Source organism: Roseburia sp. AF42-8, assembly GCF_003435965.1.
In the GTDB taxonomy this organism is placed as follows: domain Bacteria; phylum Bacillota; class Clostridia; order Lachnospirales; family Lachnospiraceae; genus Roseburia_C; species Roseburia_C amylophila.
In genome coordinates, this window is sequence record NZ_QTVB01000005.1 from 1 (window position 1) to 57,671 (window position 57,671).

The window sequence follows — 57,671 nt, forward strand, 5'->3', positions numbered from 1 at the left end:
TTCTTTTTTTGTTACTTAATATTTATATATTTTCCAGATTTTTTTGTTACTTTTTCACAATTAAAAATCAGTCCTTCTTTTTAGCATGAAAAAACAGCCCTTCCGGACTATTTTTTCTTTTTTTGTTACTTAATATTTATATATTTTCCAGATTTTTTTGTTACTTTTTCACAATTAAAAATCAGTCCTTCTTTTTAGCATGAAAAAACAGCCCTTCCGGACTGTTTTTTCGAGGAGTTTAGTTATGAAAATGTTTCATCTATTAAAAGGAAATTATTGCCACTTTTTTCTCAAACGAAAGGAAATCTGTTTTTTAATTTTTCGTTCCTTCATTTGATAAATCCATTATATCCATGAAATGTGTCTAAAGTGTGTCAGCTTTCGAAAAGGATTCTAAAAAAATCTAAAAAATTATTCCCATTTAATTTATATTTTATTTAGAATTAAGTAATGTTTCGCACAATTGCAGCTTTTCCAGTGTTGCCGCGCTGTTTTCAAATATTACCCTGCCTTTTCTGTCTCCGGTATACAATAATTCCTTTTCCATAAGCCGCCGTCTGGTCTCCCGTGCCACACCAGCACCTCCATCAAAAAATTCCACCGTATTCCCCATTACTTCTGCTATTGCATCCTTTACAAAAGGATAATGGGTACATCCCAAAACGATTGCATCCACTGTTCCCTCACAATATGGTTTCAACAGTCTGTATAAAAATGCCTTCAAGTCTGCACTGTTTAATTCTCCACGTTCAACAAATTCCACAATTCCGGGACATGCCAGCGGATAAATCTCCGCATCCTTTTCATACCGTGCCATAAGACGATGAAATTTTTCTTCCCGGATTGTCATTGGCGTTGCCATAACAAGTACCCGTGGATGCTCCATAAACTGTACTGCAGGCTTTAATGCAGGTTCAATTCCAACCACCGGTACATCCGGATATTCTTTTCTCAAAATCGAGACATCTGCACTGGTTGCTGTATTACAGGCAATCACTACTGCTTTTGCTCCTTCCGACAGAAGATGTCTTACATGGCATTCCGTAAGTTCCCGCACCTCTTCTAAGCTTTTTCCACCATAAGGTGCATTTTTAGAATCTCCAAAAAATATATAATTTTCATTTGGCATCAGGCGTACCAGTTCACGTAATACACTTATTCCACCTACACCTGAATCAAATACTGCAATTGGTCTTTCGGTCTGTTTCATGATAGCCCCCTGTTTTCGCATACAAATAGGTTCTCTTCTTTCGTAAAAAACTGCTGAAAACAGATTTTCCGTTTTCAGCAGCGATTCTTAGTTTTCCCTCGGGCATCTACGCACTCTCTTAATATTGCAGTCCTGCACATCACACGGAGCACAGTCTACCAGTCCTTTTAAGTAGCAGAACGCCTGCCGGCTCTCCTTCTTAGCCATGTCTTCTTCCCGCGGACACCTGGACACATGCTTTACATTGCAGTCCTGAATCTGTCCCGAACTGCAGTCCACAAGCCCTTTCAGGTAACAGAATTTGTTTTCCATTCTTTCCCCTATCTACTCTTTATCGCCCCAACACTATGTTTCTAATGTCATCTTTATTCTATCATCTTGGGAAGGGATGTGCAAGCCATAACAGACCTGTGTTTTGAATACTTTTCCAGCAAAAACGATTACTTTCTATTTTTCATATAAAAACTCTTCCGGCAATGTTACTTTAAAATCTTTTGCCAGCTGCCGGAATTCATCCGGCTGGATGGTCTGACGTTTCTTACTCTGCATAGATAACATCTTCACCAGTATCTCTGCTGATTTTTCAGCTGTGTGCATAAGTCCAAATGTCAGATCAAAATCTTCTCCTGCCGCAAACGTACCATGATGCGCCCAGATTGCCAAGTCATATTTTCCATCAATTTGCTGGTAGCAACAGCTATTTCTCTGCCGCCTGGCACCATCCACGGAACAACACCAATTCCATCCGGGAATACAACCGGACATTCTGTTGCCATTTCCCAAAGTTCCCTTGTAAATACTTTATCATCCAGTGGAAGAACAAAGGTCAGAGCAATAATATTGGTGGTATGTGCATGATATACAACCCGGTAATTTGGATTTTTCTTCTTTTTTACTTCCAGATTCATCAAATGACTCGGTAATTCAGAAGTTGGTCTTCCACCATTTACCAGTCCCCAGACAATACGGTAATTTTCTCCTTTTTCATCCAGTTCTATCATGCAGATGGAATCTTCCGGTTTCAAAATCACATTTCGAAAATACTTGCCGCTTCCAGTTACCAGAAAATATTCTCCTGCAAGATATGGCACAGATGTTCCGATTGGCTGCCATTCTTTACTATTAAAATTTTCTTTTACCATTTCTACTTCTTCCGGTTTTACACGATACGATAAATTACCGCCATTTCTTTCATGCCATCCCTGTTCCCAGCCATCATTTGCCATACGGATGAATCCCTGTACAAATTCTGCATCTAAAAACTTCATTCTCTCTTTTCCTCTTATTATATCTTTCTGATATTTTTCTTTCTCAACTATTATTGTTTGTATGTTCTCTAGTTACGGTTTACCAATACTTCTTTTTCATATTTTTCGATTGCATCATAGAAATGTGCATCATCTGTAACACCTTCCCGTCTGCAATATTCTTCCCAGACTTCTCCAATTGGAAGCATCTTTACTGCCTCCTGCATTACCATTAATCTGCCCAGCTGATTGGTATCCTGTAATTTCTTCAACTGTTCATTCGGAGTACATAAAGCCATAAGCAGAGCCTTCTGCCAGCTTCGGAATCCTGTTGCAAGTGCAGAAACACGATTAATGCTTGCATCAAAATAATCCAATGCCATATACACCCTGTCCAGTGCCTGATTTCTTACAATCTCTTTTGCCATTTCCTTTGTTTCATCATCCAGCAAAAGAACATGGTCGGAATCCCAGCGCACTCCTCTTGTAATATGTAATGCAAATTCTGGATAAAAGCACAACATTGCAGGTATTTTATCTGAAACATATTCCTGTGGATGATAATGTCCATTATCCATAAGCGGCATACAGCCCTCATGCATTGCAGCAAAGCTTAACGTAAATTCTGCAGAACCTACCGTATAAGATTCTACTCCGATGCCAAAGACTTTCGATTCCACGCATGGTTTTACGAGATTTTTGTCATATGGTTCTGATAATATCTGCTCTATGGAATCCTTATATCTCATGCGTGGTCCCATTCGGTCTGCCGGCACATCCTTAAAACCATCTCCGGTCCATATATTCATAACGCAAGGCATTCCCGTTTCTCTTGCGAAATACTCCGAAATGCGGATACATGCCTTTCCATGTTCAATCCAGAATTTTCTGATTTCCTCATCGGGACTGGAAAGTGTCAATCCATTCTTTACTTTTTCATGTGAGAAAAATGTAGGATTAAAGTCAATTCCCATATGATGTTTTTTTGCAAAAGCAACCCATTTTGCAAAATGCTTCGGCTCTAAAGCATCTCTGTCTGCAAATTCGCCTTCTTCAAAAATAGCATAAGACGCATGAATATTTAATTTTGCTGTACCCGGCATAAGTTTCATTGCTTCTTCCATATCTGCCATAAGCTGTTCTGGTGTCTTCGCTCTTCCCGGATAATTTCCTGTTGTCTGGATTCCACCGGTCAATGCACCATCATTATCAAATCCCATTACATCATCGAGCTGCCAGCAATGGAGGGAAACCGGAACCTTTTTTAACTGCTCCATTGCCTTTTCCGTATCTACTCCCCATGCGGCATATTTTTCTTTTGCCATTTCGTAACTTGTCATACTTTCTAATCTCCTTCTCTATGCTTTATATAATTTAATTTCAAAGGAATGATAAATACACTCCCTCGCTTCTTTCAAATCAGCGAATTCTCCTGCTGTAATCATCTGTACGGAAATATTTCCCAATGCCGTTGCCTCTGTCGGTCCAGCCAGAACTGTTTTTCCGGTATATTTTGCTGTCAGTTTGTTCAGAAAATCTGCATTTGCACCACCTCCAACAATATGGAGTTCCTGATATTTCTGTCCGGTAATTATTTCTATCTCTTTTGCTGCCATGGCATAACAGTTTGCCAGACTGTTATAAATAACAGCCGCTATTTCTCCGATTGTCTTTGGAACCTGCTGCAGCGTCTCCCAGCAAGCACTTCTTACTTCCTCTACCATACTTTCCGGTGCTAAAAATCTTTCATCATTTACATCTACCAGCGAGGTTATTTCTTCTTTCTCTGCCAGTTCACAGATTTCCGCAAAACTCATATCCGGAACAAGTTCTTTTCGAACCGACTGTATCATCCACAATCCCATGATATTTTTTAAGAAACGATAACGATATCCATAACCGCCTTCGTTGGTAAAATTGTGAAGCATACTTTCTTTGCTGCAATCTGCCTGCAGCCGTTCTGTTCCCATCAAAGACCATGTACCAGAACTGATATATAAGGTCTCTTCTTTCCGGGACGGCACTGCTACAACTGCTGATGCTGTATCATGTGTCGGTGGCAGAATCACCTTGCAGTTAAATCCCACCTGTTTTTGAATCTCCTGTTCAAGTTCTCCGACTTCACAGCCTGCCATTTTTATCTCTTGAAAGATATTCCGCTTTATTCCAAGCTTTTCAATTAGTTCATCATCCCAGTCTTTTGTTGCCGGATTTACCAGCTGTGTTGTAGTTGCATTCGTATACTCCTGCACTTTCCTGCCTGTTAACAGGAAATTAAAATAATCCGGAACCATCAAAAAAGTTTCTGCACGTTCTAACTGGCCTGGTTCTTTCTTTTTTAATGCCATCAGCTGGTAAATTGTATTAAAAATCTGTTTTTGGATTCCTGTTCTCAAATATAACTGTTCTTCCGTTATTAATTTGTATACCTCTTCATCCATTCCATAGGTCCGCTTATCCCGGTAAGCAACTGTTTCACCAATTCTTCTGTCATTTTCATCTAAAAGCACATAATCCACTGCCCAGGTATCAATTCCCATGCTATATGGAATTTTTCCAAGTTCCGCACACTTTTTCATTCCTGAAAGAATTTCCTGAAACAGTCTTCTGACATTCCACACTTTATAACCTTTCCGATCAATCATTTCATTAGAAAAGCGGTAGATTTCTTCTAAAACTATTTTTCCATCCTCTAAGTGTGCCAGCATGTGTCTGCCACTGGATGCGCCAATGTCCACTGCAAGATAATATTTTGTATTCATTTTCACACTCCTTCTTCCTGTTCGTTAATCTAAATCTAACAAAAATAAGGACAGTTTTTTAGCCTCTCATTAGACCAAAAAACTGTCCTTATTTTCCTTGTTTTAAATTCTTATATGCACGTCTTTCTTATGTAAATCACGATATTTTTTTGGTGTCATTCCATAGCGTTTCTGAAACTGCCGATAGAAATAGCTCTGGTTTTCATAACCAACTTCCAGTGCAATGTCCTCCACCGTAAGTTCAGTCTCTACTAACAGATATACTGCCTTTTGAAACCGTTTTCTCTGCAATAGTTCCTGAAATGTATATCCTGTTTTCTGCTTCATCAATTTACTCAATACTGTCATCGACTGATGGGTATCTTCCGCAATCTTAGTCAGATTTGCATTCTGGCAATCACTGTTAATATATTCCATCACCGCCTGTACAACAGTTTCCTTATAATCAAGGGATGAGTTATGGCTCAAATTTTCCAGATGATTCAACAGATATAAAAATACAAGCCCCATGGTATACTGATTTGCAATATCTTCATTACAATGTGTATGTAGCATGGATTCTATCATATTTTCCATCAGATTCTCCACCTGTAAATCTTCTTTTAAACGAAATAGCAGATAATGGGCAACCGGATTCTTCTGCCGCATTGCACCAATTACAAAATCAGCCAGTACATTTTTCTCATGCAGCATCGTAAGTGGAACTTCAAAAAATTCCGGTAATGCAATAAAATTAATTCCAATATCTTCATACTCAGCCCTTTTTATTGCATGTGACACATGCTGGTTCAGCATCAGCACATCTCCTTTACGCAGTACCAGTTCTTTTCCTTCTATATAATGTGTAATACTGCCCTGTACCACATACATCATTTCCACATAATTGTGCCTATGTTCCGGGAAATCCACAAACCGGCTGTGTGGACGTACCGTAATCAACTTTCCACGCTGCAGTAATCTTTTTCTGTCAATCTCTGTCAGGTTATCTTTCGCATACAGACTTTGTTCCACCGTACTTTGTCCTGATTTATACTTCTTTTCTTCCTCCGATATTATCATCAATTCGTCCAGAAGTTCTTTTCTCATCCCGTTTTCTCCTCAATGAAACTTTTCCTAAAAACAACAATACAGCCAATATGCTTCCAGAAGCTGCCAGTAATACGAAAGTCTGCTGCCATTCCGTCTCATCGCCTGTCTTAATCTCCTCTGTTTCCAGTGGAGTCACAGGTTTCTCCCTTTCTTCCTGCGGTTCCTGAGGTCTTGAAACTGCCTTCCTTGCCAGCTTTAAATCCACTACCGCATCCTTCATCCAGACATACTTTCCATCACCTGTTTTTTCGATATTCTCCATAAAACCAGGCAGTGTAATCAGATACGGATCTGCCTGATAGACTTCATCGGATAAATAAAGCGGTTTCATGCAAACTAAATATACTCCGGCTTCCATTCCATCCTTGCTTCCTGTATTATCTGTCAGTTCAATCTCTGCATCCGGTTCTGTCTTTGCACTCTCATCCCATTTGGTAACCCCAAGAGATGCCGCCACATCTTCTGCTTTTTTCTTATATTCACGGGCGGATGATTCCACGGATAACTCCTGTATATTTAACCCGGAATATTTTTCTAAATCACGGTATTCCCCTGTCTCTGTAATATCTGCAATGCGATATAGCCTAAGCTCCAGCTTCTGCTCTTTTAAAGCTGCACGGTATGCATTGGGAATTTCAAAAGTAATAGAACATGGTTCCGATACCGGAATATCCTCCTCTGCCCGTACACTCTCTGGCTGCAGACCAGCAAAACATATCATTATGAATAGTATTTTACAAACTATTTTATTCCTGTGCTTTCTCCCTTTTGTTCCATGGCTGCTTTTTTTCTTTATCATCCAGATGATACTTCTGCATATTACAATGGAGCCTATAGCAGCTATTATTCCAATAAAAATCCATGCCAGATAATTCGTATGAATGCTTTTCTTTGCCTGTCTTTCCTGCTCCTTCTCCTGTTCCTCTACATAAGGCACTCTGTGTCCGCGCACCAATAAACGCTGCGTATTTACACCATATGGCGTACAGGTAACCAGCGTTACATAATCCTTCCCTTCTTCTACATTTAAAATCTCTGTATCTTCCGGCATCACAGTTTCTATCTGATCTACTTCGTATGCCAGAATATCATCTAATATATATAAGTAGAACTGGTCTCCTTCTTCCAGTAAATCAAGGTCTGTAAACAGGGACATTCCTGGAATTCCCCGATGCGCTGCTATGGATGCATGTGTTGAAGTTCCACCGATTGGCAGCGATGAACCCTGGATATGTCCTGCTCCTTTTTGTAATACCTCTTCTCTGGAAGTATGATATACAGGTATAATTTCGCCAATCTTCGGAATAGACAGATAACCCATCATACCATCCCCATTCTGATTCAGGCAGGACATATATTCACTATCCTGCTGTGTTACTTCCTCCTGTTCTGCCTGAATGAAACTATCAGGAATTACAATTGGCTGCAACCGCTCGTTATATGCCGCTGCTTTCTCCCACTCCTCTTCTAAACTGGTATCCTCCGCTTTTTCTGCATTTTCATACTGATATTCTTCAAACTTTAATTTGCTATTATACTCGTTCCACATATTAGAAAACATTGGATAAAGCAGCAGGGCAAAGCCTGTCAAAAAGCCAACTGCCATGAGAAACATTAATGTTTTACGTACAGATTCTTTCATTCTACTTTGCCCTCTCTTAATTATTTTACCTGTTTTCTTTTTCTCAATGAAACAAACATTGTTCCAAATCCTGCCATTAAGACAACTGCTGCAACAGTCAGTGCAATCATTCCTGCTCCACCTGTCTCCGGTAAGGTAATAAGTGGTGTATTATTAATTCCAAACGTATCTGCATTTGCAGCATTGTCTGTTGTATTTATTGTTCCATTATCCAGCTTTTCATGTGTAAAAGTAATAGAATTTCCAGTTGCGCCATTTACTCTTACCGTATAATTCTTTAATTCTCCTGTCAGTTCATTATAAGTCGGTGTGATTACAATCGTATAAGTAGTCTTATCCAATGCATATCCCAATGGTGCCTTGGACTCTTTTAAAGTATATGTACCTGCATCCAGACCGGTTGCTGTCAGCTGACCATTGTTTTTTGATACAATATAATCATATGTTCCACTTGTCTCGGTAGTATATTCACCATCACTGGTAAAATATAACTGCTTTCCATTTGCATCAAATAACTGGAACTGTGCACCGTCCAGTGCTACTTTATTATCAAGTTCTGTCGTTGTCTTTACACCATATTTGGTAATCTCTGTAGTTTTCTCAGAACCAGTTCCATTTACCAGAGTATCAAATCCAAATGTATAATGATGTGTGATATCCTGCATCGGATCACTCATATCAGTACCGGATGCTACCGTAGAATACTTTAAAGTTGCTTTATTCTCATCTGAATCAAAGTTTACTTTTGCTTTCTCATTTACCTGTGCCTGATAAGTAATTACAATCGTATTTCCTGCATACTGATAAACATCCTCACCATATAAATCTAATGTAAAACCACTTGTGGAGGTTGTAATACTGGTTGAAGTACATTTCTTATTTGCTACAAATAAATCATTGATAGATGTTCCTTCTAATTTAATAGAACTTACATCCAGAGTCAGTCCATCTGTAAGTGAATCCTTAATATTATAATGTAACTTATCAGATAACCAGGAACCCTGATAATCCGGAATTGTCATTGTAATCTTAAATTCTACTGTATCTCCAATATTTGCATCCCCATATTTATATGCATTTCCATTTTCAATTACTTCCTTCTTCATGGTTGGATCGCTGGATTTCTTTGCTGCTACATGAATCACTCCATTTTCATCTGCAATAGATGCTATTCCAGTACCGCTGTACTGATAATTTACTGCAACCACATTACCACTATAAGAATATTCTTTGACCTGTTTATTTGCCGCGATTACATATAAACCAGGTTTTACATTTGATACACTATAGGAAGCATCTGCAGCATTATATTGCATATGTAATACGGTCTTATCTACAACAGCATCTCCTTCTCCATCATGTAAATCCCAATCATCAACTCCCATTGTTGAATTCAGATTCATATAAAAATAAACCAGATCATCTGTATCCACTTTGCCATCTTTTACTCTCGACTCAACATTTCCTTCCGGATTGTATTTCCAGTAATGATTTCCATTTGCATCTACTGCATCAATTGCAACTGCATATGCATAAACATTGCATCCTTCCTCAATTCCGGTTACCTGAATTGTGGTGGTAGGATCTGCTGCCCTAACCGTTTTTGCCGGCAGAATTATACTAAATACCAGCATTACTGCCATCATCATTGCCTTCCATCTTCTTACTCTCTGTTTCATATTCTCTCTCCTTTACTTGTTCAGACAATTATCAAAGCGGTGCTCAAAGCCGCCTTGCAATCGTCCAATTCGTATCAACACTGTCAATCATTCTTACATTTTTAGGGAATTTAAAAAAAACTAAGTTATACTACTGATTGGGGAAGAACCTATACTTTTTTGCTGACGTTGGGAAATCACCAGCATTAGTACGGCAAAAAAACTCATGAAAAGTGTACCGATAACCGCAAGCGGATAGAGCCCTCCGCTTTTTGTTTCTGGCATACGATATACTGCTTTATCTATAATTGAAAGTGTTAATACCCTATTTACCGCATCATATGATGCTTCTCCATAACCTGCTCCACTCTGTGTTACTTCTATTTGTGAAGCATCCTCATTTACACTTAAGATAATATCTTCCATTATTTCATATCCCACAGGAGCATGTGTTTCCCGCAGAATATAGGTTGTATTACATGCAAACTGTAATGAATTTCCATTTGTATCTGTAAATTCTAATTCTCCAATTTCATGTCCATCTGTTCCATCTGAACTTGTAAGCGATATAATTTCCATTTCGCCGGATGCTTCCACCTGATATAATGTAAATTCTGCACCAGACAAAGCCAATGCATCCATTACCTTTGTTCCATATTTTCTTGCCTGCAAAGTCCATGTCGGTGGTTTTTCCTCATCATAAACAGAAAATACTATGGCATCTTCCTGTCTTGTTACACGCCAGCTTCCATATTCTGTTGTGCCACCTGTATCTGCCCCGGAAAGTGTATTTCCGTCTTCTAATAAAACATCATTGATAAATACCTGATTTTCTTCTTTTATTCTGATGTCTATCACATCTGACATTAAATAAAAGTTTTCCGGTGCTTCTGCTTCTCTTAATTTATAATGGGCTCCTTTTGAGCAGCTAAATTCTGAACCATATAAATCCAACAGTTTTACCGTTCCATTTGTATCTGTTGTTCCGTTTGCCACCAGTGTAACCGGTTCTTCTGCTGTATATAATTCAAAACGCGCTCCTGAGAGTCTCTGCTGGTATTCTGTGTCACGGTACTTATCTACCTGAATGGTATAATCTATATTTTCTTCTAACAGTTCCGTAGAATTTTTCAAAGTAAACACAATTTCTTTATTCACCAGCATTCCTTTGTCGCCATATGTAGAATTCACTACCTGTTCAGACGTTCCAAGCACTTTGTTATTGGCAACCACTTCTACAACTGATACTGTCTTTCCGGTACTTTCATCCAGCTTATGTTTAATTTCAATAACAGCTAATTCACCTCTTGCCACATACCCATCCGGCGCAGTATCCTCTGTCAAAACATAAGTTCCATCATCTACCATTAACTTTCCCATTTTCTCAGCATCCAGATAAATATAAGTTTCACCGGCCGCCACGCCATCTTCTTCCATACCGGTTGTTCCACTTATTCCGATATCTTCATAACGCACTGTTCCGTCTTCCGCTATATTCTTTTTCTTAAGTGAAAATACAGCCCCATTTAATCTGTCATCCGTTCCAATATCCCGTTTTGATATTTTGATACTATAGTACACAGCATAATCTTCCTCTAATTTATCCCGTTCTGTATAAATCAGATAATTATAATTCTGCATCTGTCTTTTGTCTCCTGGTGAATCAGAAGCCTGAATCAGCATGGTCTGTCCCTTTACATCTTTATAGGTATACTTCCTGCTGTACAAATCTGCCTGATAAGACGGCCAGTTGGACGGATATTCCTTTCCAGCCATTTCATTCTTCGTCGGGTCAAATCCCGCCGAAATCATCAATCCTTTTGTAGAATTAATAAAATAACTGGAATAAGTATAAAATTCTTCCTGTGAGATTGGATTTTGCGAAGTTCCTTCGGTCTGTGTCGCATTTTCAATAACTGTATGTCCGGTACAGACTGCATTACTGTTGGGATATGCTGAATCAATATCTATATATCCATCTCCCACTACAACAAGCCTGTCTGTAACCTTAATAAAATGCTTCGTCGTGCTTGCCCAGTTATTCTGGTGCAGATATACAATTCCTTCTATATCTATAACACCCTCTATTCCAAAATATCCATAATTATATATGGCATTTTTAGTCTTATTTCCATTATAGCTGCGCAATGTATCACAGCCTTGCTTTCACCGCCCTCTTCTTTCTTCGTTCCACCTTTCATATAGAAATAGCCTGGTCCATCTCCGGAATCATCTACATAAACAGCAGCTCCTTCTGATGCATTACAATTTTCAATTGTACCTCCATACATATAAAAAGACGGTTTCTTCCCGGAGAAAGTGCTTGCCACATATACTGCACCGCCATACTGTGATGCCTGGAAATTACGTATAACTCCACCATACATGTGGAATACCGGTGTTCCCATATTACTTCTGGATAAATTCACGCAGCCACCACTCTGTGGAAGCTTTGTCATATTCTCCCCTTCCAATGTTCCACCATATAAATTTACTGTGCCGCCACTATAGATCCAGATTAACTGACAGGATGCGTAAATGACACCTCCACCGGCAGAATCCCGGATATTGAGTACTGCATTATCGCTGCATAACATAAACTTGCGTTATTCTGCATCGTCATCTTATGGCCATTCAAATCAATATCCAAAACACCATTTAACTGACAAATGCCTGAAGCTGTCACATCCTCTGTCAAAGAAATTGTTCCTCCACCGTTATAACTGCCCAGTGAAATCGTGCCACTTCCATAAGTCTGTGAAAAAAAGGCTATCTTGTTTTCTTCTGTATTATCTACATCTTCTGTGTCCTCTGTTTCTTCTGTACTCTGCTCTAACTCACCTATCTCTGTTTCATAAATTTCTTCACCATTTTCCTGCTCTTTTGCATTCGCATTCTGTGCAAAAGACAGCAGAAGTAATAGTGTTACCGCTAATAATGCCTGTACTATATGAAATTTATGTTTCCTTTTTCTCCCACAAAAAAGCATTTTCCCTCTCCATTAAATATCTTCTTTAATAAACACTATATATTAATAAACCTTTCTGTCTCTCCTTTAAGTCCATTTGATACGGTCTGATTTACATATGACTGCTCTTTGATATCTTCTACTGCTTTTGCCAAATCCTCGACACTTCCTGCGAAGACCTGTAACCCTTCCGAGCTTTCATCGATAGACGTTGCTATGGTATCCATGTTTTCTTTCATTTCATCCATTGCCTGATACATATCCTGCACATTATGATTGATTGTTCCGCAAAAATCTCCCATATAGTCTGCATCCTGGCGGTAGCGGGAAGCCATCATTTCAAAACCATTATAATCCTGCAATATGTTCTGATTTAAGAACTCCATCATTTTTTCCACCTGTTCAATCAGTGTGCTGACTGCTGTGGTCACAGACATATTAATTGTCTGTATCTCACCCATCGTCTCCCGGCTATTATCTGCCAGTTCCCTGATTTCAGATGCTACTACTGCAAATCCTTTTCCCGCTTCTCCTACTCTTGCAGCCTCTATTGCAGCATTCAAAGCCAAAAGATTAGTCTGTTCTGCAATTCCAAGAATCTGTTCTGTCAGATTTCCTATTTCATAGATTTTTTTGCTTCCTTTTAAGCTGTCCGCAATGCTATGTCCTAAACTGCCAATCATATCATTGGTTTCCTTTTTGCTTTCTGCTGTTTTTTTCTCGATATAATCTGCCCGTTCACGCATTTCATCTACGAATTGAACTCCATTTCCGGTTTCCTCTGATATATCTCTGACATTTTCTACTATTTTTCCAACCCGTTCACTAACCTGTCCGGAACGGTCATTAATTTCCATGATTCCTGCAGATAACTCTTCAATTACAGCTGACATATTCATGGTCTCTTCTCCGATATTTCCAGCCTGCCTGTTCATTTTATCTGCAACTTCGTCCATATCGGATGAACCATCTTTTAACTGCTTCATGATATTTTGTAATTTTTCTACAAAAAGATTTACTCCTGTAACCAGTTGTCCTATCTCATCCATCCTTTTTACCGGAATCCGGATGCTTAAATCTCCATTTCCATTCTGGATATCCTCTACCATCTGGTTTAACTGTAAACTTGCTTTTTTGAGTGGCTGAATAATCGCCTTATTCACCAGTATGTATGTAACTAAGCAGATAATCAGAAAACATATGCCGATTGTTACACTGATAAGATAAGTTTTTTGGGTCCGGGCTTTCATATTCTGTGAACTGCGTTTTACATTCTCATCTAACTTTTCCTGAAAATCATTGCATGCCGACTCCCGCGCCTGTATTTTTTCTAATGCACTACCTCCAATGATGGATTTTGCTTTTGCAATATCTCCATCATCTCTTGCCTGTCTGCATTCTTTCAATTGCTCCATCAGTTCTTTATTTACACTGCTGTAAGTCATAAAACTGTCGCTTAAACTCTGCTCTGAAATATCTTTGGTCAGCTTTTCCATTTCCGTGAGATACTGGGCAATGGCTTCTTCCTCTGTTTCCATATTTCCACTGATATCCCCGGCAATCAGCATGTCTTCATCACTGAGTGCGGTTAAAATATTGGCATATTTCTGACAGGTTTCAATTTTCTTTTCCACTCTTCCATAATATTTCTCCATGGAAATATAGCCATCCGTAACAAGCTGCTCTGCCTGTTCAATTTTTGTTACCTCTCCGATAATTACCGTAATTCCAATTACCATTACCAGAAATAAACCAATTGCCATAAATAGAAATTCTTTTTTTATTGTTTTCTTCATATTTACACCTTCTCTAAGGACGCATGTTTAAAATTTTTTCATATTTTCCGCAGTCTAATATCTCTTCCGTTCCATCCGGCAAAATAAATCTCGCATTTGCATTAAATGGAACTTCTATGTTACAGACTACTTCCTGCTCACTCTTCCAGTTCCATGCACAGACATATTTACCAAATACACTTCTCCAGCTTCCCTCTGCTTTTTTAAATCTTTGATCTGGCATCGGATATATGGTCATCTTTACCGCCTCTCCTATAGACGGATTCAGACCACACATGTATCTGTATATCCATTCTGCAATGCTTCCATATGCATAATGGTTTAAGCTGTTCATACCGGTTCCGCTGATACTTCCATCCTCTTCCAATGAATTCCATCGTTCCCATACCGTTGTTGCACCAAGGTTCACCTCATGCAGCCATCCTGGATAGTCCTCGTTTAAAAGCAGGTCATAAGCAAGCTGATTTTGTCCATTCTCTGACAAAGCCATGCACAGAATTGGTGTTCCAACAAAACCTGTATTTAAATGTCCATTATTTTTCTTAAGTAACTCTGCCAGTTTTGCCGTTATAACTTCTCTTTCTCCCTCTGGATAAAGTTTTAAATAAAGCAAAAGTGCACAAGCGGTTTGTGTGTATTCCAAGCAAAACTTTTTATCTGGAAAGTAATAATTTAAAATTGCATTCCGAATCTCTTTTTCTCTCTCTGCATATACTTTACTTTCCTCTAATCCTAGACTTTCTGCCGCTTCTTTCACCATTTTGGTTGACCAATAATGGTAAACGGATGCGATAAAGCCACTGTCTGTCTTTCCAATCGGATTATTGATATTTCCATTGTCTAATGCCAGCCAGTCTCCCAGCTGCCTGTCATTCTGCCACAGATACGGAATCTCATTCTCTTTTGTTCTCTCATATTCGTAATCCACCCAGGCTTTCATAACAGGATACTGCTCCTCTAACATTGCCTTATCTCCATAAAACTGATAGAGTCTCCATGGAATCAGCGTTGCTGCATCTCCCCATACTGCCGCTCCGGAATCCAGATAGAAAGGATTCGTATGTTCTTCTTTTTTTACCTTTGGTCTTGGAACAAAGAACGGAATAGCTCCATTACATTTTTCCTGCTCAGCCTGCATATTTTTCATATAGTGATGAAAGAAACTTCCGCTATCCATATGAAAACATGCTGTGGATGCAAAAATTCCCGCATCACCTGTCCAGCCCATTCGTTCATCACGCTGCGGACAATCCGTTGGAATATCCAGAAAATTACATTTCTGGGAACGCAGTGTATTTTCTAATAAATGATTTACCTTATCATGATCTGTTGCCACCCAGCCGGTTCTCTCAATATCAGACATAATACGATAAGCAATAAATTTATATTCTTTTTCCGGATTCAGACCTTTTATCTTCACATAGCGAAATCCATAATAGGTAAAATGAGGACGTATGGTTTCTCCTTTTCCCTTCGATACATATGTAAATTCTGCTTTGGCAGTACGGAGATTATCCCTGTAAAATCTGCCCTTTTGCAGAACTTCTCCATACTGCATCATAACTTTCTGACCTGTTTCAAATGCACCAGTTATTTCTACCCAACCGGTGACTGTTTCCCCAAAATCCAGCAAAAGTGCTTCATCTTCCTGTTTTACTGATACCGGTTGAAATTCTTCTACTTTATGAATTCTTGGATTAAATCGTTCCACAAGTGGTCTTGTTTCTTCTATTTCCTCCACGGAAAGCATTTTGTGTTCTAATGTCTCATCAATATGTTCTCCATCATAGATTCCATTTTCACATATGCTGCTTTCTTCTGCCTTCCAGCTGCTGTCTGTTACAATACATTCTTCCTGTCCATTGGCATATCGTATATGTAATTCTCCAATGCACTTCTTCTGATTACCATATAGATTTCTGTAATCACCATCAAATCCAAATCTTCCTTTATACCAGCCTTCGCCTAACAGAACCGCAATTTTATTCTTTCCCTGAGATAACAGTTCTGTAACATCCAGTGTCTGATATTCTAAAAAGCTGTCATAGCAATGATAACCCGGCATTAGAAATTCTCTGCCCGCCTTCTTTTCATTGACATATGCTTCATATAATCCCAGACCACATACATGCCATCTGACAGACTCCGGTTTCTCTTTTAATTCAAACTCTTTATATAAAAGAGGCATTCTCTTTTCATTTTCTTCTGTTCCAATCCATTTTGCGGTCCAGCTTTCCTGCAGTTTTCCCGTTTCAAACCATGCCGGATTACTTTTTGCGCAGTCTCCCTTGTCATCTTTAACTTCTACCTGCCAGTAATATCTGGTTCTTGGTTTTAAGTCGAAGGAAACCAGCATCTGGTTCTCATGATAATTCTTCTGTACTCCGGAATCATATACCAGCTTTTCCATATTGCTGCTCTCTGATACTATAATTCTTGTTTCCACGGCCCATTTTCCACAGACATCCTTTACTTCCCAGGACAAATGGATTTTTGCCAAATTAAAACCTAATGGATTTTTTTTATGATTTACTCTTAATCTGCTGATATACATATAACCGGTTCTCCCTTATGTCTCGTTATTCTTTTAGTAGGAAAGTTCGATTCGTCCACAGAATGGATCTACCGGACTTACTCCTTTAAAGCTGCTTTCTCCGGTAATCTTTGCTATTACTGCCTCTAATACATAATCATTATTGGAGTAACAGTTAATATACGTTTTTATCATTGGCACATCCAGTAAATGATATGGATTGGCTACACTGATAAAAATTACCGGTACTTCTTCTGCAAACCACGGAACATTATTTCCCTGTCCCCAGAAGGTATACCAGTTTAACCGGTTGGTGGTCTGATTGCTGGCATTTTCCACATTTCCGATGTAAATTACCATGTCATACTTATCTTTAAAAGCTGTTACATTATCTACACCCTTTTCGAAATCTTCCTTCTCATAGAGGAATACCTGGAAATTTCTCTTTTCCAGTTCTTCTTTTACTTTTCCGACTACTCTTTCATTGGACGGAAAATGTCCTAAAATTTCCAGCAAAATACGCGGTGTCTTCTTCGGACTGATTGGAAGATTCTCTGCAATATCTTTCACCAGTGTAACAGACTGGTCTGCCAGCTCTTTTGCCCACTGTATATGCTCCGTGGTGCGTAAGTTTTTTAATGCTTCCTTTCCAGGAACCAGCTGTCTTTTTATCTTCTTTTCATGTAATCTTAAAGAAGCCTTTAATGCCAGTATGCGTCTGTTTGCATCCAGTAATCTTTCACGGGATAACAGACCATTCTTATAACCATCTAGCATAAACTGATAATCTTCTTTTAAATCTTTATTGAATAAAATCATGTCACAGCCATTTTCTATTGCCATTGGTACCGTTTCACTTCGTTTACCGGCTGCCGTAAATCCGACCATCGGTGTTGCATCTGTAATGACAAGTCCGTTAAATCCTAATTTGTCCCGAAGCAAATTCACCAAAAGCTCTCTGGAAAGAGAAGCCGGAACAATCTTGCCCTTTAACTGTGGATTAAAATGTTCCTGATACGCTGGCATTGCAATATGCCCTGCCATAACAGTTTTGGCACCATCGTCAATCAGCCGCTGATAAATACTTCCATAGGATTTATCCCATTCTTCCATGCTAAGACTATTTACCGATGTCAAAAGATGCTGGTCTCTTTCATCCACACCATCTCCCGGGAAATGCTTAATTGAGACTGCCATATTGCATTCATCTGCTGCACGAAGATACTCCCTTGCATAGGCATAAACCTTCTCCGGATCATCGCCATATGTTCTGACATTGGTAATTGGATTATGATAATTTCTATCTATGTCAACTACCGGTGCAAAAGCCCAGTTAATTCCTAATGCACTTCCTTCTGAGCAGGCAATCTTTCCCAGACGATATGCATATACCGGATCATTTGCAGCTGCACATGCCATCTGTTTTCCATATGCAGTTCCATTGGTAGCCGCTCCATCTCCTCCCGCTTCTAAATTTGATGGAATCAGAAGCGGAATCTTTGTGTGCTCCTGCGCATAGGTAAATGTACTTTGCATCTCTTCTGCCACACCATCCCGGAAAAATAATCCGCCGATATGGAAATGTAATAACATATTCAGATACTCCGGATCCGTTGAATATCCAATCGGGCAGAACAACTGTCCTATCATTTCTTCCAGGCTCATATTTTCCAGCGTATTTTCTACCCAGGCAATGTCTACATCATCTAAATAAAATGGTTTTTCTTTATAATTCATCTCTTTTTCCTTTCATTTAAGGCACAAAAAGAGCAGCCACGGCTGCTCCTTTTCTTAATTAATATTTCTCAGTTCAGCAAAACCGCTCAATGGATATGTTGTCATTTCACATTCGGATGCTTCACCCAATCCTGCACTATCAAAGCCTCCAGCTGTAGCTGCTTTTATCCCTGCCACCGCATCTTCTACAACAAGACACTCCTGTGGTTCTAACTGCAGGTATTCTGCTGCTTTCAAAAATACCTCCGGATCAGGTTTTGATTTTGTAATATTCGTTCCATCACTGATGGCATCGAAATAATTTTCTAATCCTAAATGTTTTAATATTCTCTTTGCATTTTTACTGGATGAACCAATTGCCAGTAAAACTCCCTGTTTCCTTAAATCATCTAAGGTTGTTTTTACTTCTTTTGGCAAATCAGCCGGTGTCATGTCTTCCAGCAATTCCACATACATCTTATTTTTCTGCTCTGCGAAATCTTCTTTCTCTTCTTTGGAATATTTCTTTGTACTTTTCTCTAAAATAATCTCAAGGCTTTCCATCCGGCTTACGCCTCTTAACCGGTTGTTTATGGTTTCATCAAAATATATTCCCAGTTTATCTGCCAGTCTCTTCCATGCCAGATAATGATACTTATCGGTAAAGCAGATTACTCCGTCCAAATCAAAAATGATTCCTTTATATTTCATCTAATTATCCTCTTGTCTTTTTTTCTTCAACTGTTTCTTCAGCATTACAAGCTCAATTACCTTATTCTCGTTATTCAGATAAATCAGGAACAATACCAGGATAACTGCAGTAACAATCTGCTGAATGGATGCATCTACATTTAATCTTGCATACATCAATGATATGAATGCTGTTGTTACTGCTCCTAACAGATAACCAATTTTTTCATTGCAGAACCGTCCGATAAATCCACCGATAAACATCGGTAAGAAAGCTGTAAACATTACTCCAATTGAGCCAAAGTTTAAAGACATCTGAATATTTCCTGTATTTGAAGCACTAATAAATCCAACTACATCCATGAAGCCGCCTGCAATGGTATAACAGATTACTGCATTGGATACTTCATGAATTCCTGTATTAACAGAAACCTTCTGTCCGGATAATAGTGACTTATATTCATAACCAAATTGTGTATAATCAAAAATCGCAATAAATAAAACGAGTCCAATTACAATTACAAGTACATAATTCAAAACACCTGGAAAACTTGTTAATTCTTTATTTGCTACAAATGACACGCCATAACCATCGGTAAGTGCGAATGCCATTCCTTCGTAAAACAGTGTTACTCCCAGTGACACAATAATCGGTGGTAATTTTACAATTACATAAATTGCTCCGGATATCAGTCCAAGCAATGCTCCGGATACAATAGAAATCACGAGCATATATGGTGTTGAAAGTCCATGGGATGAACAAATTGATGCACTGATTACTGATGACAATAACGAAATTGCTCCGATTGAGAAATCAAATCTTCCGGAATTCAGATTCAATGAAAGAGCAAATGTCGTTAACATTACTGTTGCTGTTGCCCGGAAAAACAAAATCCAGTTTCCTTCTGATTCAAAAAATACAACACCATTCCTCTGACATAAGAGTATCATTACGAGCAGTGTCACTACCGGAATACACAAAGTTCCAATTATCTTTTTTAAAATACTATTTCTTCCTTTACTTTTCATGTTATTTTCCCTCATGTCTTTTCTAAATTCTGCTCCGGAGAATTCCGGAGCAGAACAAAAATTTTATTAATATGTTACTTATTTTGCTTCTTCCTGGATATCTTTAAATCCATAAGCACTTACAAATTTTTCAAATGATGCATAATCTGCTGTAAGAAGTCCATCTAACATACCTTTTGTATATGCAGGGCTGTCTACAGAGCTGTCTACTGCATAGTACTCAGAGAACTCTTCTGGTGAAGTTGCAACCCAGTAACCCTGGCTGAGAGCTAAAGCATTTCCATCTTCTGTACGGATCGGGCTTCCAAGTACTGCACGATAAGTTGCAATAAAGATAGGTCCGATACTTGCTGAGAACTTACCTGCAAGGTAATCAAGCATTCCACCATCCATTGCAGTACCATAGCTTTCTGCATAAGCATCTACGCTGGCAATCTTAACATCTGTGCCTTCAATTGCTGTTCCAAAGAAGTCAGAACCATTTCCAACAGCTAAGATAGCCTCTAGGTCAGGAGTCTGTGCCATCTGAGCACATTTTCCAAACCATGCATCATCCATGTCATATCCGCCTACATAACCAACGATATTTACATCACCAATTGCTCCGGTTTCAATCTGTCCATCTGCATAAATCTGTCCAATAATTCCAGCTTCATCTGTAGCACCTTTGTAATTAGCATCTGCTCCACCTGCATCTACCATAGCTGCAATCATACCTGCTGCACGATAAATATGCATATCTGTATAATATGGAATTGCTCCACCGAAGATAGCAAAGTTTTTCTTACCCTGCTCCAGATAGTAATTTGCCATATCATAACCAGTCTGATATTCTACTTCAAGAGATGGTCCGATTGCACCTACATAATGCTCATATCCCTTATAAGTCTCATATTCTTCATCTGTTAAAGTTCCTGTTGCAACTGCATAATACACACCTGCTGCTTCACACTGTTCAATCTGAGCTGCACGGTCAAAGGATGAGAATGAAATAATTGCTTTACAATTATTTGTAATAAAAGTATCAATTGCTGATGTTTCCCCTGCTGCATCCTTTAATTCATCAGAATAAATAAGCTCAACATTGTACTGTTTCTGAATATACTCTGTATAGTATGTCCGGAATGCCAATGCCTCTGCACTTGTTGCATCTGATACAAGAATACCCATTTTAACGGTTTCACTCATATCAAGTTCTGGTGTCTCTTCTTTGCTGCCTGACTGTTCTGTACTTACCACTTCAGAACTGTCATTCTTCTTGTCGCTTCCGCATCCGGTAAAGCATCCTACTACCATGACCGTTGCCAGCAACATTGCTAGAATTTTTTTCATGTTCTTTCCTCCTGTACATTACATGTTTATGTATAAAGTGACTATCACTTAATACCATATGGATATTATCTTGGTAACATCTTTCCTCTCTGGTCACTGGTTGCCAGGAATACTACCAATATAAATATTGCTGCTTTTACCATCTGTCCAATTCCGGAATTCAGATTAAACATCACCATAATCTGACTGAGCAATGTCATGGAAAAAGCTCCGATTACTGCTGCATAAATTTTACTTCTTGCGCCACCTGATACCGGCATACCACCAAATACAATCGCTATGATGACATCCATTCCTACACTGGATGCAGTATTTCTCGTTAAAGTCGGAGCATAGACAATGGAAAGACATGCGCCAAGTCCAACTCCTATTCCAGACATGATAAATGCTATAATCGACATTTTCTTTACAGAAATACCGCTTAATTTTGCACAAATTGGATTTCCGCCCTGGAATTTCTGCATTCTTCCTACTTTAGTAAAAGAGAATACCAGTAAACATACTAAGAAAAATGCAGCTAATACGAATATTTTAAACTGTGTTGTATTCAGCCTACTGACCGCCATCATTGGCACTCTTATTTCAGAACCTGTTCCATTCATCTTAATCAGAACCAGTACCAGTGCATTCAATACACTTAGCATTGCAATCGTTGTTACGAAAACAGGGAGGTTAAAAATAGATGCCAGCACTGAGTTAAATAGTCCTATAAAGACCGCCACTCCAAGGCAAGCTGCAAACATTATTACCAGGCTCTCTGTTTTGTTATAAACAATCCCACCTACCAGTGCGCTTACTGCTACAGATGCTCCAAGACTGATATCAAAGGAACCAAGGGTATAAATAAAGATTGCACCTGTTGCTACTACTGCAACCACAACTGACTGGTTGATAATACTTTTCATTCCATATGCAACATTTATATTTTTAGATGTTCCAATGATAAAGAAAGCAACCAGCAATGCTACAAGACCAAATAAAGGGGCAAGGAGCATAACATTTTTTCTTAAATTCTTTGTTTTCATTTCATCCGCCTCCTATATCATGTACTGAATCGCATCTGCTTCTGAAAGCGATTCACTTCTTGGAAATTCATGCATAATCTTTCCATCCTTCATAATCATCAGACGGTCTGACATACCGATCAGTTCTGTTAATTCCTCTGAAATGATAACAATTGATTTTCCTTCTTTTTTCATCTGGTACATCAATTGATACATCGCCTGCTTCACACCAATATCAACGCCTCGCGTCGGGCAGTCCAGAATCAATACATCACTGCCTCGTCCAATCCATTTTCCAAATACAACCTTCTGTTTATTTCCACCGGATAATGCCGAAACATACTGATTTATTCCTGCACATTTAATGCTTAATGTTTCCACCTGTTTCTGAACATATTTCTTTTCATTCCACGGGAAAATCAGGAATCCACCAGTTGTAAACTGGTCCAGTCCGCCAACAGCAATATTATCTTTGATGCTGGCATTCAGGCATAGCGACTCAGTGTCTCTGTCTTTTGCCACATATCCAACCATATGCTTCATTGCATCGGCTTCGTTTTTCAATTTCTTTCCTTTAATTCTTATTTCACCAGACTCCGGCTTTTTATTTCCAAACATGACTTTGCCAAGTGTATGCATTCCACAGTGCGAAAGTCCTCCGATTCCAAGAATTTCTCCTTTATGCAATTGCAGATTAAAATCAATCAGTTTGCCAGTCAGATTTACATCTTTCATTTCTAAGACAACTTCATCTTCGCAGCTTCCATCATAATCACTTCGATAATAGTCGCCTTCCAGCTGCCTTCCAATCATACTTGATTTTATTTTGTCTTCATCAAATTCGCTCTTATCAAAAGTAACTATAATATTTCCATCACGAAGAACCGTCAATGCATCGCATTTTTCCATAATCTCTTCCAAATCATGGGAGATGAAAACCACCGCTTTGTTTTCTTTTTTCATCTGTTCCATAATATTGTAGATAATCTCTCTTCCCTTCTGTGACAATGCAGTTGTAGTCTCATCTACTACCAGCACTTCCGGATGCTTATTCATAATTCTTGCTATCTCAATCAGCTTACGTTCCTGTAAATCAAGGCTTGCCGTCATCTGTTCTGCACGAATATGGCTGGCACCGATTGCATCTAAGGCTTCCTGTGCTTTCTGATTTAACAGCTTCCTTTTAACCGGTCCCCATTTATGCTTTTCGCCAAAACTCTTAAAGAACTTTGTCTCGCCAAGGAATATATTCTCTGCTACTGTAATTCCCGGCACTGTTCCAGTTTCCTGGACAATCATTCCAATTCCATGTTCCAACGAATACAGCATTGATTCCGGCTTCCATTCTTTGTCATGATATGTCATCGTACCGCTGTCTGCGTTCTGCATTCCTGCAATAATAGATGTAACTGTTGATTTACCAGAACCATTCTCTCCAATAAGTCCGAGAACTCTGCCTGAACAAACCTCTATTGAAACATCCTTTAATGCAACGGTAGAGCCAAATCTTTTATTCATATGTTCTACTTTTACTAAGATTTCCTGCTTCATCCATATGCCCCTTCTCTGTAATCATTGTTTTTGTGAAAATCACTTTTCTTTTGTTGTTAAATCTATTATAATCTATTCAAGTGGTTTTCCAATTGTTTGTAACAACCAATTCTATTTACTTTTTTTGATAGATATATCATTTTCTTTATGTTGTTATTGACTATTTTTGATATTTAAATTGGAGGATTCCATTATGGATTATGAAGCGTTAAGAACAGTAGTATATAAATTGAATGAAGATGAGCAGTTTTACAAAAAATATTATTATGCCAAACAGCAGGAGTATTCCCTGCAGGAATTCTTAAGTACTATCAATATAGATGATGTACTGCGCCGGCATCTGCTGGTTCCGGAAATCAAAGAAACCATTCCTCCACGCTTTGAAGATAATTTCTTTTTTGATGCAGGAAACCACGTTTCTATTACTGTAACCAGACATAACCGTTACTCTCCAGCACTTACTCACGACCACACTTTCTTTGAACTCTTATATGTCTATGACGGAAGCTGTTCCCAGAAAATCAGTGACAGTCAGCTCACACTGCGCACCGGAGACCTTTGTATTATTCCACCCGGCATCAAACATTCCGTCAGTGTCTTCGATGACAACAGCGTTATCTTAAATATTTTGATTCGAAAAAGCACTTTACATAATATCTTTTTCAATTTTTTAAATTCACCAAACATCCTGTCCGCTTTCTTTTTAAATAATATCTATTCCGAAAACGGCAACGATTATATTGTATTTCACACCGGCAATGATAATGAAATACGTTCTGGCTTTCTCTGGATGTACTGGGAATCTCTGAACCGCTCCCTTTACTGGGATCAGATGATTTCCTACACACTGATGATAACTTTTGGTCTTTTAATCCGGAATTATGAAAAAAGTTCCGAGCTTCCTACTTTCAACCGTAAATCTGATGTGCAGCGTTTTGCCCTGCTTCAATTCATCCAGGAAAATTATGCAACGGTTACATTAGAGCAGGTTGCCGAAAAATTTCACTATACACCTGAACATGTTTCAAGACTTTTTAAAAGCACTACCGGGAAAACCTTTACCCAGCTGTTACAGCAGGTCCGGATTGAAAAAGCCCAGGTACTTCTTTCTGATACTAATCTTACGGTTGCAGATATTGCTTCCCAGGTGGGCTATGATACAACGGAACATTTTATAAGATTATTTAAGAAAAATCTGAAAATCACACCAACCGAATATAGAAAAAAAGGGATTATCATCTAATCCCTTTTCCTTGCCAGACAACCTTTTTCATGCTATTTTTAATAAAGAATCGAAAGCAGGTGCAATTATGATACAACGTAAAGATTTATTTTCCATCCCTTTTTATAACAAAACACAGTATACCGGCAGCAATCTTGGCATGCGCTACCGCATAGAGAAGCATGTAGAAGATGACTCCACCACTCTGCTTGCCACCTGGTGGCCGGGTCCTTATTGCTTTACCGCCACGCCGGATGAGCAAAAAAAGACCAACACCTTCGAATATTCCGACGAAGGCATTGGTCAGGCTTGCGACTGGCTCAATCAGGTCTATACAGAAAATGCAGACCTCTTTAAAACCGTTCCTATTTAAAATTTACATCTGATGACGCACAATCTTGTACTCATCATATAACTGATAATACGGGCAGGAATTGGTGTTGCCGGTAAGAAATCTTACCATATCATCTTCATCCAGATCCATATCACAGACATAATATTCGTAATCTTCATCATAAACAAAATTTACACAGGTATCACAATTTCCCTGCTCTGCCATAAAATCACCTCTCCTATCTGATGACTTTCTTTGCATTCCGGTTGCAGATCATATCCAGCATATTTTCATCCGGCTCAAAGATAATATCTCCAAGTCCGCTACCGTTCTTATAAATCACTTCATAGGTCTTCGCTCCCGACTGCTTGGAAGAACAATCCTTTACGCTCACCTGATTGTTATTATGATAATTATACAATTCATGTGCAGTTGACGGTGCAATCAGCACAACCTCTTCCATCTCAATCTTTGCAACATTTTTTCTCTTTCTCTTTGCCTTGATGCGTGCAAAGCTAAGTCTTCCTTCAATATAGGTATATTCCCATTCAATCTGTGATGCAATTTTAAGAAGATACCAGAAAACTGCAAAGATAATTGCAGGAACCAGTAAAATTCCCGGATATACAATAATGGAAACCAGTACACAGAAAATCGTCAATGCGATACAAAGATATCTTAATATTACATTTACCACCGATACCTTCTTATCTACTAAAACTGTGTTTTCAAAAATACTCATACTTTAAACCTCTCAACTTTTTCTTTTTGCAACTGCTTCTTATGCAGATTCTTTTTCATTATAGCTCTTTTTCCACGATTAATCCAGTAGATTATATTTATTTAATAATTATGTTTTTTCCGTGTTTTTCAGTAGATTTTTTCGAATTATTTCGTTACAATAGAGGCAAACAGTCCGGGGGTGGGGGAAGCATACGAAATCAAACTATTGTATAGTATATCCCGGCTTTCTATTATTTTTTAATACAGAATGCTGCAGAACTAAGCTGCTTTGTTTTCTTTTGCTATTGAGCCTGTCTTTCCAATGTTTCACAGCATAGCGACACGGTTCGCTGATATGCGGATGCATGAGAAAGGCTGTTAGGGGCACTTGGAATTTCATCTAGCAACCGGCAATGCTGGCACAGGATGTGCCAGCAAGGTGCAATCTGAACATGGATGTGAATTTGCACCGGTTGCCAGATGAACGATTACCTTTTTTGAAATTCATAGTGCCCCTTGCAGGTTTTCTGCCGCATCCGCATACAACGGACAGTGACGCTATGCAGTGAAAGCAGCGGAAAGACAGCCTACAATCAGAAAACAAAACAGCTAAGAACTGCAACGCATTCTGCATCAACAAAAAATAATAGAAATCCGGAATACGCTTACAATATGTTAGACGATTCGTTTTTCTCCCCCGCCACCCGGACAGATTACACGACAAAGGAGATTTCTATGAAAGCATATCATTTAAATAAAGATGCCCTCACCCCAATGTCAGCGGGCGTACAGAAAGAATGGGTTCTGACCAACGGAATCGGCGGCTATGCCGGCAGTTCTGTAACCGGTGCCCATGCAAGAAAGCACCATGGCTATCTGATTGCCAGCCTGCACCCACCAGTAGAACGTTTCGTCATTCTCTCCAAAATCAACGAGTGTCTGATTCGTTCTTCCGAGAAAATAGATTTTACCGTAGAACAATATCTTGCCGGTGATGGCAGCACTGCTTACCGTGAAGGTATTGAATACCTTAATTCCTTTACTTATGACGGGCTGGTACATTTTACCACCAAAGCTCCGGAATTTACCATGACAAAGACTCTCGCCTTTGAACACGGCAAGAATACTATTGCAGTTTCCTATGATATCCAGAATGATGGAGAGGCTGCTACACTGGTGCTGACTCCGCTCTTTAATTACCGGGTACACCATGATGCTTCTACCGTAGACACTTTAAAATTCGATACTACTTATGAGCAGCCGGAAATCAGACTGGTTCCGCAGCAGAATAAAGATGTCACCATCCGTCTTTTTACCGATGACGGAACCGTTGTTCCATGTGAAGAAAAATATACCACCGGAATGCAGTTACAAAAAGAACTGGATGTAGAATCCGATGCTTTAGATGATAACTACACGCCATACCAGATTGAATTTCCGCTGGACGCCGGATGCCGCAAGAAAATATCTATCGTCTGCACCATTGAAGATGTTTATGAAAAGGATGCTTTTGCCACTGCTGCCGCAGAAATGGCACGTTTTGATGCGTTAGAGAAAAAAGCTGGCTACCATGATGAACTGGCAGAGACTCTGACCATTGCCGCCGACCATTTTCTTGCATACCGGCAGTCTACCGGACTGATGACTGTTCTTGCCGGACTTCCTTGGTTTACTGACTGGGGCCGGGATACCATGATTGCCCTCACCGGCTTAACTCTGTCTACCGGGCGCTATCAGGATGCCAGAGACATCCTGACCACATTTGCCCGCTATGTCCACCATGGCATGGTACCAAATATGTTCCCGGATGAAGGAACCGCCCCATTGTATAACACTGCGGATGCTTCCATGTGGTATTTCTATGCAGTTGGAAAATATCTCGATTATACCGGCACTCCGGAAGATTATGCTTTTGTGCAGGAAACCATTTATCCGAAATTAAAAGAAATTATTGCAGCTTATGAGCACGGAACAGATTTCTCCATCTATATGGAAGAAGATGGACTTATCCATGCCGGAAGCGGTCTCGACCAGGTAACCTGGATGGATGTCCGTGTGGGCGACTGGGTTGCTACACCACGGCACGGCAAGCCGGTAGAAATCAATGCGCTCTGGTATCACGCACTCTGCCTGATGGAAGAATGGGCAACGCGCTTTGGGGAAGACGGTTCCCACTATGCTGCTCTTGCAGCTCATGCAAAGGAATCTTTCGCAAAAGAATTCTGGAACGAAAAAGATGGATGTCTCTATGATGTGGTAGACGGGCTGGAAGGTGATGCAACCCTTCGTCCAAATCAGATTTATGCTGTTTCCCTGCCGCACCGGATGTTAGATGCTGACAAGGAAAAGAAGATTGTAGATAAGGTTTACGAGAAACTATATGCCAAAACCGGTCTTCGTTCCTTAAGCCCGGATGATAAGGAATACCATCCGACCTATGAAGGCTGTCTTGACAAACGTGACCACGCTTACCATCAGGGTACTTCCTGGGGTTTCCTCTTAGGCGGTTTTCTGACTGCTTATGTGCATGTCTATGGAACTTCCAAAGAAGTCATCAAACAGGCCGATGCCATGTTAGATGCCACCAGAGAGCAGTTCTATCACGGCTGTATTGGTTCTATTGCAGAAATCTTTGACGGAGATGAACCGCACACCTCCCGCGGCTGCTATGCCCAGGCATGGAGTGTCGGAGAAATTCTCCGGGCATATACTGAGGATATTCTGCCACATAAATAAACTATGTGAAATAAACTACGGGAAACACAGAGGGGCTTGATTTATCAAGCCTCTTTTTTCACTTTACAGGAAATTGCTTTCCTGTAAAGGAAAAAACGTTCCACGAGGATGCGCACTGCGGCGTATAAGGTAGATGTCGCAAGCGACCGCCGCAGGCGCGAGAATGTATCAAAGCACATTCTTTGTTCTCCCCGTGCAATACCCATATCTCTACGCCGGAATCTGCTCCTTCAGCCATGTTTTTTCTTCTTCGGAAAGGAAGTCTGCAATGGTATCATAGACATACTGCTGATACTTCCGAAGCAGTGCCTTTTCCCGGCTGTCTAATTCTTCCCAGTCAATAGCCTCCAGATCAAATGGTGCAGCGGTCAGTGTTTCAAATTCCATGAACTGTCCATATTCCGTTTTCTCCGCTTTTTTACAAAGTAACAGGTTCTCAAGGCGGATTCCGTATTTTCCTTCCAGATACAGTCCCGGTTCATCTGAAGTAATCATACCTTCTTCCATGACGGTTCCGGTACCGCACCGTTCCCGGTAACGAAATGCATTCGGTCCTTCATGTACATTTAACAAATAGCCAACGCCATGGCCGGTTCCGTGGTTATAATCAAGCCCCATGTGCCACAACGGTTCCCTTGCCAGATAGTCAAGATTGACTCCCGTACAGCCATATTTAAATTTTGCATCCGAAAGATTCAGATTTCCTCGTAATACGGCAGTATAATGCTTCTTCTCCTCTGAGCTTAATGCTCCAAGGGCAATGGTTCTTGTCACATCCGTTGTGCCATCCAGATACTGTCCGCCGGTATCCAGCAGCAGAAAGCTTTTGTTATCCAGTGGAATATTGCTCTTCCCATCCGGCTCATAATGCACAATGGCTCCATGAGCACCGTATGCAGCAATCGGTGCAAAGCTCTGTCCCAGATAACCTTCTCCCTGCCTCCGGAATTCTTCTAATTTATCACATACCGCAAGCTCCGTTATCTGCCGCTTATCTTCCACATGCTTTAACCAGTAGATAAGTTTTGTTAAAGCAATGCCATCCTTCTTATGTGCCAGCCGCTCATGCTCCATTTCGGTGGCATTTTTCACTGCCTTCATAAGCTCAATCGGGCTGTTCTTCTTTACCTTATGTGCCTCTTTTGGAATGGCATCATACAGTGCATAATTTGTCATACTCTCGTCTATAAGAATGCTTTTGTCTGCCGGAATTTCCTTTATATCCGCATAAATCTGTTCATATCTGTAAATAACGATTTTTTCAGTGGAAAGTCTTTCCTTTAAGTCAGCCGGCACACTCTTTTCATTTACATACCAGCGGATTTCATCCGGTGCAATCAGTACATAAGATAATGCCACCGGATTATATGCAATATCATTTCCCCGGATATTAAAAAGCCATGCGATTTCATCCAGAGACGGAATCAGAAAATAATCCGCCTTGCAATCCACCATTGCTTTTCGTACCCCTGCCACCTTATCCTTCCGGCTCTCACCTGCATATTCCACGCCAAGCTCCCAGATTGGATCACAGGATAATGCAGGACGATTCACCCAGATTTCGCCTACGACATCCCGGTCTGGAGCAAATGTAATCTTTTTCTCCCGCAATTTTTCTTTTAAACTCTTTGCCATGCCGGTACTTACAGTTCTTCCATCAAACCCCAATACGGTGCCATCTTCCATTTTTTCTGCCAGAAAAGTACCAATATCCACTACCCCCGGCTGTCCACTCCGGAATAATGTAATGCCGGTGCCGGCAAGCTGTTCTTCTGCCTGGATAAAATATCTTCCGTCTGTCCAGAGTCCTGCCATATCTTCAGTAATTACCAGCGTTCCTGCCGAACCGTTAAATCCGGAAATATATTCACGACATTTAAAATATTCTCCTACATATTCTGATGCATGGAAATCATCGGAAACAATGAGATATGCCGCCATGCCGTATTCTTTCATCTTCTGTCTTAATTCCATCAATTCTTCTTTCAAATCTATCACCTCTATGTTATGCTATAATGAATGCAAGCGGGTCAATTACAGTATAGCATCCGTTATTATGAACGGAAAGGAATTCTTTTATGTTTCGCCTGATTGGAAAAATACTTTTCTTTTTCATAAGATTTATTATACATCTTCCGTTCGCCGTATTCCATGGACTGCAGCGGTTCTTTTTTGGTGTCAATTTTGACAAAATGAATGGCTACGAATTTGAAGAATATGCTGCCGGATATTTAAAACGCAACGGATATTCAAAGGTTACTGTCACCAAGGCTTCCAGAGATTTTGGTGTGGATTTAATTGCAAAAAAACACCGGACCACCTATGCAGTCCAGTGTAAATTATATCAGGGCAAAGTAGGAAACAGTGCCGTACAGGAAGCCGTTGCCGGCAAATCTTATTATGATTGTGATGAAGCGATTGTCATTACCAACAGCGTTTTCTATCCCGGTGCCATTGCCCTCGCCGAAGCCAATGATGTCATTCTCATTGACGGCACCCAGTTAAACCATCGCAGCTTCCGCTGGGGCAGATTCTTCCAGCTTCTCCTATTTCTTCTGCTGTGTGGATTGCTGATTTTTTGCATCCTATCTCCGGAATCTGCACTAATCTGACATTCAAAAGAAGTATTTCATCATAATGATTTTATATACAAATACCATCCTTACTGGCTCAATCTACCAGCCGGTAAAGATGGTATTCTTATTTATTATACAGTTGTATTTACTCCGTTTACATTGGCATGTTCGTCTTCTGCCATTGGAATTACCAGACATTTCTGTCCGTTGATAACCTCGGACTTAATCTGGGAAACTTTTTCCGGTTTTACACGAAGCACAACATCATAGGTCTTAACTACTTCGTCAGCTTCTTCCTCTATCTGTTTCTCTTTTAACTGCTGCTGCAGCACTTCAACCTGGGCTACCAGCTCCTTTTCCTTCTGAATCTGCTCATTGGCAGCCAGTGCTTTGCTGTCTACTACATTTTCTGCCAGCGGTGCTTCTTCTGAAAATTCCTCTGCGCAGGTCTTTCCAATCTTTTCTGCCTTTTCCGGTGCAACGCCGCTTTCTTCCATAACATTGGTCAAAAGCTCCGGTGTCAGAATTACCGGGTCTTCTTCCAGTTCTGCTTTCTCTTCTACCAGATCATTTAAGTTCTGCTGAATCTCCATCAGCACTTCACCGCTCTTTTCCACATCATCGCCATATGCCTGTTTGACGATAGAATGGAAGGTCATCTTCTGCTCCGTTGCGGTACGTCTTGCGCCACAACCTAATCCCAACTCCATAAATTCCGCATGCGGTGCCTTGGTATCCTTAGTATAGAACATCAGGGAATGAATATCTGTACTGCGGTCGGTAAATGCCGGGAATAAGAAACCGCTGTCCGGTACGCTTACCACCCAGTCACGGATTCTTGGTCCGATACGGTTTTCATCTTCTCTGTAACCCAGTCCCGGTTTAGATAACTGTACCGGACAGATTGCACACAGAAGGTATTCAAACACTTCTTCTGATTCATCCAGTGCATTATTATCCGTGGTCTTGGTCATGACATCATAAGCATCATGGAACAGCAAAATCAGATAGTTGCCTGCATAGTCATAGCTTTCAATGACCATATCATAAAAACGTTCCAGTAACTCAGGATTTTTTAATTTACTTTCCCTTAAACCTAAAAGAAACTGTTGTCTTCCTCCTGCTGCTTCTTCATCCAGCGGGAAATTCAGCTCCAAAAGATTATTTCCAATGGTTCCTGATAAGGTTTTCTTGGCAATCTCTAAATATTTATAAAATTCTTCATCTTCCAGATTTAAAAATGTCTCACTTAAATCAACGACCTTATTCTTACCGGCATCTACATAACAGCCACACAATCTTGTAAAGGTACAATTTTCTTTTGTAAAACGTCTCTTTAACTCTGCCACACCTTTTTTATCCATACTATGAATCTACTCCTTTACTACCTTTCTTTTATTTCTTATGTTCCCAAATCAGACTTTTATAGAACAACGAATGTGCCTTGGCACCTTCCCGCGCCTGCGGCGGTCGCTTGCGACATCTACCTTATACGCCGCAGCGCACATCCTCGCGGAGCGTTTTTGACTTTACAGGAAAGCAATTTCCTGTAAAGTCAAAAAAAGCAAGATAAATTTCTTGCTTTTTGAAAGAGCGATAGACGGGGCTCGAACCCGCGGTCTCGACCTTGGCAAGGTCGCGCGTTACCAACTACGCCACTATCGCATATGCAATTATAGTCTGCAAAGCGGGTGATGGGAATCGAACCCACGTATCCAGCTTGGAAGGCTGGTGTTCTACCATTGAACTACACCCGCAGTTCATTGCCCTTCGGCAATGCCCAGTTCCGGAATCGAACCAGAGACACGAGGATTTTCAGTCCTCTGCTCTACCAACTGAGCTAACTGGGCTTGTGCTGTAAAGCACTCACAGCACTGATTATTTTATCGGAAAAAGCAGGGGTTGTCAAGACAATTTTCCTGCTTTTTTCATTTTTATTCCGGTGGCACGATAACTCTGTTCCGGTTTTATGCATTTCGGCTTTATTCTACTGTAATAAGTGCCATGGAATAAGATGGCAGTGTCAGTTCATTATTATCCAGCGTAATTGTATCTTCTCCGGTCAGAAGCATTCCACCGATAGTACCTTCTCCGCCTAAATCTACACCTGAAATGTCAACCTTCTGAGTTTCCTGGGAAAGGTTAAATACCAGTAATGTGGTTTTACCATCATATGTCTTGGTAATTGCGGCTATATTCTTATCAGAAAGATTCTCTACATTTGCAGCGATACCACGGGCGATTTCCGGATAACGGTTTCTCAGGCGGATTGCCTGCTTGAAATAATTATAAATGGAATATGGGTCATCCTGCTGGTCTTCCAAGCTTCCATTTGTCATCTTAATGCTTTCCATTCCGTCCGGCCCTTTACACATACCCTCTGCAGATGCATCTGAGGACCACTGCATTGGTGCACGCTTATTTTCATCTTTTCCAGAGCCTTTCATACCAATTTCTTCCCCATAATAAAGAAATACATTGCCGCTCATCATAAGATTCATGGCTCCGGCAGTCTTAATCTGTGCAGCCTTATACTCGCCGCTATAGTATCCGGCACCTCTTGCCATATCATGATTTGTATAAAACGGTGCATCAATATAATTTTCATTATACTGGCTTAAAAGCTCATCCATTTTGCCACAGACATTGGCATATCCTTTTGCTCCGGACTCTGAGCTTCCTTTTACTGCATTGGCAATAATCCCATCGCCATCTCCAAAATCAAAATTGAATACACTATCAATTCCACTTTCCAGATATTTTGCATATGTCTCACGATCCGTCCAGACCTCTGCCACGATATAGGAATTCTCATCTTTTGCCTTTACCATATCATTAAACCATTTTAAGACTTCCACATTTTCTGTGGTATTATCTGAAAAATATTCTTTGGCACCATCCATACGGAAACCATCTACCCCAAGATCCATCCAGAAGGATGTAATCTCATCAAATTCAGCTCTCACCGCTTCACAGTCAAGGTTCAAATCCGGCATTTCACTCCAGAATTTTCCTTCATAATACCAATTGCTGCTGCCAGCTTTATAATACACACTGCTTAACTGATCTGTTGTAAAGTTATAATAATCTACATACGGACAAACGCTGCTATCCGGCTGCTGTCCGTCACTTAATCCCTCCAGATATTCCACCGCCTGTGTAAACCATGGGTGCTTGGACGATGTATGGTTAATCGGGAAATCAATAATCACACGGATTCCGCGCTTGTGGCATGCTTCGATTAACTGTTTGAAATCATCTATAGTTCCATACTGCTCATCAATATTTTCATAATCAGAAATGTCATATTTATGGTAGGTCGGTGATGGCATGATCGGCATCAGCCAGATTCCATTACAACCAAGGTCTGTATCTGTACTGTCATCTCCATCATTGATATAATCCAGTTTATCAATTAATCCCTGGATATCTCCGATTCCATCTCCATCACTGTCATAAAAGCTATATAAAAACACTTCATAATAGGTGCGGTATTTATCATCAATGATATTCAGTTCTCCTGCATTTGCCTTTGCCATAGCAGAGTCTTCCACACTTGCGGTCTTTTCAGTTTCTGTCGCCGCAGCAGTCTCTGTTCCCGCAGCATTGTTATCCTGTCTGCCGCCACAGCCGGCACCTATAGTTCCAAGGGTAAGGCACAGTGCAAGAAGTAACGCCTGTAGTCTTTTTTTCATATGATTCTCCTTTTCTTCTCTTTCTTATTTCGTTGAAATGAAGGGGGGATGTAATAAATGCGATGCTTTTGTTCTGCATTTGAAATAACGTTATTTTCCAGACAGAATGCTCCAATTCTAACCAGCACATTTTTCTTTTCTTATTATCATCTGTCTTTCCAATGTTTGACAGAATGCAAGTGGGTGTCCGGCTGAATGCGGATACCATTTTGTGACTGGTTAGGGGCGCTTGGAATTTCATCTGGCAACCGGCAACGTTGGCACAGGACGTGCCAACGAGGCGCAACTGGAACACGGATGTGACTTTGCGCCGGTTGCCGGAATAGATGTAATGTAGATTGAAATTCTTAGCGCCCCTTACCGGTTGCATGAGGTATCCGTATCAGCCGGACACCCACTGCATCCAGTCAAAGCAGTGGCAAGACATCTGAAAATCAGAAAAATGTACTGCCAAGAATTGAGACGCATTCTGTCTGAATGAAAACACCTGTTATTTCAAACACAGAACAAATATCCTTCGCAATCTTCCACACCCTTCATTATCAACTGATATAACAAAGAGAGGCAAAAACTGCCTCTCTTTTAAACATTTTAAACGGCTGTGAAATTTAGCCTTTTACTGCTCCACTCATTCCTTCTACATAGAATTTCTGTGTAAACATAAAGAGGATAGCAATCGGAATTGATACTACTACAGCACCTGCTGCAAAACATGTATACCAGCTGTTGATATACTCTTTCTCTAACATCTTCCATAAACCGATAGATACGGTAAACTGGTCTGCATTTGCACCACAGATAACCTTTGCAAATACGAAGTCAATCCATGGTCCCATGAAGGAAGTCAGGATGGTGTATACAATAATTGGTTTACTAAGTGGAATGGTAATCTTAGTGAATACCTGCCATCTGCTCGCTCCATCAATGATTGCTGCCTCGTCCAAGGACTTTGGAATGGTATCAAAGAATCCCTTCGCCACATAGAATCCAACACCACTACCTGCGGAGAATACAATAATCAACGCAATACGGATCATGGATCCTTCAGATAATCCCAGTGCCTTTAAGATAAAGTATACCGCAATCATGGACATGAAAGATGGGAACAGACCTAAAATCATTGCAATATTCATAAACGGTTTTCTCATTTTAAAACGCATTCTTGACATACAGTATGAAACTGAAAGTACAAAGATGGTTGAAATGATACAGGTGAAGATTGCAATAATCAATGTATTCATGAACATCTTAGGGAAGTTCAGGATACTTGTATCTGTAAATATTTTAATATAATTGTCAAAAGTATAACTCTTCGGGAAGAAGGTCTCAACATAAGAACCTTTCTCCGCACGAAAGCTTGTAAGTACTACCCAGAATACCGGAAGTACCCAGATAAATGCTAATACTGCAAGAAATATATGAATCAAAACATTTACAAATGTTTTACGTACTTTTGCGCCAGATGTGGCTGTTTTCTGCTTACTCATTACATGAATCCCTCCTCATCTTTGTAGGATGTGGTATTTCGATAAGTAACCAGGGCAACAATAGCCAATACCACGAATGTCATAATACCAATAACGGCACCCAGGTTATAATATTTCTTATCAACAGTCAACTTATACAACCAGGTAACCAGAAGGTCTGTCTTTCCTGCGGTTGCATCCACCGGCGTAGGATTTCCTCCGGACAGAAGGTAAATAACATTGAAGTTGTTGATGTTTCCTGTAAACTGCGTAATTAAGTACGGTGTCATTACGAATAACATATATGGCAGAGTAATTTTGAAGAAAGTCTGGACAGCGTTAGCACCGTCAATCTTTGCTGCTTCGTATAACTCAGCCGGAATGTTCTGTAAAATACCGGTTACCTGAAGAATCGTATATGGAATACCTACCCACAGGTTGATTACAATAACGGTAACTCTCGCCCAAATTGCCTTGGTAAAGAATGGCAATGCAGTGTCGATAATACCATATTTCATAAGCAGCGTGTTAACAATACCGGTTGGCTGTAACATACTTCTCATAATCAGAAGGGAAACGAACTGTGGTACTGCGATAGATAATACAAAGCAAAATCTCCAGAATCCCTTTGCCCTTGTTTCTTTCCGGTTGATAATGATTGCAAGAATCATACCAAAAATATAGTTTAATGCTGTTGCAAACACAGCCCAGATCAGGGTCCATCCTAATACGGAATAGAACTGTTTTCCAATACTGTCTCCAACATTCAATATTTTCTTAAAGGTAGCAAATCCAACCCAGTCGAATAACACTAAGTGTTCTCCAGACGTACTGTAGTTGGTAAATGCCATTGTAATATTGTAAATCAATGGAAGAACAGTAAAGAGCAAAATTCCCGTCAGTGGAGTGCTAACAGCAATTTATGTAAATTTTGATCAAACAAACTCTTGAAGTCTTCTTTAAATGTGTTTAAATGCTTACCTGCTTTTGCCAGCAGTTCTGATTTATATGAACTTTTTACTGCTTCCCTCCATACAATGATAAACATGAAGGTAATATATAATGTTGCAACTCCATAAAGTAAGATAAGCTGTGAATTATCACCAGCCTGATATTCATAAATACTCTTTGCATCATTCCATACCTTTTCCCGCTCTCTCCATCCAAGTGATGGCAACATGGAAACTGCATAGAATCCATAAGAAATCATGTAATAAAGATACGCAACCTCGATTGCCAAAAACATAAGACCTTTTGCAATCTGTTTATGTGCAATATTGCCCAAGCCCATGATCAACATGGAGAGCTTAGTAATTGCATTTCCCTTAACTAACGCACCAGTAACAGTATATGGTGTCTGGAACTCTTTTGCTTTTTTCTTTTTTGTAGCAGCCTTCTTCACGCTATGGGCCTCCTATACTCTCTATAGTAAGACATCCAGGGTACCGTTTCCGGTATCCTGGAGTCCCCGGTTCTTTTCCAAACCGCTTTTTTAGGAATTCTTATAATGAACTTCCAATTACATCTTCTGCTTATTCAGCAACGTCTGTATTCATAGTTGTGTTCATTTCTTCTGTCTTCTCAGCAGCGTTGTCTTTTGTTACTTCGCCAGACTGGATATTTTTACCCATATTCTCTGCTGGTGACCAGTAGTTACCCATTTCTTTACATAATGGCTGCATGATAGATGTATCTGTCATAACATTTGTAACTGCTGTTGCGATTGGATCGTCAGCTAAAGAGATGTTGATGTTTGAAGGAAGGATGTTTCTCATTTCATAATGAGCTGTCTGAGCCTTCTCACCTGCTAAGTAAGCTGCAAGAGACATAGCTACCTGCTGGTTCTCAGCATTAGGGTTAACACCGATTGCTTTAGATCCGATGAAGGATTTCATCTGGCCTTCTTTTCCGTCGATTGTAACGGTAGGAAGAGCTGCAACACCCATGTTGTCACCAAGTTTTTCTTTAACTGCATCAGCATCCCATGTTCCGGAGAATACTGCTGCTACACTGTCGCCTAATCCAGCAAGACCAGATCCGTCAGCATCTACTAAGAAGTTAGGGTTAGCTGCTAAGTCTACTAAGTACTCTGTAACTGCTGCTGCTTTGTCTCCACCGAAGTCGATACCAGCATCTGTATCAGTTCCATCACCGAATAATGTACATCCGTTAGCTACATAGAATGCCTGAATATACCAGGAATCAGTTAATTTGAAAGAAACTTTCTTTCCAGCTTCTCCAGCTTTCTCTAACATTGTATCAAAGTTCTTTACGTCATCCTCTGAGAATACGCTCTTATCATAGTACATGAACCATGTATTAGAGGTAAATGGGAATGCTACTACTGAATCGTTGTATGTAACAGATGCAAGAATAGAATCAGAGTTTGTAGATGTTACATATCCAAGATAATCTCCACCAAGCTCTGATAATGCGCCTGCAGATACCAGATCCGGGATGTTATCGTTAGCAAGCATGTAAACGTCTGCTGCTGCTTCAACGTCTTTTGTTACGTTGTCTTTTGCTTCACCCTCTGCACATACACCATAATTGAAGTTGATTTTCCAGTTTGGATGCTCAGCTGCGAATGCTTCACACTGATCCTGAAGCCAGTTTGTATCCTGATCTTCCTGTGGGCTCCATACTGTTAAGTCACCCTCCCAAGCTTCATCTTCTGCTGCAGCTGGTTTTTCTGTTTCTACTGCTGCTTCAGTACTTTTCTTTTCTGTGTTCTTGTCTGCGTCTTTGCTACCGCATCCTACCATGGATACTGCCATAGCTGTTACAAGAAATAATGATAATGCTTTCTTTTTCATTTTCTTCCTCCTTAAAAATGTGATTTCGATTAAGCATTTATATAAAACGGTAATCCGTTCTATATCATATAGAAATTATCTGCGGTATACTGCCGCAATGGTGCGGATCCACGCTCTTCGTTCTTCACTCAGAGTATCTTTTCCCACCCGCCATTTCCAGTTCTGTCCGACTGTGGATGGCTGATTCATTCTGGCCTCATTGCCAAGCTGTAAAATATCCTGCATTGGAATAATTACCACATCCGCTATGCTTGAATAAGCTAGACGGATTAAGGCGTCCGGAATTTCTTCCTTCGAGCCGATATTCAAATATTCATAGAGGTAAGCCAGTTCATATTCTGTCTTATCCCGGAAATAACCAACAACAGTATCATTATCATGTGTTCCGGTATATACCACTATGTTATTTTCTTCAAAGTTATGTGGAAGATTTTCATTTCCTGTATTTCCATCAAATGCAAACATCAGGATTTTACTTCCAGGCCATCCAATTCTTGCAAGAAGCTTTCTGCTCCCGGCGATGGCACTTCCGGCATTGTCTGCTATGATTCTGCAGTCACCGGCACTTTCTTCCATCACATCTGTCAATTTCTTTCCAGGACCCTTGTTCCATTTCCCATTGCAGCAATCCTTTTCCCGAAACGGAATCGTATAGTACCTTACAACTCCAAGGAAGTGGTCAATCCGGATTACATCATATAACGCTGCGTTTTTCTCAATCCGGTGTCTCCACCAGTCAAACCGGTACTCTTCCATATAAGAGTAGTCATATACGGGATTGCCCCATTTCTGACCTTCTTCTGAAAAATTATCCGGCGGGCTGCCTGCTACATACTGCTGGCTTCCGTCTTCTTCTAATAAGAAGAGTTTCCGGTCTGCCCACACATCGGCACTGTCCATTGCCATATACAGCGGTATGTCCCCAATAATCTGTATTCCTCTTGTATTTGCGTACTGTTTTAAGAATTTCCACTGTTCATAAAATTTATACTGGCAGAATTTCCAAAACAGGATCTCTTCTTTTAATAATTCTGTGTATTCCTGTAATGCCTCCGGTGTACGATTTCTGATTCCCGGTTCCCATGCCATCCATTCCCGGTTATTTTCTTTTCCTTTGACTGCCATGAACAATGCATAATCAGTCAGCCAGCAATCATTGTCTTCTTCAAACTTCCGGAAAGAAGGCTTTGTAGTATCAAACCGTTCAAATGCTTTCTTTAATATCTGAAAACGGTTTTCAAAAAGATTGGCATAATCAACATCTTTCTCATCTGCGCCCCAGTTATAGCTTCGAATCTCGCTTTCCATAAGCAGACCGTCGCGAACCAGGTCATCTAAATCTATCAAATACGGATTTCCTGCAAATGCTGATATTGACTGATACGGGCTGTCTCCAAAACTGGTTGGTCCAATCGGAAGTATCTGCCAGTATCTTTGTTTCAGGTCTACAAGTAAGTCTACGAAATTGAAAGCTGCATCACCCAGAGTTCCGATTCCATAATCAGATGGAAGACTTGTTATTGCCATCAGGATTCCTGCTCCTCTGGTTAGTCTCTTTGCCTCCAATGTTTTTCCCCCACATCGGTTTTTGTTTTTTGCTTTTCGTTAATTTTCGTATCTGAGGTTATTTTACGTCTTTTTAACAACTTTGTCAAACAAAACAGTCCTTTTAGCATCATTTTTGCCGTTTTTAACGGAATTCGCATTGTTTTTTTGGTTATATTGCTATTTAAAACCCTGTTTTTTTCGAAAAATAATATTTTGCAGTACTTGCACCTGTCATGCAAATTCTATATAATACAGAATATAAGAGGTTTTTGATATGATTTTACTTAAAATATACCAGATTTATGGAGGCTTGTTATGGTCACAATTAAAGATATTGCCAACCGGCTCGGTATTTCCGTCAGCACTGTTTCCAAAGGATTAAACGGTGCCAGTGATATCAGTGAAGATTTACGGCAGATGGTCCTTGATACCGCTGTAGAAATGGGATATCAGTCCAAGAAGATGAAAAAGGACGAAAACAAGAAGCTTTGCCTTTTTATAGAAAATATGGACTATGAAACAGCCAACCAGTTCGGATACGAAATCATCCTGGGTTTCCGTCAGGCTGCTTTCCGGGATGGCTGGTCCGTCAGTGTAATTCCGGTTACTCCAGCTTTCCAGATGACTGAAAAATATGATACCTATATGTTAAAGAACGGTTATTCCGGCGGGTTCCTGGTCGGCTTTGCTCTCCATGATGACTGGATGCGGCAGCTTGCCTTCACTTCCATTCCGACCGTCCTTTTCGATAATTATATTAAGAAGAATCCACATGTGTGCTATGTGGGAACAGATAACTCTGAAGGAATTGAATCTGCAGTCGACCATCTCTATCAACTTGGTCACAAAAAGATTGCTTTTCTCAACGGTTCTCTCTATTCCATGGTCAGTGAGAAACGCTATCAGGCATATTTAGATGCCATGAAATCCCACAATCTTCCAGTAGAAGAAGATATGGTTGCACATGGCTACTATGTTGCAGACAGTGCAAAATATCATGTACCGAATTTTCTTGCTGCCGGAGCAACAGCAATTCTCTGTGGTAATGACCTGATTGCTTCCGGAGTCATTACAGAATGCCGGCTTCGAGGTTTTTCTGTTCCGGATGATATCAGTGTGGTTGGTTTTGACGACCTGCCGATTTCTTCTTTCTTAGAGCCGCCACTGACTACAGTCCGTCAGGAAAGAACCGAGCTCGGCAAATGTGGATATGCTGCTCTGAGTAACCTTATTAATCATGTCTCCGTCAGCATGAATTTACTGCGTCCGCAGCTTATTACAAGAGCTTCTACTGCTCCATGTGCAGAGAGAGAAGAAGAGGCAGAAGAAGAATAGGGCTATTCACAAAGGGAACATCACAACAACGGAAATGTGCTTTGCGGATTTCCGGCATAAAAAAAAGGAAACGACCGTTTCCTTTTTTAATGCCCGCGACCGGAATCGAACCGGTACTGTGTCACCACAACAGGATTTTAAGTCCTGCGCGTCTGCCAGTTCCGCCACGCGGGCAAGTATCTTTTTATAGTTACATAAAAAAATTCTCATTGCATAACCACAACGAGAATGGGCAGAGGTGGATTCGAACCACCGAAGCAATTTGCAGCAGATTTACAGTCTGTCCCCTTTGGCCACTCGGGAATCTGCCCATTTATCAGTCCTTAATTGTCCTGACGAATATAGATTATAGCATAACGCCCTGCTGTGTGCAAGGCGTTTTTATGCATTTTTTGCATTTTTTATTTTGCCATTTTTTTATTCTTCCGGATTCTTTCCTTTCAGAATGACAGCTGCATGCTTTGGCAATGTAATATCCAGTCTTCCATTGACGATGTCATAGCTGACAGAAGAAATGGAGTATCCATTTTCACTGGTAAAAAGTATCTGTTCTAAAGTTCCATACTTCGGAAGCCCCACTGCCCATACAGACAAATCAATGTGCCGGATATTTTCATCATTATTTACAATAATGACAAACTGCTGTTCCCGGTTAAATCTTCCATAGCAGAGAAGATTATCCTCACCATTTAAAAATTTCACACTTCCGGTACGAAGTGCCGGGTTTTCTTTATGAATTCTGATGATATCACGATGGAAACGAATCAGTTCTTTATCTTCCCGGCCCCACGGATAAGTTCTGCGGTTATCCGGATCTGTAAATCCACATAGTCCGGCTTCATCACCGTAATAAACGGTAGGTGCTCCCGGCCAGGTCATCTGAATAACAACCGCCTCCCGTAGAACCGCTGTATTTACGCCCTCTTCTGCCGCTTTTGTTCCAAGGTGTTCCACTCTACCTACTTTATGATTGGTTCTGGTTAAAAATCTGGAATGGTCATGGTTGGAAAGTTCATTCATGGAGCACTGCAGCGATGGTGTCAAAAAGCTTGCCATATAATGCTTCATAGCGCCTTTAAAGTTCTCAAACTTTCCTATATTTTCCGGTTTAAAATCATCACTGTGTTTCTCCATTCCGGTAAGGAACCATGTCACCGGCTCCATAAAAGCATCATAGTTCATAACTGTATCCCACTGGTCTCCACCCAGCCAGTCTCTCGGGTCGCCGTAATGTTCTGCCAAAATCACTGCCTGTGGGTTGGCTTTCTTTACGGCATCACGGAATTCTCTCCAGAACTGATGGTTATATTCCGGACTGTGTCCCAGATCTGCCGCAACATCCAGTCTCCAGCCATCGGCATTATAAGGTGGAGAAACCCATTTTGCAGCCACATGCAGAATATAATCATGCAATGTATCTGAATCTTCGTAATTAAGCTTCGGCAATGTATCATGTCCCCACCAGCCATCGTAACTTCCGTTATCCGGCCACGCATTTTGATCATGGAACTGGAAAAAGTCATTGTACGGACTGTCCTTGCTGATATAGGCTCCCGGTTCATAGCCTGCTTCACTACGGTAGATTTTTTCACGATCCAGCCATTTATTAAAGGAACCGCAATGATTAAACACTCCATCCAGGATGACGCGGATGCCCCTCTGGTGCGCTTCCTTTACCAGCGTTGCAAAAAGTTCATTGCTTGCCTCCAAATTCCGTTTATCCGTCACGCGGGTGATATAGCGGCTGGCATGCTGGTTATTGCGGTCACCCGGTTGTAAAAGTTCTCCCTCATCCACCACTATTTTGCCGTAATGCGGGTCAATATAATCGTAATCCTGAATATCATACTTATGATTGGACGGAGAAACGAACAGTGGATTGAAGTATATCACCTCTATTCCAAGTTCTGTGAGATAATCCATTTTCTTTCTCACGCCCTCTAAATCTCCGCCATAAAATTCTGCTACCGAAAAATTCTCCGGGCATTTCTCCCAGTTATCTACCTTCTGACTGGTAGCACGGATATAGAAATATTCATCCGTCAACGGGTCGTTGGAAGTGTCTCCATTGTAAAAACGGTCTGTTAAAATCTGATACATAACCGCCCCTTTTGCCCAGTCCGGCGTGGAAAAACCCGGTACAATTTCAAAATTATACTGCGGTCTTGGTGTCTGATTCACGCCATAGCGGTCAAAGATACAGTGAAGCATTCCCGTCTCAATTTCAAAGTAATAGTAGAAATGCTCCTCTGTCATACGGATTTCTACGGAATAATAATCAAAGAGCCCCTCTGACTCGGTCTTTTCCATAAAATATTTTTTCTGTTCTGTACAAAGCCAGACTGCATCTACATTATCTCTTGCTGTACGAAAACGAATGGTCACCAGCTCTCCGACTTTGGGTTCTGCCGGACTACGATAATCTTCTGTTCCATCAGAAAAGAGTGCGCGTTTTCTAAGAATCGGGCGCATCTGCATAATATACTGCTGAATTCTGTTCAATTCATAAATCGATTGCTGTTTCTTCATCATCTTACAACAAGCCTCTCGTTTCTAAATAATTATTTTTATTACTATAATATACGAAAGTTCCAAAGATTACAACCAGAAAAGGACGGATACATTTTCCGTATCCGTCCCCTCTTTAAAGAAGTAACTCTATGAAATCTATTATATACCTAACTCCGCCTTTACGTCTGATACCCATTCTTCTACGGTACCATACCATTCAATCATTTCATTTAATTTGTCTTCTTCAATTTCAGTGTCTCCCTCTAACAGCTCTTTGTGCTGCTGTAAGACATCTGCCATTTCAACCATGGTATCAATCACATCCTGGTCGTATGCATCCGGATCCGCATTGATGGCATTCGCTACTTCATTGAATGATGTGCTTGCTTTATTGAATGCATCAATTGCAGCCTGTTTATCCGTTCCCCCGCAGGCAGCCAGTGAAATGCACATAGTCAATACCACTAAACATGAAATTATTTTCTTCATTTTCATCTTCCTCCTGTCTTTTGTGTGTCATCCTTGACTTAGATATATTTTACCATTCTTTCTTATCCAGCAGGAGATTCACGTCTCAAACGGCAGTAAAATGTACTGAATCGACATTCTTTTCCGACAGATTCAGACGGAGTACAAAATACTCTTTTTCCAATGAAAATGTATATACACCTCCATAGCGTTCCACAATGGCACAGATACTCCGGGTTCCGATACCATGTCCTTTTTTCTTTGAAACCGGGACTCCGTTTTCGAAGATTGGTGCTCCGGCACAGGAGTTTTTTATCTGTAAAAATACCTGCTGCTGTTTTTCATAAATCTGTACTTCTATTCTGGCTTCTTTTCCCTCTTTTTGTACTTCCCTGCAGGCATGGATGGCATTTTCCAGGGCATTAGACAATAGCACACACAAGTCAGTATCACTTATCACCGTCTTCGCTTTCATGCCGCCTTCCACTTTCATCACAATTCCTTCCGCTTCTGCCCTTCCTGCAAAGGATGACAAAATCAGATTCGCAGCTTCGTTTTCACAATACTGTATCACCTTCTGCTGTTCCAGCTCATTACAGATATCAGATATATAATCCTCTGCCTTCTGTATCTGATGGTTCTCCAAACAGGCATATAGATATTGTAAATGATGACGCAGGTCATGGCGGTAACGGCTGGCCAGATTCTGCGACTCCCGCAACGCCGTTATTTCACGCATGGACTGTGCTACCTGCATATCAAGGCTTTTCTGAATCTCCTTCATCCGGTTTTCTTCCTGCCCTTTTGTAAAGTTATACAACAAGAACACAAGATATGCCCCGCAACAGATAAACGGCATAAATTCCACAACAACCGGAGCCCCACTGGACAAAAGATCTGTGTACACCCTTGTCAGATAATCAAATACATAATACAGCACCGGTATCACACCAAACTGGCACTGCATTTTTCTGGAATAACCAGAAATATAGCGGACTGCCGGCGTCATAAAGTGCATCAGTCCAAACAGTAGTGGCAGCGTAATCAATAATTCCACCACATCCAGCATCAATACTCCTCCACCCAAAATTTCTACTGCAAGAAGTGCCAGCCAGCGTCGTAACTGGCAGCAAAGGTAGGCTGCCATCACAGAGAAAAATGGCCATAGCAATTTACCGGTCAGTCCACATAACAGTAAAATCAACGGAACATGTACCAGCAGCGGATAAATCTGCCTCAAAAAGCCATCATCCCATACATAGTAAATAATCCCCTGTGCAATCGGAATCAGTGCGATGCATATCCAGAATATGATCCGGTTTTTCCGCCGGTCCAGTGCATCACAGAAGGATGCCGCCAGCACACTTCCAAAAACACTGACTGCCACATTGTTAAAAAGGGACATCCAAAGGCTCATAACGTCACCTGCCCATCTTCAAATGCATTTTTCAGAAATGCACTCTTTATTTCATTGTATTTCCCTCTTGGAACAGGAATTTCCACAAGGCTTGACATCGTAATGGTACGATAAGAAAGATTCTTTATATATTCCAGATTCACAAGATATGAACGATGTGGACGTATAAAAGTTCCATAAGGCATAAGCTGCCGGCCCAGTTCATCCATGCTGCCGTTGCATTCATATACGGTTCCATCGGTCAGATGTATCAATAATGTCCTGTGGATTACTTCACAGTATTCCAGCTGTTTTAACGCAATCCGGGTAATTCCCGTCTTGCAGCGCAGTACAATACTGCTGCCATGCTCTTTTTCCATCTGTTCTAGCACAGAATCCAGCAGATGATAAAAGCTGCCCTTTTCAATCGGCTTCAACTGGTAATAATATGCTTTCACCTCATAAGACTGCACCGCAAACTCCACCGAAGAAGTAAGAAAAATAATTTTGATATTATTATCAAACTTCCGAATCTCGGATGCCGTTTGGATTCCATCTACCCCCGGCATTAAAATATCCAAAAACAAAATGTCAAAGCGGGTTCCTTTTTCCATTTCATTCAGCAAATCCAGCGGACTGTGATAGACTTTTGCATCTATTCTGTAATCACGCTCCCTGCGATACTCCTCCAGTAAGCTCTGCAGTTCTTTTAAAACCGTATCGTCATCATCGCAAAATGCTGCCTTTATCATGTTGTATCTCCCATCTATGTAGCAACTTTATCGAAATATTCTTTTCTCAAGATTCATTATAGGCAGTTTTGGAGCCGATGTCCACTGTTTGAGGGATGGGAGTTTTCTATGCGAGATAAGTGAGGAAAAAACTCCCTCACTTCCGCGATAGGCTCGGGAACAAGCTCCCTCACTTCCGCGATAGGCTCGGGAACAAGTTCCCTCGCTATCGCGGTATTCGTCAAAGTTCCAAGCTGTAAAAAAGAAACTCAAGCAAGCTTGGTTTCTTTTCCTCGCCTGTCACTTTTTCTCATTACTCGCGTAAAAAAAAGACGACCTTTCGCACGGTCGTCCTTTTAGGAGAAGGTATTTTTACTATGGGGTGTAGCAAAAATTATATAATGTATTGGGGGGTTTTTACGTTAATTATAGTACCATTTTCCCATTCAAAAGTGTGCACAAACTTCCAAAAAAAATCACATTCCTTTTATTCAATCTGTATAGTTCATAAATTTCATGGCGAAAATACCACTTATTTTTTGCACAAAAGAATGGCTTTTTAAGGCTTCTATTTTGGTCTGACCATTTTTCTGCTCTTTTCCTCATTACTCGCGTAAAAAAAAGACAGCCACCGATCGGCTGCCCTTTTAAGGAGAAGGTATTTTTACTATGGGGTGTAGTAAAAACTATATATATAATGTATTGGGGGGTTTTTACATTAATTATAGTATCACCTCTCCCGTTTAAAGTGTGCACAAACTTCACAAAAGTTGTGCCTACTTTTTGTATACTTTATATAGTACCTTTTTCCCATTTTCGAAAAAACTTTCTATTTGTGTTCTATTCCTCCGTTGTCTCAGTTACAACATCAGCTCCGCTCTGGAATAATGCTTCAAATTCATCTCTTCCAATCTTTTCTTTTTCCAAAAGAAGGTCTGCTGATTTATGGAGTACATCACTATTTTCCTGAATGATTGCCCTTGCTTTGGCATAGCATTCGTCAATGATACGTTTTACTTCTTCATCAATTTTGGATGCCACACCCTCGCCATAGCCTCTGGTATGTGCAAGGTCTCTTCCGATAAACACTTCGTCATCATCATTGTTATAATTAATCAGTCCGACATTTTCAGAAAATCCATATTTCGTTACCATTGCTTTGGCAAGCTCGGTTGCCTGCTTGATATCCTGGGAAGCTCCGGTTGTGATATCATCAAAAATCAACTCTTCTGCCACACGTCCACCTAAGGAAACAATTATCTGCTGCAGCATTCTTCCCTTGGTATCAAACATTTCATCACGCTCCGGCAATGGCATCGTATAGCCTGCTGCTCCACCTCCGGTTGGGATAATGGATACGGTATATACCGGTCCCACATCTGGAAGTACATGGAATAAAATCGCATGACCCGATTCGTGATATGCGGTAATCTTCTTTTCTTTCTCGGTAATAATCCGGCTCTTCTTCTCCGGACCGACACCTACTTTCAAGAAGGATTCCTTAATATCTTTCTGGATAATATAACTTCTGTTTTCTTTGGCTGCAACAATTGCCGCCTCATTTAAAAGATTCTCCAGGTCTGCTCCGGTAAAACCTGCTGTAGTCTGTGCAATCTGTTTCAAATCCACATCCTCTGCCAGGGGTTTATTCTTTGCATGTACCTTTAAGATTTCTTCTCTTCCACCAATATCCGGACGTCCCACATGTACCTTACGGTCAAATCTGCCCGGACGCATGATAGCAGGATCTAAGATATCCACACGGTTGGTGGCTGCCATCACGATAATACCCTCGTTGACACCAAATCCGTCCATCTCTACCAGCAGCTGGTTTAACGTCTGCTCCCGTTCATCATGCCCGCCGCCCATACCGGTTCCTCTTCTTCTTGCCACTGCATCAATCTCGTCGATAAATACGATACATGGTGCATTTTTCTTGGCATCTTCAAAAAGATCACGTACACGGGATGCGCCGACACCCACAAACATTTCTACGAAATCAGAACCGGAAATACTAAAGAACGGAACGCCTGCTTCTCCGGCAACTGCCTTGGCAAGCAGAGTCTTACCGGTTCCGGGAGGTCCCACCAGAAGAACTCCCTTCGGGATTCTCGCTCCCAGTCTGGTATACTTTCTCGGCTCTTTTAAGAAATCTACGATTTCTTCTAATTCTTCTTTTTCTTCCCGCAGTCCTGCCACATTTTCAAAGGTTACATTGCGGTTCTCATCGGTGGTCATCTTTGCCCGGCTTTTTCCAAAATTCATCATCTTGCTGCCACCACCACCGCCTGCTGCCTGATTGTTCATAACAATCATAAACAGAATAAACATTGCTCCAAACACAAGTAAGAGCGGCAATAAATTCATCAGCCAGTTTTCTGCCGGAATATCATTCACCACATAAGAAGTAAATTTTTCCTTATCCATCAGCGATTGAGCCTCACTGACATCCAGCACATATAAGGTCTCTTCTGACTTATCCGTTTTGACAATATCCAGTCTTCCGGTTGGATAAACTCTGTTTGGCTGCACTTCTACAGATTTAATCTCATCATCAGCCAGTTCCTGTTTAAACTGGGCATAATTATAGTCATCCTGATTCAGATGCTGTCCGTCCAGTAAGAACCAGACCAAAACCACAACTACAATCAGACTGATATAAAAGCCCCATCCTCTATATGATTTCTTCACGCAAACTCCTTCCTATCCCAAATCAAGAATGCCAATGTATGGCAGATTGCGATAGCGCTGGTCATAATCAAGACCATATCCTACTACAAATTCATCCGGAATTTCAAAACCGGTATAATCTACCGCAACGTCTGTTATCCTGCGATCCGGTTTATCTAACATTGCACACAATTTTAAGCTCTTCGGTCCTCTGGCGGATAAATCATCCAGCAGATAACGCAGTGTTCTTCCTGTATCAATAATGTCTTCAATGACAATTACATTTCTACCTTCAATAGATTCTTCCAAATCTTTCTTTATGGTGATTTTTCCACTGGACACGGTTGACGCGCCATAACTGGAAACGCACATAAAATCAATTGTTACCGGCACGGTAATACGCTTTGCCAGTTCACAGGTAAAGAATATACTTCCCTTCAGTATGCAGATTAAATGAACGCTTTCACCTTCATAATCCTTGCTAATTCTTTCTCCTAATTCAGCAATTTTACGATCAAGTTCTTCCTCTGAGAGTAATACACGAATCTGCTCACTCATTGTCTTCTCTTCCTCCATAATATTGTATTTCCAAAATCGTCTTCGTTGTACTGCTTACTTTGTAATATGCACTGATCCGGTATCCCACAATCCACAGGATATGAGCACCGTCTGCCACCAACGGAATCGTGTCCCGCTGCTCTTTTAAAATTTTCTCATTTACAAAATACTGCTTCAGCTTCTGTGTTCTGCCCGTCTCATCCAGCACAAAATAATCGCCCGGCTGTCTGTTCCGAATCAAAAGACTATTTTTTATTCTATCATAGTCCAGCCATTTCGTATACTTTTTTTTAGAAATTCCTTCCGGTAACTCTTCCCGTTTATAAATCCGGCAGGTAAAATCCGGATGTTCTTCTATTGAAATCCCACAACAACCGGCTGGTTGACCGCTTTGTCGTCCGACCGGCTGACTGGAAGACTGACTGGATAGCATTCCTACCGGTTCTGTAATTTTATGCTCCGGTTGTTTTTCGCACTTTTGCAGACGCACCCCGCCGTAAGTCCGCTCTGCCACCACCTGGTAAGGCAGGTTCACGCTTCTTCCCGTCTGCATGGCAAAAAGTTTCTGCACCAGTTCTACATGGGTTCTTGTAATATCTTTACTGCTTGCGGCCGTCTCACAGATACACTCCTTTATCATGCTTGTATACAGGATTTCCGGTTCTTTTAAAAGTTCCTCCGATATCAGGAAAGCCTGCGTCTTCCGGAAATCTTTTTCTACATATTGTGCTTTTTTTTCTTCTATTACAGCAGACAGATATTCCTGTGTCTTCCGGATGTCATCCCCAAGCTGTTCCATATGGGCATAAACTCCGGCATTCAGTTCCTCCAACACTGGAAGCACCTGATTACGGATCCGGTTTCTGCTATAATCCAAAGATGCATTGGTAGCATCCGTACAGTAGCTTTCACCTTTTTCTTTTAAATAATTTTCGATTTCCACCCTTGCCGTATGAAGAAGCGGACGGATGATGCCATCTCTCACCGGCGGAATTCCAGCCATGCCACGCATGCCGCTGCCCCGGATCATATTCCAGAGCATGGTCTCTGCCAGATCATTACGGTTATGGGCAACTGCAATTTTCCCTTCCGGCGCACCCAGTTCTTCTAACGCTTTATGAAAACTTTCGTATCGTAAATTTCTTCCCGCCTCTTCTTCCGAATATCCATGCTGCTTTGCATATTCCGGCACATCATAATCATAGCGGAATAGCTGCACCTGATACCGCCTGCAAAGTTCCTCTACAAACGCTGCATCCTGAAGGCTTTCTTCGCCCCGGATGCCATGCTGCACATGGACTGCTGCCAGCGTAAAGGAAAGTTTTTCTTTCAATTCCAGCAGATGCAGCAGCAGGCATACGGAATCTGCGCCACCGGACACTCCGGCAACCACTACATCCGACTGCTCAATCATATGATATTGTTCCAGAAAAGATTCTACACCAGGAATCATATTATTTCTCCCAAATTGCGGTAGCAAGCACCGTCATATCGTCTGCTGCCTTTCCTCCGGTAAAAAGTAACACCCGCTCCAAAATGCGTTTTGCAAGAATTGTTGCATTATTGGTCTCAATGCTTTCTATAATTTCCTGCATGGTTTCTTCCGGATTCGGCACATGTAAATATTCTAGCACACCATCTGATACCATGACAAGGAAATCTCCGTTATATAAGTCCTTTTCGCTTTTTTCCATATCCAGTTTATAAGATACGCCCACCGGAAGACTGGTGGAAATAAGACATTCCACTATGCCATTTCGCCGGATAAAGGTTGCCGCCGCTCCGATTTTATAAAAGTGGCAGGTTCCGTCATATAAATCCAGTTCACTGATATCCACCGTGGAAAATAAATCCTCCTGCCCTTTCATCACCATGGCAGAATTCATCATGCGGACTGCCGTTTCCACATCAAATCCCGCCTCCAGGAATTTTTCCACCAGTTCAATAACCATTTCACTTTCCTTGCAGGCAAGACTTCCAGAACCCATGCCATCCGATAAGCACATGACCATTTTTCCACTTTCCGGCTCCAAAAAGGAAAAGTTATCCCCGGAAACTGCTGCTCCATCCTTTACCATCCGGGCTACGCCATAAATTGCCTGAAACCGCGGCTCTTCTTCATAGGTATAGAGGTTGACGCCTTTTCCAATCAGCGTCTTGGTATCCTTCTCCGGAATCATGCGCCGGTTCAGTGCTCCGGCTACTGCCTTTGTCAGTTCTCTCGTAGTGACACAGCCTTCTTTTACCATGACTTTCATCACAAGCTGCCAGCGGCCGTTTTCCTTTTCCCAGAGCTGTTCATCAATCACTTTTATGCCCCGCTCTCTTGCCCGGTAAGCTATGTCCTGCAGATTTGACCGGCACTCTTCTGTAATATTTTTCTGCTTCTTTGCACAATCCTCCATGATATATGCCATGGCATCCAGCTGCTCGGCTATGACCTCACGGTTTTCTACCAGCCGGTTGTACCACGCCATATTTAAAGAAGCTTTTTCAAATATCCGAAGAGCCTCCGCCGTCATTTCCTGCATATAGGGGCAATATTCTTCCATTTTCTTTTCAATATCGCGGTTTGTCTTTCCCGCCTCCCGGATAGATTGCAGCAGTGACGACAAATAGCCGTACATGGGGCTGTCATCCTTTTCCCAGCAAAGAGCGCACTGGTCGCAGGAAACACACATTTTCCCGGTTATCTCATTTTGCATCCTGCCCATTTCCTCTGCCGAGAAACTGGTATGTTCCACATTCATCCGCCCGAATATATCTGAAAGGCTTTGAAAGGACTTTGCATAGGTCAGTAGTTTTTCTTCTTCATTACTCTTTATCTCCGGTATTGGCTGATTCACAAATGTGAATTCCAAGAAACTATGTATGATACGGCTTAACACCATGGTGGCTGCAAATATAAAGACTCCTTCTAAGACCGCCATTTCCGTCCGCATTCCGTCTCTTACGTTTAACATTTCTCCAAATACGGATAATAAGGTTGCCGAACAACCTGCGCCAAAGGCAGCTATCCAGGTATAGCAGCCTTTATTTACCCATTCTGCCAGCTTGATGATTACTATGGTTACCAGCAGTGTCATTACATATTTTGTCATCAGTGTCAGCGGCAGCATAAATGCCATTCCAAGAAACATTCCAATTCCCAGCAGCAGCCGTCCACCCCGTTCCAGGTAGCTGCCGCAAAATATGCCGGGATAAAAGGGTAGCAGCCTGCAAATCCTAATTTACACACTGCTACCCCTATAAAGCATATTACCGCCTGTTTCGTTCTCAATTTCTTCATTTCCATTGTTCCTCCTTCTCCTGTCATTTGTGACAGCAGAAGCTATTATAGAAATGTTTGTCCGAAATCTTTGTCAAACCGTTGTCTCATTTCAAAAAAGTTTTCGGCAAAAAGCGGAATGGTTTGTCTATTTTAAGTTTTTCTATGGTCTTTATGTTCTCGAAGCTGTTCTACTTCTTGTCTTCCTTGAAGATAATCTCATTTTCATGGGTCAGTCCCAGCTTGCTCTTTGCCTGGTCTTCAATATATTCCTGACTCTTGGTATATTCTTCGTAATTATCCAGCTGATTCTGACGTTCTGTTTCATCTTCTAAAGATTCCGTCAGTGCCTTCTCTCTGGCAGTATACTCCTGCTCCTTCTGGTAGAGCTTAACAATCTGAACTGACATAATCACCAAGAACATTATCGCAATCAAAGAGATACAGATTCTTCCGTTTCGTTTCTGTTTTCTTTTTCTTCGACTATTTGTCATACTCATTTCCTCATCTATAGTTTACATAACACCATTCTAATAGTTTTACGGATTTTTTTCAACGTTTTTTGTAATTTTCGTAATAATCTTCTGATTTTCCCTTTCAGGAAACGTAAGGGTACTGCCACCATGCGAAATACTGCCCGCAATGGTTTCCCCACTACTTGAAACAGTTTCTTAAATACTTTTACGATTCCCTTCACCAGCCATGGACTGATGGCATAATTGCATAACAGCATCCCAACGCTCATGCCCAGCATGCAAAAGCCCCGGATTGCTCCGTCATTTTCCCGGCAGAGCATAATAAATATAAATATGGCACTGCCGATGCAGTACAGCATATCCTCCACTGCAACCATCCCGGTTCTATGGGGTATCAGCCTGCGCAGAATCCGAAGCAGGTCAAAGGCTAAGATTAACAGAAATCCCACCAGCATGAACCGGAGGAACCTTAAGGCTTCACCGGAAATTTCCGGGCTGATTTCTATCATTTAAACAACCTGCCTAAGAAGGATTCTCCGCCACCTTTGTGATAGGTTTCCACATCCGAATAGGTTAAGCCATCAATTTTCCCTGTGACATCCACTTCCCCCTGTTCTAAGGACAGGCGGTTTACATGAAGGTCATTTCCCTTTATCAGAAGCATTCCCTGTTCTGTTTCCAGTAAAATTTCATTTACATCAAAAGAAAGCACATCCAGCACTCCGCTGAAGTTTGCACTTTTCCGGTTTGCCAGCAATACTTTATGTGCTTTTGCTGTTTTCAATTCTTCCATTCAGTCTCATACTCCTTTACCCGAAAGTTAGTCCTTTCCAAAATATATGAGACTGTTTCTCTTTTTATGCGTTTTTACTCTTTTACAGATAGCGGAATAATTCTCCTGCCTCTTCTTTCTTGGTGGTATCTGCGATTGCAACCACTTCTACTTTCACCGTCTTCTGGCCAAACATGATTTCGATGATGTCACCTGCTTTTACATTGACGGATGCTTTCGCCGGTTTGCCATTTACGGTGACACGTCCGGCATCACAGGCTTCGTTGGCAACGGTTCTGCGTTTAATCAGGCGGGTTACCTTTAAATATTTGTCTAATCTCATTTGCTTACCTTCTTTCTTTTTGAAATTCAAAGCAGCATTGTCCATCCTTCTATGTTCCATGAAGCAAAGAAACGGAAACTGGCTTTTGTATCTAATCAGAATGCGTTGTAATTTCTGTCCTGATTTTTCCTTGATGTAAGGCTGTCTTTCCGCTTGCTTTGACGGAATGCGGCGGGTGTCCGTCTGCTGCGGATACGACCACTCGCCAGCAAGGGTGGCTAAGCATTCTGCTTAAAGAAAATGGTTATTCTGGCAATCGGTGCAAAGTCGCATCCATGCTCCAATTGCACCTCGCTGACACCTCCCTGTGTCAGCGTTGCCGGTTGCTATGCAGAATGCAAGCCACCCTAACCGTCTCGTTCATGTATCCGCATACAGGCGAACACCCACCGCATTTTGTCAAACATTGGAAAGACAGCCTTACATCAAGGAAAAATCAGGGCTGCAATTACAGCATTCTGGTTTCACAAAAACAGTTTCCGTTTCTGTGTCTTCATGCATATAGAATGATAGAAAATTCTTTTCTCCTTCGAATTTCAATAAAAAAAGGTGTAGCAAAAGCAGTTTTCTACTTTCGTTACACCTCTAATCAGAATCATTTTATCAACTTATTTATTGATTAAATCTTTTAAAGCTTTTCCTGCTTTGAACTTAGGTGCTTTAGAAGCTGGAATAACCATCTCTTTACCGCTCTGTGGGTTTCTTCCTGTTCTTTCAGCTCTTTCAGATACTTCGAAAGTACCGAATCCAACTAACTGGATTTTCTCACCTTTTTTTAATTCTTCAGCTACGATATCAGTGAAAGCTTTTAAAGCTGCCTCTGCATCTTTTTTAGATAAAGCTGTTTTTTCAGCCATAGCTGATACTAATTCTGCTTTGTTCATGTTAAAATTCCTCCTCTGGATTTTATAATTCTTCTTGAGGTCTACACTCTCCAAGATTACCTACGAATATATTTATACTTGTTTTTCCTTTATTTGTCAAGGAAAATACGGTAAATTAAGGCATACAATTTGGTCTATAACATTTTGTTGATTTTGTCCAAAACTGCTTTTCCAAGGACTTCATATTTCTGCTCTGCTTCTTCCATGGATGAACCCTTCACACCAATGTAGAATTTTACTTTCGGCTCGGTACCGGATGGTCTTACACAGAACCACGCAGCATCGTTTAATTCATAGTAAAGTACATTAGAGCTTGGAAGTCCTGTTGCTGTTACTGCCCCTGTTGCAAGGTCTGTAATGGTATCCTTCTTGTAATCACGTACTTTTTCAACTTTATAGCCACCGATTTCAGTTAAAGTTTCGCTGCGCAGTGTATCCATGATTTCCTGAATCTTAGCCAGACCCTCGATTCCCTTTAATGTAATAGACTCAACATGGTCTTTATAGTATCCATATTTTTCATACATGGCAAGCATTGCATCCCAAAGAGTCATATTCTTGGTCTTGTAATATGCAGCAGCCTCACACAACGCCATAGATGCTACCACTGCATCCTTATCTCTTGCATAGGTTCCGGTCAGGCAGCCGTAGCTTTCTTCCATACCAAAGAGATAGGTTCCTTTTCCGGTCTTTTCGAACTCTAAGATTTTGCCGCCGATAAACTTGAATCCGGTTAATACTTCGATTAACTGAATGCCATAGTATTCTGCAATGGCATCTGCCATATTGGTAGATACGATGGATTTGATAAATGCACCATCTGCCGGCAGGGAGCCGTTGATTGCTTTCTTTTGTCCGATGATATAATCACCAATCAGGCAGCCGGACATATTTCCGGTTAAGGAATGATATTCTC

At 40.8% G+C, this 57,671-nt stretch carries 46 protein-coding genes, 5 tRNA genes and 2 pseudogenes (1 of these 53 running past the window's edge); 5 read left to right on the forward strand and 48 right to left on the reverse strand.

Features of this window, described 5'->3' with window-relative positions:
* Positions 1-433: 433 nt before the first annotated feature.
* The 19 genes and pseudogenes from murI to DW059_RS03340 all read right to left on the reverse strand — a co-directional run bounded on the left by murI (position 434) and on the right by DW059_RS03340 (position 24,227).
* Positions 434-1,210, reverse strand: coding sequence for a glutamate racemase (murI, locus tag DW059_RS03250; protein ID WP_117697655.1), 777 nt, complete (start codon positions 1,208-1,210; stop codon positions 434-436).
* Between the two features lie 87 nt (positions 1,211-1,297).
* Complete coding sequence (locus tag DW059_RS03255) at positions 1,298-1,522, reverse strand: hypothetical protein (RefSeq protein ID WP_117697657.1); 225 nt, start codon at positions 1,520-1,522, stop codon at positions 1,298-1,300.
* Positions 1,523-1,657: 135 nt separating this feature from the next.
* Positions 1,658-2,478, reverse strand: a pseudogene (gene rhaD / locus DW059_RS03260) (rhamnulose-1-phosphate aldolase).
* Positions 2,479-2,546: 68 nt separating this feature from the next.
* Entirely contained in the window at positions 2,547-3,797 is a 1,251-nt protein-coding gene (locus DW059_RS03265) for an L-rhamnose isomerase (RefSeq protein WP_117697659.1), read from the reverse strand.
* Positions 3,798-3,815: 18 nt separating this feature from the next.
* A complete protein-coding gene (gene rhaB, locus DW059_RS03270; RefSeq protein ID WP_117697661.1) occupies positions 3,816-5,219 on the reverse strand; it encodes a rhamnulokinase in 1,404 nt (467 codons plus the stop codon).
* Positions 5,220-5,321: 102 nt separating this feature from the next.
* Positions 5,322-6,305 carry an AraC family transcriptional regulator gene (locus DW059_RS03275; RefSeq protein ID WP_117697663.1) on the reverse strand — a complete coding sequence of 328 codons (984 nt, stop codon included), beginning with the start codon at positions 6,303-6,305 and terminating at the stop codon, positions 5,322-5,324.
* Positions 6,247-7,950 (reverse strand): class C sortase, encoded by a 1,704-nt coding sequence (locus DW059_RS03280; RefSeq protein WP_117697665.1) that lies wholly within the window; start codon positions 7,948-7,950, stop codon positions 6,247-6,249. Before DW059_RS03280 ends, DW059_RS03275 begins: the two co-directional genes overlap by 59 nt.
* A 20-nt stretch (positions 7,951-7,970) precedes the next feature.
* Positions 7,971-9,629, reverse strand: coding sequence for an isopeptide-forming domain-containing fimbrial protein (locus tag DW059_RS03285; RefSeq protein ID WP_117697667.1), 1,659 nt, complete (start codon positions 9,627-9,629; stop codon positions 7,971-7,973).
* A gap of 120 nt (positions 9,630-9,749) precedes the next feature.
* Complete coding sequence (locus tag DW059_RS03290; protein WP_117697669.1) at positions 9,750-11,756, reverse strand: prealbumin-like fold domain-containing protein; 2,007 nt, start codon at positions 11,754-11,756, stop codon at positions 9,750-9,752.
* Complete coding sequence (locus DW059_RS03295; RefSeq protein ID WP_158551992.1) at positions 11,693-12,205, reverse strand: hypothetical protein; 513 nt, start codon at positions 12,203-12,205, stop codon at positions 11,693-11,695. The genes DW059_RS03290 and DW059_RS03295 overlap by 64 nt, the downstream gene beginning before the upstream one ends.
* Positions 12,127-12,597 (reverse strand): hypothetical protein, encoded by a 471-nt coding sequence (locus DW059_RS03300; RefSeq protein WP_117697673.1) that lies wholly within the window; start codon positions 12,595-12,597, stop codon positions 12,127-12,129. The genes DW059_RS03295 and DW059_RS03300 overlap by 79 nt, the downstream gene beginning before the upstream one ends.
* Before the next feature lie 35 nt (positions 12,598-12,632).
* Positions 12,633-14,372 carry a methyl-accepting chemotaxis protein gene (locus DW059_RS03305; RefSeq protein ID WP_117697675.1) on the reverse strand — a complete coding sequence of 580 codons (1,740 nt, stop codon included), beginning with the start codon at positions 14,370-14,372 and terminating at the stop codon, positions 12,633-12,635.
* A 13-nt stretch (positions 14,373-14,385) separates the two neighbouring features.
* Positions 14,386-16,926 (reverse strand): alpha-L-rhamnosidase, encoded by a 2,541-nt coding sequence (locus DW059_RS03310; RefSeq protein ID WP_117697677.1) that lies wholly within the window; start codon positions 16,924-16,926, stop codon positions 14,386-14,388.
* Positions 16,927-16,959: 33 nt separating this feature from the next.
* Positions 16,960-18,642, reverse strand: a complete 1,683-nt coding sequence (locus DW059_RS03315) for a glycoside hydrolase family 3 protein (RefSeq protein WP_117697679.1) — start codon at positions 18,640-18,642, stop codon at positions 16,960-16,962.
* 54 nt (positions 18,643-18,696) lie between these two features.
* Positions 18,697-19,332, reverse strand: a complete 636-nt coding sequence (gene pgmB / locus DW059_RS03320) for a beta-phosphoglucomutase (protein ID WP_117697681.1) — start codon at positions 19,330-19,332, stop codon at positions 18,697-18,699.
* Positions 19,333-20,340, reverse strand: coding sequence for an ABC transporter permease (locus tag DW059_RS03325; protein WP_117697683.1), 1,008 nt, complete (start codon positions 20,338-20,340; stop codon positions 19,333-19,335).
* 78 nt (positions 20,341-20,418) lie between these two features.
* Positions 20,419-21,672 carry a sugar ABC transporter substrate-binding protein gene (locus DW059_RS03330; protein ID WP_117697685.1) on the reverse strand — a complete coding sequence of 418 codons (1,254 nt, stop codon included), beginning with the start codon at positions 21,670-21,672 and terminating at the stop codon, positions 20,419-20,421.
* Positions 21,673-21,737: 65 nt separating this feature from the next.
* A complete protein-coding gene (locus DW059_RS03335) occupies positions 21,738-22,697 on the reverse strand; it encodes an ABC transporter permease (protein ID WP_242986078.1) in 960 nt (319 codons plus the stop codon).
* Between the two features lie 12 nt (positions 22,698-22,709).
* Positions 22,710-24,227 carry a sugar ABC transporter ATP-binding protein gene (locus DW059_RS03340; protein ID WP_022242956.1) on the reverse strand — a complete coding sequence of 506 codons (1,518 nt, stop codon included), beginning with the start codon at positions 24,225-24,227 and terminating at the stop codon, positions 22,710-22,712.
* A gap of 193 nt (positions 24,228-24,420) precedes the next feature.
* On the opposite strand from DW059_RS03340, the gene DW059_RS03345 reads away from it, so the two are divergent.
* Both DW059_RS03345 and DW059_RS03350 read left to right on the forward strand, forming a co-directional pair.
* Positions 24,421-25,470 carry an AraC family transcriptional regulator gene (locus tag DW059_RS03345; RefSeq protein WP_117697687.1) on the forward strand — a complete coding sequence of 350 codons (1,050 nt, stop codon included), beginning with the start codon at positions 24,421-24,423 and terminating at the stop codon, positions 25,468-25,470.
* 67 nt (positions 25,471-25,537) lie between these two features.
* Positions 25,538-25,822: a hypothetical protein gene (locus DW059_RS03350; protein WP_022242954.1), complete on the forward strand. Its 285-nt coding sequence runs from the start codon at positions 25,538-25,540 to the stop codon at positions 25,820-25,822.
* Positions 25,823-25,825: 3 nt separating this feature from the next.
* Here DW059_RS03350 and DW059_RS03355 read toward each other — a convergent pair whose 3' ends face one another.
* Together DW059_RS03355 and DW059_RS03360 are read right to left on the reverse strand one after the other, a co-directional pair.
* Positions 25,826-26,008 (reverse strand): DUF6472 family protein, encoded by a 183-nt coding sequence (locus tag DW059_RS03355; protein WP_117697689.1) that lies wholly within the window; start codon positions 26,006-26,008, stop codon positions 25,826-25,828.
* 13 nt (positions 26,009-26,021) lie between these two features.
* A complete protein-coding gene (locus DW059_RS03360; RefSeq protein ID WP_117697691.1) occupies positions 26,022-26,525 on the reverse strand; it encodes a hypothetical protein in 504 nt (167 codons plus the stop codon).
* 716 nt (positions 26,526-27,241) lie between these two features.
* Between DW059_RS03360 and DW059_RS03365 the strand changes: the two genes are divergently transcribed.
* Positions 27,242-29,242 carry an amylo-alpha-1,6-glucosidase gene (locus DW059_RS03365; protein ID WP_242986080.1) on the forward strand — a complete coding sequence of 667 codons (2,001 nt, stop codon included), beginning with the start codon at positions 27,242-27,244 and terminating at the stop codon, positions 29,240-29,242.
* Between the two features lie 210 nt (positions 29,243-29,452).
* Here DW059_RS03365 and DW059_RS03370 read toward each other — a convergent pair whose 3' ends face one another.
* Positions 29,453-31,240 carry an aminopeptidase P family protein gene (locus tag DW059_RS03370; RefSeq protein WP_334294161.1) on the reverse strand — a complete coding sequence of 596 codons (1,788 nt, stop codon included), beginning with the start codon at positions 31,238-31,240 and terminating at the stop codon, positions 29,453-29,455.
* Between the two features lie 80 nt (positions 31,241-31,320).
* Between DW059_RS03370 and DW059_RS03375 the strand changes: the two genes are divergently transcribed.
* A complete protein-coding gene (locus DW059_RS03375; RefSeq protein ID WP_117697693.1) occupies positions 31,321-31,854 on the forward strand; it encodes a restriction endonuclease in 534 nt (177 codons plus the stop codon).
* A 95-nt stretch (positions 31,855-31,949) separates the two neighbouring features.
* On the opposite strand, the gene DW059_RS03380 is transcribed toward DW059_RS03375, so the two are convergent.
* The 9 genes and pseudogenes from DW059_RS03380 to malQ form a co-directional block, all read right to left on the reverse strand.
* The gene (locus DW059_RS03380; protein ID WP_117697695.1) at positions 31,950-33,182 is read right to left on the reverse strand and encodes a DUF4317 domain-containing protein; all 1,233 of its coding nucleotides are present in this window, start codon (positions 33,180-33,182) and stop codon (positions 31,950-31,952) included.
* A gap of 228 nt (positions 33,183-33,410) precedes the next feature.
* Positions 33,411-33,483 (reverse strand) — tRNA-Gly (locus DW059_RS03385).
* A gap of 21 nt (positions 33,484-33,504) precedes the next feature.
* A tRNA-Gly gene (locus tag DW059_RS03390) sits at positions 33,505-33,575 on the reverse strand.
* A 20-nt stretch (positions 33,576-33,595) separates the two neighbouring features.
* Positions 33,596-33,668: transfer RNA gene (locus tag DW059_RS03395), tRNA-Phe, on the reverse strand.
* A 132-nt stretch (positions 33,669-33,800) separates the two neighbouring features.
* On the reverse strand, positions 33,801-35,513 hold the full coding sequence (locus DW059_RS03400) for an alpha-amylase family glycosyl hydrolase (protein ID WP_117697697.1): 1,713 nt from the start codon (positions 35,511-35,513) through the stop codon (positions 33,801-33,803).
* Between the two features lie 608 nt (positions 35,514-36,121).
* The gene (locus tag DW059_RS03405; RefSeq protein ID WP_117697699.1) at positions 36,122-37,000 is read right to left on the reverse strand and encodes a sugar ABC transporter permease; all 879 of its coding nucleotides are present in this window, start codon (positions 36,998-37,000) and stop codon (positions 36,122-36,124) included.
* Positions 37,000-38,381 (reverse strand): annotated as a pseudogene (locus tag DW059_RS17500) (carbohydrate ABC transporter permease). Before DW059_RS17500 ends, DW059_RS03405 begins: the two are co-directional and overlap by 1 nt.
* Positions 38,382-38,511: 130 nt before the next feature.
* Positions 38,512-39,795 carry an extracellular solute-binding protein gene (locus DW059_RS03415; RefSeq protein WP_117697701.1) on the reverse strand — a complete coding sequence of 428 codons (1,284 nt, stop codon included), beginning with the start codon at positions 39,793-39,795 and terminating at the stop codon, positions 38,512-38,514.
* A 75-nt stretch (positions 39,796-39,870) separates the two neighbouring features.
* Entirely contained in the window at positions 39,871-41,322 is a 1,452-nt protein-coding gene (gene malQ / locus DW059_RS03420; protein ID WP_199534299.1) for a 4-alpha-glucanotransferase, read from the reverse strand.
* Between the two features lie 336 nt (positions 41,323-41,658).
* On the opposite strand from malQ, the gene DW059_RS03425 reads away from it, so the two are divergent.
* The gene (locus DW059_RS03425) at positions 41,659-42,678 is read left to right on the forward strand and encodes a LacI family DNA-binding transcriptional regulator (RefSeq protein ID WP_117697703.1); all 1,020 of its coding nucleotides are present in this window, start codon (positions 41,659-41,661) and stop codon (positions 42,676-42,678) included.
* 90 nt (positions 42,679-42,768) lie between these two features.
* Here the strand turns inward: DW059_RS03425 and DW059_RS03430 are convergent.
* From DW059_RS03430 to DW059_RS03510, 17 genes are all read right to left on the reverse strand, one after another.
* Positions 42,769-42,852 (reverse strand) — tRNA-Leu (locus tag DW059_RS03430).
* A 55-nt stretch (positions 42,853-42,907) separates the two neighbouring features.
* Positions 42,908-42,989 (reverse strand) — tRNA-Tyr (locus DW059_RS03435).
* Positions 42,990-43,095: 106 nt separating this feature from the next.
* Complete coding sequence (locus DW059_RS03440) at positions 43,096-45,207, reverse strand: glycoside hydrolase family 13 protein (RefSeq protein ID WP_117697838.1); 2,112 nt, start codon at positions 45,205-45,207, stop codon at positions 43,096-43,098.
* 141 nt (positions 45,208-45,348) lie between these two features.
* Complete coding sequence (locus DW059_RS03445; protein WP_117697705.1) at positions 45,349-45,678, reverse strand: LptM family lipoprotein; 330 nt, start codon at positions 45,676-45,678, stop codon at positions 45,349-45,351.
* A gap of 85 nt (positions 45,679-45,763) precedes the next feature.
* Positions 45,764-47,074: a sensor histidine kinase gene (locus DW059_RS03450; RefSeq protein WP_242986082.1), complete on the reverse strand. Its 1,311-nt coding sequence runs from the start codon at positions 47,072-47,074 to the stop codon at positions 45,764-45,766.
* Positions 47,071-47,805, reverse strand: a complete 735-nt coding sequence (locus tag DW059_RS03455; RefSeq protein ID WP_117697707.1) for a LytR/AlgR family response regulator transcription factor — start codon at positions 47,803-47,805, stop codon at positions 47,071-47,073. Before DW059_RS03455 ends, DW059_RS03450 begins: the two co-directional genes overlap by 4 nt.
* An 819-nt stretch (positions 47,806-48,624) precedes the next feature.
* Positions 48,625-50,475 (reverse strand): ATP-dependent zinc metalloprotease FtsH, encoded by a 1,851-nt coding sequence (gene ftsH, locus DW059_RS03460; RefSeq protein WP_022242335.1) that lies wholly within the window; start codon positions 50,473-50,475, stop codon positions 48,625-48,627.
* A 12-nt stretch (positions 50,476-50,487) separates the two neighbouring features.
* Positions 50,488-51,012 carry a hypoxanthine phosphoribosyltransferase gene (gene hpt, locus DW059_RS03465; protein WP_022242336.1) on the reverse strand — a complete coding sequence of 175 codons (525 nt, stop codon included), beginning with the start codon at positions 51,010-51,012 and terminating at the stop codon, positions 50,488-50,490.
* Positions 51,005-52,465 carry a tRNA lysidine(34) synthetase TilS gene (gene tilS / locus DW059_RS03470; protein ID WP_117697709.1) on the reverse strand — a complete coding sequence of 487 codons (1,461 nt, stop codon included), beginning with the start codon at positions 52,463-52,465 and terminating at the stop codon, positions 51,005-51,007. Before tilS ends, hpt begins: the two co-directional genes overlap by 8 nt.
* A 1-nt stretch (position 52,466) precedes the next feature.
* Positions 52,467-54,152: a SpoIIE family protein phosphatase gene (locus tag DW059_RS03475; protein WP_117697711.1), complete on the reverse strand. Its 1,686-nt coding sequence runs from the start codon at positions 54,150-54,152 to the stop codon at positions 52,467-52,469.
* Entirely contained in the window at positions 54,119-54,301 is a 183-nt protein-coding gene (locus tag DW059_RS03480) for a hypothetical protein (protein ID WP_147326023.1), read from the reverse strand. The genes DW059_RS03475 and DW059_RS03480 overlap by 34 nt, the downstream gene beginning before the upstream one ends.
* 170 nt (positions 54,302-54,471) lie before the next feature.
* Positions 54,472-54,774, reverse strand: a complete 303-nt coding sequence (locus DW059_RS03485) for a septum formation initiator family protein (protein WP_022242339.1) — start codon at positions 54,772-54,774, stop codon at positions 54,472-54,474.
* Between the two features lie 14 nt (positions 54,775-54,788).
* Complete coding sequence (gene yabQ / locus DW059_RS03490) at positions 54,789-55,265, reverse strand: spore cortex biosynthesis protein YabQ (RefSeq protein WP_117697715.1); 477 nt, start codon at positions 55,263-55,265, stop codon at positions 54,789-54,791.
* A complete protein-coding gene (gene yabP / locus DW059_RS03495) occupies positions 55,262-55,549 on the reverse strand; it encodes a sporulation protein YabP (RefSeq protein ID WP_022242341.1) in 288 nt (95 codons plus the stop codon). The genes yabQ and yabP overlap by 4 nt, the downstream gene beginning before the upstream one ends.
* A gap of 82 nt (positions 55,550-55,631) precedes the next feature.
* On the reverse strand, positions 55,632-55,871 hold the full coding sequence (locus DW059_RS03500; protein ID WP_022242342.1) for an RNA-binding S4 domain-containing protein: 240 nt from the start codon (positions 55,869-55,871) through the stop codon (positions 55,632-55,634).
* 608 nt (positions 55,872-56,479) lie between these two features.
* A complete protein-coding gene (locus DW059_RS03505; RefSeq protein WP_022242343.1) occupies positions 56,480-56,755 on the reverse strand; it encodes an HU family DNA-binding protein in 276 nt (91 codons plus the stop codon).
* Positions 56,756-56,889: 134 nt separating this feature from the next.
* Positions 56,890-57,671 carry the end of a phospho-sugar mutase gene (locus DW059_RS03510; RefSeq protein ID WP_117697716.1) on the reverse strand. Its footprint extends 955 nt past the window's final position, so the window shows 782 of its 1,737 coding nt (coding positions 956-1,737); its start codon lies beyond the right edge, outside the window; its stop codon occupies positions 56,890-56,892.

Bases quoted from the DNA above. Each gene is read 5' to 3' on its own strand.
- murI (WP_117697655.1), bottom strand. From the start codon at position 1,210: ATGAAACAGACCGAAAGACCAATTGCAGTATTTGATTCAGGTGTAGGT.
- DW059_RS03255 (WP_117697657.1), bottom strand. From the start codon at position 1,522: ATGGAAAACAAATTCTGTTACCTGAAAGGGCTTGTGGACTGCAGTTCG.
- DW059_RS03265 (WP_117697659.1), bottom strand. From the start codon at position 3,797: ATGACAAGTTACGAAATGGCAAAAGAAAAATATGCCGCATGGGGAGTA.
- rhaB (WP_117697661.1), bottom strand. From the start codon at position 5,219: ATGAATACAAAATATTATCTTGCAGTGGACATTGGCGCATCCAGTGGC.
- DW059_RS03275 (WP_117697663.1), bottom strand. From the start codon at position 6,305: ATGAGAAAAGAACTTCTGGACGAATTGATGATAATATCGGAGGAAGAA.
- DW059_RS03280 (WP_117697665.1), bottom strand. From the start codon at position 7,950: ATGAAAGAATCTGTACGTAAAACATTAATGTTTCTCATGGCAGTTGGC.
- DW059_RS03285 (WP_117697667.1), bottom strand. From the start codon at position 9,629: ATGAAACAGAGAGTAAGAAGATGGAAGGCAATGATGATGGCAGTAATG.
- DW059_RS03295 (WP_158551992.1), bottom strand. From the start codon at position 12,205: ATGTTATGCAGCGATAATGCAGTACTCAATATCCGGGATTCTGCCGGT.
- DW059_RS03300 (WP_117697673.1), bottom strand. From the start codon at position 12,597: ATGCTTTTTTGTGGGAGAAAAAGGAAACATAAATTTCATATAGTACAG.
- DW059_RS03305 (WP_117697675.1), bottom strand. From the start codon at position 14,372: ATGAAGAAAACAATAAAAAAAGAATTTCTATTTATGGCAATTGGTTTA.
- DW059_RS03310 (WP_117697677.1), bottom strand. From the start codon at position 16,926: ATGTATATCAGCAGATTAAGAGTAAATCATAAAAAAAATCCATTAGGT.
- DW059_RS03315 (WP_117697679.1), bottom strand. From the start codon at position 18,642: ATGAATTATAAAGAAAAACCATTTTATTTAGATGATGTAGACATTGCC.
- pgmB (WP_117697681.1), bottom strand. From the start codon at position 19,332: ATGAAATATAAAGGAATCATTTTTGATTTGGACGGAGTAATCTGCTTT.
- DW059_RS03325 (WP_117697683.1), bottom strand. From the start codon at position 20,340: ATGAAAAGTAAAGGAAGAAATAGTATTTTAAAAAAGATAATTGGAACT.
- DW059_RS03330 (WP_117697685.1), bottom strand. From the start codon at position 21,672: ATGAAAAAAATTCTAGCAATGTTGCTGGCAACGGTCATGGTAGTAGGA.
- DW059_RS03335 (WP_242986078.1), bottom strand. From the start codon at position 22,697: ATGAAAACAAAGAATTTAAGAAAAAATGTTATGCTCCTTGCCCCTTTA.
- DW059_RS03340 (WP_022242956.1), bottom strand. From the start codon at position 24,227: ATGAAGCAGGAAATCTTAGTAAAAGTAGAACATATGAATAAAAGATTT.
- DW059_RS03345 (WP_117697687.1), top strand. From the start codon at position 24,421: ATGGATTATGAAGCGTTAAGAACAGTAGTATATAAATTGAATGAAGAT.
- DW059_RS03350 (WP_022242954.1), top strand. From the start codon at position 25,538: ATGATACAACGTAAAGATTTATTTTCCATCCCTTTTTATAACAAAACA.
- DW059_RS03355 (WP_117697689.1), bottom strand. From the start codon at position 26,008: ATGGCAGAGCAGGGAAATTGTGATACCTGTGTAAATTTTGTTTATGAT.
- DW059_RS03360 (WP_117697691.1), bottom strand. From the start codon at position 26,525: ATGAGTATTTTTGAAAACACAGTTTTAGTAGATAAGAAGGTATCGGTG.
- DW059_RS03365 (WP_242986080.1), top strand. From the start codon at position 27,242: ATGAAAGCATATCATTTAAATAAAGATGCCCTCACCCCAATGTCAGCG.
- DW059_RS03375 (WP_117697693.1), top strand. From the start codon at position 31,321: ATGTTTCGCCTGATTGGAAAAATACTTTTCTTTTTCATAAGATTTATT.
- DW059_RS03380 (WP_117697695.1), bottom strand. From the start codon at position 33,182: ATGGATAAAAAAGGTGTGGCAGAGTTAAAGAGACGTTTTACAAAAGAA.
- DW059_RS03400 (WP_117697697.1), bottom strand. From the start codon at position 35,513: ATGAAAAAAAGACTACAGGCGTTACTTCTTGCACTGTGCCTTACCCTT.
- DW059_RS03405 (WP_117697699.1), bottom strand. From the start codon at position 37,000: ATGAGTAAGCAGAAAACAGCCACATCTGGCGCAAAAGTACGTAAAACA.
- DW059_RS03415 (WP_117697701.1), bottom strand. From the start codon at position 39,795: ATGAAAAAGAAAGCATTATCATTATTTCTTGTAACAGCTATGGCAGTA.
- malQ (WP_199534299.1), bottom strand. From the start codon at position 41,322: ATGGCAATAACAAGTCTTCCATCTGATTATGGAATCGGAACTCTGGGT.
- DW059_RS03425 (WP_117697703.1), top strand. From the start codon at position 41,659: ATGGTCACAATTAAAGATATTGCCAACCGGCTCGGTATTTCCGTCAGC.
- DW059_RS03440 (WP_117697838.1), bottom strand. From the start codon at position 45,207: ATGAAGAAACAGCAATCGATTTATGAATTGAACAGAATTCAGCAGTAT.
- DW059_RS03445 (WP_117697705.1), bottom strand. From the start codon at position 45,678: ATGAAGAAAATAATTTCATGTTTAGTGGTATTGACTATGTGCATTTCA.
- DW059_RS03450 (WP_242986082.1), bottom strand. From the start codon at position 47,074: ATGAGCCTTTGGATGTCCCTTTTTAACAATGTGGCAGTCAGTGTTTTT.
- DW059_RS03455 (WP_117697707.1), bottom strand. From the start codon at position 47,805: ATGATAAAGGCAGCATTTTGCGATGATGACGATACGGTTTTAAAAGAA.
- hpt (WP_022242336.1), bottom strand. From the start codon at position 51,012: ATGAGTGAGCAGATTCGTGTATTACTCTCAGAGGAAGAACTTGATCGT.
- tilS (WP_117697709.1), bottom strand. From the start codon at position 52,465: ATGATTCCTGGTGTAGAATCTTTTCTGGAACAATATCATATGATTGAG.
- DW059_RS03475 (WP_117697711.1), bottom strand. From the start codon at position 54,152: ATGTTTCTTGGAATGGCATTTATGCTGCCGCTGACACTGATGACAAAA.
- DW059_RS03480 (WP_147326023.1), bottom strand. From the start codon at position 54,301: ATGAAGAAATTGAGAACGAAACAGGCGGTAATATGCTTTATAGGGGTA.
- DW059_RS03485 (WP_022242339.1), bottom strand. From the start codon at position 54,774: ATGACAAATAGTCGAAGAAAAAGAAAACAGAAACGAAACGGAAGAATC.
- yabQ (WP_117697715.1), bottom strand. From the start codon at position 55,265: ATGATAGAAATCAGCCCGGAAATTTCCGGTGAAGCCTTAAGGTTCCTC.
- yabP (WP_022242341.1), bottom strand. From the start codon at position 55,549: ATGGAAGAATTGAAAACAGCAAAAGCACATAAAGTATTGCTGGCAAAC.
- DW059_RS03500 (WP_022242342.1), bottom strand. From the start codon at position 55,871: ATGAGATTAGACAAATATTTAAAGGTAACCCGCCTGATTAAACGCAGA.
- DW059_RS03505 (WP_022242343.1), bottom strand. From the start codon at position 56,755: ATGAACAAAGCAGAATTAGTATCAGCTATGGCTGAAAAAACAGCTTTA.